The following is a 45,773-nucleotide window of genomic DNA, read 5'->3' on the forward strand; positions in this document are numbered from 1 at the left end:
GTTTTATGCCCATAGTCATCATAGTCGTAGGAGGTAGCCAGTCCGCGGGCGTTCGTTTTTTTTATCTGATTGCCGAGGGTATCATAAGTAAAAGTTGTTTTCTCATTGGCCCCATTGTCCTGAGTAATTAACTGCCCCGCGTCATCATACGTATATTTTTGTTTGTGCAGCTCCTTTTCGCGGCTATAGGTACGCACCTGGGTCAGGCGGTTTTCGCGATCGTAGGTGTATTCTGTGATGCCATGTAATTCGTTCTCGGTGGTGCTTAATTGGCCTAACAGAGTGTAGGTCTTGATTCGTGAAATCCCTTTGGCATCGGTTTCCTGAACCACCTGCCCTTCCGCATCATAAGCCCGCGTGGTCCTATGTTGATTGGCATCAGTCGCGGCAATCACTTGCCCTAATTCATCGTACGCAAAAGTATTCACCGGCTTAATACGGCGTCTTACCCCCTGGGCATTCATGATGGAAACTTCCGGCAGCTCTTGTTTGCTGACTTGATTAAACAGAGTGTATTCATACCTGGTGGTGTAGCCCAACGCGTTGGTGTGGGAAAGCATATTCCCCCATCGGTCTACGGTTTGGTTTTGGCCTGACTCCACGACCTGACGCAGGCCATCTGTATCCAGGACATCGACCGTATACTCTCGGACCTGGGAACGCAGGTGACCTAGAGCATCGTAGGTGTTATTTTGCCGTTGTAGTCGTTGGTGCAAATTGCCATTATCAAAGTCCATGCAATTTTTAAAATAATCGTCGCCTAAATTAACCCCGCGCTCCCCTCCTTCCGGATGAAAACCATTGGCTGATGTGACTATCTGCGTTACCTCATCGGCCGCATCATAAAGAAATATTTGATAATAACCTTGCACATTCGAGCGCCATGCATGGCCTAAACGATCGTAATCAATATGGATATGAAACGTCCCATTCATCCCTTTGGCGGTCATTTCACCAAAAATATTATAGAGCGCCTCCTCGACCTGCCGCTGGTTATTTTCTTTGTAGCTGCAGGTTTGTACCAAATTATGCGCGCTGTCATACACATAACGCACATCGCGAATCTGTTGCGTGCTGTCGGCTCGGGTCACCGTTTGGAAACTGCGTACTAAATTTCCGACCTCATCATAGCTGTAGCGTAGGGTGTGATTCATGGCATTGGTTTCACTAATCACCTGGCCAAGGGCGTCAAATTCAGCATAACGTACTTGGTCGGCATCCGAGGGGCCATTGACCACAAACCCCTTATTCGCGGTCAGCTCCGCGCCATTAGCCCATTGGTAGGTTTGAAGCAAATTACCTAAAGCATCATAGCGATACGTCGTCGCTTTGCACGTTTGTTGGCCTGGGCCGATTTTCGCCGTTAACTGGCCTAACGCATCGTAATAGCAATAAGCCGTATTTTTTTTGGCATCGGTGGTTTCGACTAAATGCCCCATCGCATCATAGCGGTAATACGTAGGGATATCCTGGCGTATCGTTTCTAACTGACCATTAACTAAACGTGAAAACGCTACATTGTTTAAAATTTTAGAGGTTACTTGCCCTAAAGCATCATAAGTAAAGGTTACTGTGCGATCGTGGGTATCCGTTGCTGGGGTGGAATATTCATTGACATGGGCGGTTTCCGGGCGTAAGGCAAATTCGACGCAGCATTTTACTTCGCCAAAAGCATTCAGTTCGTAGGTCGTGAGATAACCCTCCGCATCAAGTTGTGCGGTTTGCTGGCCATCCTGATTATAATACATCAAGGTCACCGCATCGCGGCTGGAGTCAAGCCGCTTGATTGTTTTGATAACCTCACCGAACGCGTTGTATTCGTTGCGTGTGCTTGGTTGCACTTTGCTGTAGGTTTTATCCCGAGGATTGTAGGTAAGAACCGCATCGCGCCTGGTTTCAATGAGTCGATCATCTAAATCATAAGAATAAGACTCGGTGCGATCGGCACCACCTTGACGACGGGCCAGGGCAATTTGCTCCGTGCTGTATTCATCCAGGACCACCTGGCTTTCATAGCGAATGTTCTGGGTTAGACGGCCGTAAGCATCATAATCATACTGGGTTAAGGCGCCACGGGTGTCCACCTGATAAATAAGTTGGCCTTGCATATCATAAGCAAAATGCTGCCAGCGGCCAGCTCGGTCACTGCGGGCAATCACCTCACCAAAGCCATTGTACGTCGTAAGCTCGCTTAAGTCTTTGCGGCACTCCTGGCGCTGTGCGGACCTCGCCTGACTGGCATTATTCACGTTAACGCCGGGATAAATCGTTTTGGTGAGCCGGTTCATGACGTCGTATTCAAAGCAACGTTTTTGGGCCGTACCGTTAGCATCACGGGTTTCACGAATCACATTACCAAAACTGTCATAGTCTGTTTTGGTACTGATTGAGCGTACGCTTAGCGTACGCTGATTGTCCATTACCGCGACTTCAGGGGAAACGGTTTCGGTGAGTCGATTCAATTCGTCGTAGTGATAAGTCCACACGGCGTTATTTGCTTCTATTTTTTGCGATACGTTGCCATTGCCATCATAGGAATAACGGGTTTCCAGATTCTTGGCATTCACCTCGTGTTCCAAGCGACCAAGAGCATCATAACGATACGTGCTGCTACGTGCGTTGCTGTCGGTGGCGAGAAAAGCTTCCAGGCCGGTTAACGTTGTGTCTTCTAATGCAGTAACCCGTTGGGCGTGGGTACTCTGGGAGAGTACATTACCTACGTCATCATAGCAGCGCTCCACGACGCGCCCCTCTGCGCTAATGCGATAGCGTTCACGTCCTGCCGCATCATAGAGAAAATAATTGGTGCGGTCTTGAGTGCTGTGTGCCAGAGAATCCAAGGTCAGGCGGGTCGCGTTCTCGCCCGTAATTAAGGTGGCGTAGCGCGTGCAGGAGATAACTTGGTTTAACGCGTTGTAGGTATAGGATTTGGCAACGCCTTGTGGGCTAAGTTCGACAATCATACGACCAGCCTGGTCATAGGCGTAGCGGGTTATTTTATTTTGGCTCGCGCTCGTGCAATTTTTCTGGAAGTAGTCCAGGTTAACTTTACTCCCTTCACTCAGCGCAATCGGCATTATGTATTGAATGCGTGCAATAACCTGACCATCCGCATCATATTGTGATTCAGTCACATATTTGCCATTACATTGAAAACGGAGCTGATTTAAGCCATCGTAGGCAAAATATTCATGACGCACCCTGGTGCGATCCAGTTTAACCGGATTGCCTGCCTTTAAATCCTCGATAGAAACGGCTACGGCACATTTCGTCACACGAACAATACGGTCATTTTTATCATACTCATACAACGTAGCATAACCTAACGCATCAAATAATTGTTCCAAGCGCCCGGCAGCATCCCAGATGCGACAGGTATGTTGATCTTTAGCATCCTTGACCAATAACATACGGAGACTCGACTCTGAGTAATGTTCCCCTGATTTTACAGGTTTTGCATACGTGATGGTTTGTGATTCACACCCATTGACATTGTAAATGTGCTCGGTAACGACCCCACGCGCATTGATTTGGTAACGGCATTGATTCGTCACATCATAGACGTAATACGTACTATTGCCGCGCGCATCTTTTTGGCAGATCAGGTTGTCATGTTCATCATATTGGTAGTAGGTAGTGAGACGCAACCCATCCGGATCTTGAATGGTAGCCGTGCAGCGTTCTAAATTATCCCAGGTGTACGCCGTTATCTTGTCATGCCCATTACGGTTCAATTCCGTTTTGCGTAACAACAGCCCGCGCGCATCGTGGCTGTATTCGGTGATGAGATTTAATCCTTTAGGGTCAACACAGGATTGAACTAATAATCCCTGATCATTATACGTAAACTGGGTTACTCGTTTATTTTCGGTGATCTGTAGTTGTCGACCAAGAGCATCATAAGCATATTCGCTAACCAGATTTAGCCCCTCGGGATCGATCGTTTTGCTAAGAACATGGCCTTGAGCATCATAGGTGTATGCAATTTTATGACCTCCCGAATCCTCTTGCCACTGCAATTGCCCCGCAGCATCGTAATGATAAACTTTAGACGTATTTTCCGCAGCATCTACGCGGATGAGTAAACCTCGTTCATCGTAATTAAAGGTGGTGGTGTTTTTATTGCCATCAATCCAACTTAGCTTATCACCAAAAGCATTAAATTCCGTGATGATTTCTGAGCCTCGTTGAGGGTCTTTTAAGGTTAATTTATTATGTTGATCGTCATAGGTATATTGCTTGATTTCTCTTTGCAAATTATCTGTTTCTGAAACCACCCGACCAAAAGCATCATATTTTATTTTTTTAACTTTATTTTGCGGATTAATACTCTTTATTTGTTCCCCACGCGTATTCCATCTATAGAGCGTAGTATTTTGGCGTCCATCAGTAGATTCATCCATAAAACCAAAGGCATCGTAGTGCATTTTTACCGACCGATTGAAGCCACCGAAATCGTCGGTTCGCTGCAACAATAAACCACGCCGGTCATAACTATAGTGCCTGCTCGTGCTATGGGTCGCATCACTCAGTTCAATGCTCCGTTCCAATTCACCAAAAGCATTGTATTCGGAAGTTATTAATCCGTTGGCTCCCTTGTGTTGCGCGAGTACCTGGCCGATTGAGTTGTATTCATACCAGGTGGTTTCATCAAAATGCTCGTCGTGTACCTGCTCTAAATAGCGCTGAATCTCTTCGCTCGTTACAGCCGTCAACTTAGTTAACGATAATGGCGCACTGTATTTACGAGTGGATTCAATTTGATTCAACGCATTATAACGCGTTTCTACGATGCCCCCTTGAGCAGTTACGGTAAATTGCAGCTGGCCATATTCATTATAAAAATAGCGTGTAGTACGCTGGAGCGCATCGGTCTTGGAGCGCAGTAATCCGGCAGTATCATAGGCATAATGAATGCTGTGCTCCTGCCAAATCTGCTCAAGGACCTCATCGGTTAATGCGTGGTGCTGCATGAGCTTGGCGCAACCTAATTCATCCAATTGCTGAATAATTCGTCCTAAAGCATCATAACGATAGTGTTGTTCTCTTATTGCCTGAGTATGGGCATCCATACCACGTTTACTAATGAGTAGTCCCATCTCGTTGTACGTGTATGTGGTAATTAACCCATTCGGGGAATTTTCTTCGCTCAATTGCCCCAAATCATTATAGCGATAATAACTATGATGATCGTTACCCTGTTGCTGCGGACGCAGGGTTTCCAGAGTGTCGCTGCGAAGATCGAATTCAGGTGCAATTGCTGTTGCATAGGCAATACGCTCAATTAGTTGACCATGAGCATCATAGCGGTATTCGCTAAGGTAACGTTCGCCATCAACGCCAGCAATTTTTTGCCCTTGCGCATCATAAAAAGTGTAGGTATGAATATCCGTACTTTGTGCATGAGGCTTATCTAATTGCCAATCTCCGCTCAAGGCCTGTGTAATGGGTTGAGTATAACGAATGGTTTCAATCACCTGGCCCTGGCGGTCATAACGGTATTCGCTAACATAACCTTCGGCGTTAAGCTCGGCAGACACATTGCCATTAAGATCGTAATAATAATGGATGCTGCGATCCTTAGCGCTGAGGCTTAGATTAAATGACGTTTTAGACAACACGGTTTCAGGCTGATAATCCGCCAGGCGTTGTGCGTAAGCCGTTTTACTGACTATTTTTCCTTCGGCATTGTAGGTGTAGCCAATCACGGCTCCAGTCGCATCAACGGTATAAGCAACGCGCTGATATTCGTCATAAATGAGTTGACTAATGCCATCGCCTTTATTGCTAACCGGGAGAATGGATGCAACAGCAGGGTAATGCGCCAACCAACCCTTCGTACTTACTCGTTGGCTGTATTGATGGGTTTGTACTAACAAGCCGTCCTCGTTATACGAGTACCTGGTTAGCTGGCCTTGTTTATTGACCTTGGCATTTAAGCGGCCTTGGGCATCATAAAAATAAAAAATGTTTAAACCCTCTACGCCTGTTTCGGAAATCAGTCGACCTGCGTCATCATACTGATATGACGTGGTACCAAAATCATGGCGTACATCCAAACAATGAGTGGCAATTAACAGACCGCTACGGTCATAGATTTTTATTGTGTGTAAGCCATTGGCATCGGTTTGGATGATTTGTTGATGCGCATCATCATAGCTAATATTTTGCGTGTTTCCCTGGTTATCTCTAGTTTGAGTTAAGCGACCTAAATCATCATAAAGGTAATAGGTGGTACTCCATCCATTGGCTGTAGGGATGCTTTTCTCACGCAACCGTCCAGCGGCATCATACACCGTATGAGTCCGTGTTGCGTGCGCATCCAAAATGCCAAGGCCTTCTGCCGTTATATGAGAATAATGAAGTTCGTCACTTAATTGACCGCGCCAATCATAGCGGTACTCCACCAAACTAATGTGTTGTGGATTTTGCGGGGCACACCATTCCTCCATCTGCTCCTGGCTAAGGCACAAATCCTCTGCTAAAGAACTTACATGATACGCCGCTTTTAGATAGCGGCGGCTACTGGCCAATTGCCCTTGAGGAGTATAACGATACTCGGTAACGGTGCCATCCGCAGCAATAATAAAACGCAAATGCCCTGGTGCATCATAGGTATAACGCGTGGTTTTCGGCTTAATGGGGTGATGACTGCCATCAAAAGCCTGATAACTTGTTTCTAAAAGCAAATGATGCGCTGCATCAAAGCTGCGTTGGGTTATTTGCCCATTAGGTTCCTGGATGTAGATGCAATCACCGGCATCATTGTAACGATAATGCCATACGTGCGTACCTTGAGTCACGCTGATTAATTGATTCCCTTCATAGCGGTAGCTGATGCGATAATGTTCTGGACCGTCTACCGTAATCAAGCGATCACGCTCATCGTAAAAATAGGTCCAAGACTCCCCAAGACTATTGGTTAAGGTGGTATGTCCTGATTCATAACAATAAGTGGTACTGCGCCCTTCACCATCAATTAACTGATGCACTCGCCCTTGAGCATCATAATCGATGCTTAGACGGGTACCATCAGACTGTTTTACCGTACTAATACGGTTCGAATCGCCGGCATAGTCATAGGTTATCCAATAGGTTTTGCCATCGCCTAAATCACGGCTGACTTGATGCAACCGCTGGCGCTCATCGTAGTCGTAATGTAGGTGATGTACTTGTTGCGTGTCACTGGTCGTTGTCAGGTCGGTAAGTAAACCACGGTTAAACGTCCAGGTCACTTGTTGACGGTCGCCGGTACTTACAATGGAGCTCAAATGCCCATCAACATAGTTAAATTTAAGGTGATGATTATCCTGATCGCTAATTTGCAGTAACAGGCCATTGCGATCATATTCATAGGTTGTTTTGGCACTGCCATCCTGATGCATCCATCCGTTGGCGGTCCAACGCAAATTGGCCGTGCCGCCCTCTTCAGGTACATAGTGCTGACGGGTCGCGTTCCAGTTAAAACGAGCCCGATGCCCATCGTCACCAATGCGAATAACATAAGAACCCTCATGGTTTGCCTCGCCATGCAATTCAATCCGTGATTGCACGTTAAAACACCAGGAGCCGCCCCGCTCGCCTAAGGAATTATAGGTTTGAAATAAATCAAAACCAAAACCGATATCGGCAAGAAAACCATCGGAATGTCGGAGTATTAAGTTTCCATTAGCAGCATTAACATAGGCTGACTCGCCACCTTGGCCTAAGGAAGCACTCCCATGCGTTGCATGGCCTCCCAGACCAATAGATGAGCCATAAATTCCTAAACCATTGCCAGTAATTGTTTGTGTCATGATACATCCTATGCGTAATTATTCTTTATTGATACACATCAAGCCGGGTCGTCTCACCGCACACTTGAACAGTGTGCCATTCTTATCAAGGTACGGTTAAAGACAGGGTTACTGGATTTGAAACGCCCCCGGGAATATTGTTAATAACTAAAACCACTTTAATTCTTCGTTCTTCCAAAGATAGCTTGGGTACCGTTTTCCTTAAAACTAAGAGATACTTGCTGACGACCTTTGCATGCACTTATTGTGCATATCAGCTCCCCAGCAAACACTCCACAACAACATAAAACAAAACAACACTAATTTGTTCACAACCAAATCCTTTAAACAAAAATAACCGGGCACATCAACACCAAACAGTGATGCGAATTAATGATTTTTTGGTTTAAAACTCATGTGTCACACAGGAAATAGAGAAAAAGCAGGAGGATGAGAAAAAAGGTGCGATGTTGGCTAACTAGCGATAGTGTGCATTCCATAAGTTGGTTCTTGTATATTTTCTTCATGATTAATTCCGTAATTTCCATGGCATCTTCCAAGCCAGGGGGGTATCCTAATCAATTGGTGCCGCGAGGTCAATAAAAAATATTACTTTTTATTAGCTTAATTATGCAAAATCAATACTATTTAATATCAAAATGTGTGACTTAGCGATAATCTGCCTCTTTTTTAATTAGTACACGTAAATCTCTAGTACGTCCTTATATCTCCTTGAGCCGCCCCTGACATCTAGTATTGATGCAATGATATACCAAAAATGAACCGAAGCCACCGAAATAGAGGAAGTAAAACCATACACCGAGTAGTGGGTCGAGCAGGAAACCAAGAAAAAAAAGCAATGTAAATAGGCCTTATTTGCTTTCATCCTGATACTATCCTTTAATTTATATACATATCTCGATTATTGAACATATCATGTCTAATTATCATGTTGAACGGATGAACCGTGATGAAGTGACACTGGCAGTAGATTGGGCAAGACAAGAAGGATGGAATCCCGGTCTTCATGATGCTGAATGCTTTTATCAAACCGACCCTCACGGCTTTTTTGCAGGAAAGCTTAATAATCACATAATCGCCGTAGGCTCTGCCGTTATCTATGATGAACATTTTTCCTTTTGTGGTTTTTATATTGTTGATAAAAAATACCGTACCCAAGGCTATGGCATGGAACTTACTCAAGCCAGATTAGCCTATATTGGCAATCGCAATGCAGGCATTGATGGTGTTTTGGAGATGACGGATAATTACGAACGCATTGGTTATCGTTTTGCTCATAATAATGCACGTTACGCCTTGGTAAATAGACGAATCGCGCTAAAACCTATGGAGCCTCTTGTTGATTTAAAAATAGTTCCTTTTGAGCAGTTAGCTGTTTACGACCGTCAACACTTCCCCGCTCCCAGAGCTAAATTTCTCATAAATTGGATTAAGCAAGACCAAGCTTTAGCTTTGGCTTCTGTCGAAGAAGGCCAACTGCAAGGTTATGGTGTAATCAGAAAATGTTTTTCAGGGTATAAAATAGGCCCTTTATTTGCAGATAGCCCTGAAATTGCAAACACTTTATTTGAACAGCTGGTGGCTCATGCCCATGGCGAACTTGTCTTTCTTGATATTCCTGAAAATAACCCATTTGCGCTTGATTTGGTTGAGCATTACGGTATGACGAAAATATTTGCTACGGCACGAATGTATTTAAAAGAAGCTCCGGCTTTGTCAATTGAAGGTATTTATGGGATTACTTCTTTTGAGTTAGGTTAAGACATAAATCGAGATCGAGGCCTGATTCGCGTGCAATCCCGTATCAACTAATAGGGCCTACGAATAGGGAATCCTATTCCAATCAAAACGCATTGACTTCCCCTTTATTTAAGGTCAAGATTCGCCATCAATCTGAGCCAATATCGGTCATGGGAGCAATGGAAAAGATGTACCCTTTCGCTAAAGATATAAATTACTCTGTTGGCTTATTTATAAACTTTATTTTACTCCTCATTCTCATCAGTGTCTTTGTCCCTTTTGCGCCAAAAATGCCTGCATCAACACTTGATTCGTCTTGGGCTGTCGGTTTAAACCAAGCGGTAGTCCAAGGGCTTGCTTTTGGTAAAGAGATTATCTTTACCTTAGGCCCCTATTCTTTTCTTTATACTAAAACCTATCATCCGGCATTAGACGCCCTGATGATTGGTGGAAGCCTGTATTTAGCTCTTAGCTATTGGCTTTGTTTACTTCTATTAATAAAAGAATTTCGCTGGTCTTGGGCTTTAGCCTTTGGCTTTTTTCTGTTTATTATGGTCTATGCGCGAGACTCATTGCTCTTTTCCTACTCCTTACTTGTGGGGCTATTTTGTTATAAAAGCCTTTCTTCAGAAAGGCCATCCCATTATTTCCCTTACTGGCTCGTCTTATTCTTTCTTCCATTTGGATTAATGATTTTAGTCAAAGGTTCATTATTGCTGTTATGTATCACCATGAGCAGTTTGTGTTGCCTATTTTTTATCGGTAATAAGAGAGTCCCACTGGCTTTAACTGCGGTGTTTGTACCCATTCTTTCTATGCTGCTATTTTGGGTTGGTATTGGGCAATCCATCATTAATCTCCCTTCATTTTTGAGTGGCAGTATTTCTCTTGCTTCGGATTTTACCGAAGCAATGTCTGTAGATGGCAATAAAGATGAAATTATTTTATATAGTCTTAATGCATTCGCTCTTTTGGGAAGTATCCTCTGGCAAAAGCACCTTCGAGGAATAAGAAAATTATTTTTATTCTGCATGTTCTTTGTCTTTTTATTTATGTCGTTTAAAGCAGGATTTGCCCGTCATTATGGGCATGCATTAATTCCTGGCACCTCCATCATGATGGCAACCTTGTTTTTGCCTTTATTGATTAATAATGCAAAATTGCTGATTATCCTGTTCTGTGTTTCTCTGAATACCTGGTATGTTATTAATAATAACTACACCCATTTATCGATTAGTGATAACTTTAAATCAAATTATTCTTCTGCCTGGCATGGACTTAAAAATCGAATAAGCAATCCCAACTCCTTAAAGCAGGACTTTGCCCTATCAATGAGTTTTCTGGGCCAGCAAGCGGAATTTCCTATTTTTCAAGGCACTACGGATATCTATTCGTACAACCAATCGTATTTAATTGCCTCAAACAACCAATGGTCTCCTCGGCCCGTATTCCAGAGTTATTCGGTGTTTAATTCCGGCTTAGCAGAAAAGAATAAACAACATCTGCAAGGAAAAGCGTCACCCGACAATATTATTTTTAAAATTGAACCCATAGATGAACGTATCCCTGCCCTTGAAGATGGTCAGAGCTGGCCTTTACTTTTAGCCAACTATCAGCCGGTTGATTTGAAAAATGATTTTTTATACCTTCGCAAAAAGAAGGATGTAGTCTCAGAAAAAAATGCACCGACTTTATTAACTAAAGAGCAGCATTTACTTGAAGAATCTGTAGCGGTTCCGCACGCACAGGCTCCTATTTACATTGAGCTTGAAATTACCCCTACGCTGCTAGGTCGTATTGCAACGCTGTTCTTTAAACCCAGTCAGTTATACATGACGTTTACATTAAAAAACGGCATAAAAAGACAATATCGTATCGTAGCGAATATGGCAAAAGCGGGATTTTTGCTATCACCATTGATTGAAAATACAACGGAATTCACTTTACTGTATGTAAAAAACAGCTACTTAAATGAAAAAAATGTCGTCTCCTTTGCTCTTTCTACTGAGGAACACAGTTGGCAATGGAGGCGTGATTATGTAATCCATTTTAAGCAGTTAAATTATTAAGGCTATAATCTAAATTAAGAAAGCTACACAGGAAAGGATTATGCGTGACTTGATAGGTTATGGCCCAAATGGATTTAATTTCTATTGGCCAAATAATGCCAAGGTAGCAATTAACTTTGTCATTAACTATGAGGAAGGCTCTGAGCTTAGCCCCGTTAATGGTGATATGTATGCAGAAACTCAAGGAACGGACTTTCCCTTTGCCCCTAAAGATAAGGGAATGCGTAACCTCAGTGTTGAATCATTCTATGAATATGGCAGCCGTGTGGGTCTCTGGCGATTACTTCGACTGTTTGATCGGCATCAAATTCCTCTTACTTTTTTTGTTACTGGGCAAGCACTGCTATTGAATCCGTTATTTGCACTATACCTGGCTCAAAATGATCATGAAATCGCAGGCCATGGCTGGCGTTGGATTGATTATGCGCATGTGCCTCGAGAAGTTGAAAAAGAACATATTGTTTTGTGCATTGAAACGTTGAAAAAATTAACGGGTCAAAAGCCTAGGGGTTGGTATACCGGAAGACGCAGCGAAAATACCCGGGGCTTACTTTTAGAAATTGGTGGTTTTACTTATGATTCAGATAGTTATGCTGATGAGTTACCCTATTATCATGATCAGCATTTAATTATTCCTTATTCTCTTGATTGTAATGATTTTAAATTTACAACCAATCCTGGTTTTGTTACTCCTCAAGCCTTTTATGAGCAGCTGGTAACTAGCTTTAATTATCTTTATGAAGAAAAGCATCCCGTAATTATGACGGTAGGATTACATCCTAGACTCAGTGGTAAACCAGCCCGTTGCCAGGCAATTAAACAGTTTTTGGATTATTTGCTGCAGTATGAAGATATTTGGATAACGCAGCGGATTAATATCGCTGACTATTGGTTGAGGGAGTTTATGACGAATGCTCCCTGAATGTGGCACCCATGACACTTGTGCCTTCATTCAGGAGATTCCTCACTTCGAGATGACGTTCTGCCCTTTGCTGAAGCATCAACCGTCTATCTGGAATTAAATGTAATTAAATAGCGATAAATTTTGCAGACGCACAAAACTTTCCTGTGCAGCTTGTAAATTTACTAGCTCTTGATTGAACTCCGTTGCGACATCAACAGGATTAATATCCGTTAAGGTCTTTAAAATTTCCTTACTCATATCAATCAAATCCTGATTCGAATCGGATGAGCTAGAAACCTGATTCATTCGAGAACCAACACTTGCAAGCATATTAGTAAAATTCGTCAACGCACTATCTATTTGAGCTAATATTTGATTATTCACAGTGACTGCAGAAGCCTTTTCTGTCGCGGTAGAATAAGGCAAACTTAAATTGTTAACCATGGATTGAATGGTCGCAAAAATAGACGTATTCGTTGCCGGATTAATAGCAAAGGCATCGCCAGGGTTTGGCATACCAGACACTTCTAGTGTCATGCCATTGAAACTAACTGACATTCCTGCTTGATATAAAGGTGCATCATCTGGTGAGCCTGATGGGGGAAGCACATTACCACTTGTAGCCCCATTTACCATGACCACTAACTCACCCGCAGAGTTTTGTACAAAGTTAATCGTATAATTGTCAGGAATATACGCAGCTTCATCGGTTACAGAACCAGTACTTGTCGAAGCAGTACCTGTATTAGGTGTTGCGGTTTGGCTCACAGTAAAACTACCATTTCCGCCTGGTATATTCATGAAGATCCCATTACCTGGATCATTAATTGCGATCTGTAAACTACCTGAAATAACTTGATAACGAGTAGTACTATCGCCATTATAAACATACTCTCCTGCCGCATTTAAAGAAAATGGCTCCGTAGAAGTTTGGCCACCAGCAAAAAGATAATTGCCATTATTATCTTTGGTATTTCCAAACGATTGCAGTTGCGTCAATATGTCGTTAACTTCAACAGCATAAGCTTTACGTTGGATATCAGATAACGTGCCGTTTCCAGCCAAGACTTGAATATCACGTAAACGTTGCAAGCTACTAACACTATTCGTTAACAGCGATTCTTCTAAACCCAATGCATTTTGAGCATTTATGCAATTCGTTTGTAATAACTCTGTCGTACTCACACGCTGATTCAACCACTGAATTTGCGCATATGAAATAGGATCATCAGAGGCGTATTGTACCTTAACCCCCGTTGCAAGCATTTCTTGCAATTTTGTTACACGCATTTGCTGAGTTAATAAACTACTTAATCCAGTCTGGTACACCTGATTTGTTGAAATACGCATTTATCACCTCATCATCTCAAACAGCACTTGCATCATTTGATTAGAAACTTCAACTAATTTTCCTGCAGCTGCATAAGCCTGCTCAAGCCTCAATAAATTTGCGGCTTCTTCGTCTAAGTTCACCCCGCTTTTACTTTCTTGAAAATAAACCGCTTGTTTATACAACACATCAAAAGCGTCATAACGCGTTTTTGCTTGGCGAGTTTGACTTCCAACGCTAGAAAGCAAGTCAGAATAACAATCAAAAAGTGACTCATTGCCACCATCAAATAATTGTGCTTGTTGAAGGCCTGCGAGTAACAAACCATTCGTATTATCACCAAAACCACCTTGGTTATATTCAGCAGTAAAACTATCTCCGGCATTAGGCATTCCAGATAGAACAACTGAATACGATGGATTTGTTGCGTCAGGAATTTGTACCACATTGTCCATGTTTGGAGTAAAGGGTAAAGGACCTGAAACCGTAGTACCAGTGGTTACATCAACCACATTAAACTCAGTAGGCGAAGTAAAATTAATCGCGTATTGGTCCGATACTCCAGAAGTATTGAATACAGTACCTAAAGCAATGTTCCCAACGCCAGTATTGCCTGTAGCCGCGGATGTTCTAACAGGAGCCGCCAAAGCCATTAAATTAGGATCACTAACTAAAAGCTCTAAATCACGTGCAGCACCACGTGTAGGGATTAATGAATAAGAGTCATTATTGACTAATTTGCTTATGTCATCGACGGTAATGGTCATTCCATCAATTTCAATTTGCCCTGCTGGAGGAGCTGGTGGATTACTTGACCAATTGAGCGTCATGCTTGTGCCATCAGACTGGCGAATAATACGTACTTCATTGGCTCCGGTATCATTAACAACTAACTGATAATCACTCAATTTCATTTGTGAAAGATCAGAAATAGCCACAGACAACACGCCAGTACCTGCATTATCTGTAGAAGAAATAGAGCGCTTCAACTGCGCAGCACTGGTGTTATAGTCAGTAAAATAATTTTGTCCAACTTGGTTATAAAGATCCATGCCTAATTTGTTTTGAGCATTGAATGTTTGCGCCAAACCAATCGCCATCAGCCCTACTGTCTGGCTGGTTTGCGCAATGATATTGCTTTCATAACTCATTAGACCACCTAAGGTTCCAGTGGTTAACTCAGCAGAAATATCTAACTGGCCTGCCCCGCTACCTAATAAAACTCGGGTACCTAATGTATTTAAAGGATCAAACTGTACTGATAAAGTTCTTTGGTTTGGACCAACAACTAACATTTCTCCACTGCCAATTCCAACGTTTACTGTACCATTATCTTGGACAATGACCGTTAAATCAGAGAATTCAGCCAATTCTTTAAGTAATTGATCACGCTGATCTAAAAGCTCAGGTGAGGTAGGATTCCCCATGATTTCTTCATTAAAAGCAACCAAATCAGCGCCTATTTGATTAATTCGGTTGGCGATCATGGATATTTGGGTGGTAGTATTTTCTTGAATTTGATCCAAATTGGATTGCAAGAAATTAAATTGTTGCACCAGTAATTGACTTTGACTTAAAGCAACACCACGTGAAGCAGCACTGTCAGGCGCATTGTTTAACTGATTAAATGCATCGAAAAATGATTGCATTGCAGAAGAAATACTACTGCCATTTTGAGAGATTAACTGATCAATCTGACTTGCTTGGTTATAAAAAGCCTCATATTGACTACGAGTGCTTAAAGCGGCTCTCATTTGAGTATTGGCAAATTGATCGGCATTACGGTAAATAGAGGTAATAGAAACCCCTGTACCTACATAAACGCCACCATAACGCTCCGACAGCGCATCCGTTAACAATATACTTTGTTTGGAATAACCGGGTGTTCTCTGATTTGCTATATTATTAGCGGTTACATCCAACGCATATTGGAAGGCGTTTAAGCCCGAATACGCGATACTCAAAATCGACATAACTGTTCACTCCCTGACCTATTATTTCGTTACCATTAAACTTGGGGCTGTTTTCCTCAAGCTAGCGAAACGCAAACCGTCCCTAGTTTTTTATTAGCTTACCACAATAAATCTAATATTATCATAGTGTTATTATTATACTTGGGCTGATAAATCGCAACGTTGGATTGCCTGATTTAATTCATCTCCGCGATAAATAGATAAAATTTTTGTACTGTACTCTGGATCCGTTGCATAACCTGCTTTATGTAACTCACGCAGATAACTTTCGGGGTTAGCCGCACTCGCTAAAGCATCTTGATAACGTCCATCTCGTTTAATCAATGAAATATAATCCTCAAAACCCTGCTCTATTGAAGAATATTTCCTAAACGATGCATTCACCTTAATAGGAGTATCGGCAATGTATTCCGTTGTTTTAACATTAACCGAATCATAATCACTATTAGCACCGGATTTGATATTAAATAAGTTATTGCTGCTATTACCTTCAGCATCTTTGGTAATAAATTTACCCCATCCAGTTTCTAACGCCGCCTGTGCCATTAAAATCCTGGGATCCAAGCCGATAAGGGAGGCTGCTTCCTTAGCCTTAGGCCAAATGGATTGCACGAAATCATCCACTGTAGTTGCTGGTTTATTTGCATCGCTGCTTGCCGATTGTTTCGGAGTTATATACTGCATAGCAGAAGATGCTACTGGCATCGCCGTTGGGATCGCATTCGGAGCTGGAGTTTGTACGTTGTTTACCGCTCCTAAGTGTCGAGTAAGCATCGCAGCAACGCCAATACCTTTTGATCCAGCAATATTACTAGCATACTGAGCATCCAACATGTCTTCAAAGGTTTCTCGATTTTTGCCTCTAAATGGACTGGAATCATCAAGAAAATGTTGTCCCATACGCATGCTTTTTAGCATGGATTGTATGAAAACACCTTCAAATTGTTTGGCCACTTCAGGTGCAGCTCCTTTGGCATCAGTAACTGCCTTCGCTTTTAAATCAGCCAAGGCTGAGAAATCACTGGTTGCTATGCCATTTAACATATTAACTATCCTTTTCAATTAACCTAAATTCTAGCTCAAAAAAAGAGCAACCACTTGCTTTGATGCATTTTGATTCTTTGCTATCTCTACATCAGCATATACAGTTAATTCGCCCTAACATCTGATTAGATGTTAACTTTCTCAACGACCGAATTACATATCACCTATCTTATATCACGATCAAGGTTGCATTCAATGCTCCAGCCTGCTGTAAGGCTTCCAATATAGCAATAACATCCGCCGGTGTGGCCCCTACTGCATTAATACCCCTAACAATATCTTTAAGAGTTGTACCTCTGGGTAACACAAATGCATGATTATTTTTCTGGGCAATATTTACCTGAGATTGTTGTCTAACCACAGTTCTACCACCTGCAAATGCATTCGGCTGGCTAATTACTGGTGTTTCAGTAACACTTAACACGAGATTACCATGAGATACCGCTGCTGATTTAACAATAACATTTGATGAAATAACCACTGTACCTGTACGCGAATTAATAATAATTTTAGCCATCGGCTCAGCAGGCTTAAATTCTATGTTTTCTATCACCGAGACATAATCAACCCGTTGCGACATTTTGACCGGTGAAGTCACCACTACAGAGGTCGCATCCAATGCCTTAGCAGTTCCTGGGCCTAATTGCTGATTAATTGCATCCGACATATTTTTAGCCGTAGAAAAATCGGGACTATGTAAGTTATAAGTAAGGTTTTTGGTAAAATAAAATGGATTAGGAATATCAGCTTCTATTGTCGCACCATTAGGAATGCGTCCTCCACTTGGAACATTGACCGTAACACTGGAACCATCACTTCCTGAGGCACTAATACCTGAAACGATAACATTTCCCTGAGAGATTGCATAAATACGGCCATCAGCTCCTTTTAGCGGAGTCATTAATAAAGTACCACCTAACAGACTTTTAGAATCTCCTATTGAGGAAATATTAACATCCAAAGTTTGTCCTTTTTTCATAAACGATGACAAGCTGGCTGTTACCATAACCGCTGCCATATTTTTCGAATTAAGTTTGGTACCTGCTCTAATATTTACACCCAACTGCGTGAGCATGTTTGCAAAGCTATCTTCGGTATAACGTGTGCCATTTTTATCACCCGTACCATTTAAACCAACGACCAAGCCATAGCCAATTAATTGGTTAGTACGCACCCCAGCCAGCGTTGCCAAATCTTTGATTCGTTCTGCATAAACCTGATTCAACAGCAAGTTTAGTACAAACAGGCATGTAACCATCAGCACTCGCCGCATTACTGTTCCTTTCATTATTATTAATATCCAAATTCCAACGCCACACAAGCAAATAAGCTTTATCAGGTTGAGCCCGCAAGCCCAACCCTAAATAACACAATTAGGTTGGGAATAAGGGTCCCCACATAATTCGAGCCAGCCACCCTTGAACATTCGTATTATTAACCTGTCCTGTCCCACCATAAGCGATTCGTGCGTTTGCAACGCGATCTGAGGTAATCGTATTATCGCCTTTAATATCTTGTGGCCGCACAATACCAGACAGGCGAACATATTCCTCACCCTGGTTGATTTTAACCCACTTTTCTCCTTGAACAACCAAATTACCATTGGATAAAACTTTAGCTACAGTTACTGAAACATTACCAGCCAACTTATTATTTTGCACCGCTTGTGCTGAACCGTTAAACTGGCGTTGATTATTTAAATCGAAATCCATGCTGTAACCGCTTCCAAGAGAAATAGGACGTCCCAGAAATACTTTATTGGTTACCTTATTGGTATCATTTTTCATTTGCTGGAGTGTCGCATTCTTGGTTGCATTCGTATTTTCAATTAAAAGCACCGTCAATATGTCCCCTTCATGCCGCGCCCGATTGGTCTCGAATAGAGGTAAGGCGGTTTCAGGATCATAAATAGCTCCTGTTTGCCTTCTCAACTGTTTGGGATCAGGCGATGCAGGATAAGTAGGTGCATAATCAGGGCTTTTTCCAGCGGCAGGCGGATTTAAAGCCTCACATCCGCCTAAAAAAAGTGCCATACAACCAACTGTTAAAAAATTAAGTAATTTCATCATTCCAATCTTCTAAACAGTTTGATTTAAATATTGCAACATGTTGTCTACGGTTTGCATTCCTTTCGCAGTAATTTCATAGCTACGTTGAGCTTGAATCATATTGACCAGTTCTTCAACAACGTTCACGTTCGATGCTTCCAAATTATTCTGCAATAAAGTACCTAAACCATTATTTCCAGGATTATCAAGTATGGGGTTTCCACTTGAGGGCGTTTCAACGAATAAATTTTGACCTAATGGCTGAAGTCCGGCTGGATTCATAAAATTAGTAAGCTGAATGGTACCGAGATTAGTTGGTGTTGTAGATCCCGCTACAGTAGCGCTAACTACTCCATCCTGACTAATCGTAACCCCCAATGTCTGCGCAGGTAACGTAATTGCTGGCTGCAATAAATAACCATGGCTATCAACAATCTGCCCTGTACTATCAATTGTAAATGCACCATTACGGGTGTAAGCCTGTGTACCATCTGGCATCAAAATAGTAAAGAAACCTTGCCCCTGAATCGCAATATCATAGGCGTTATTAGTATTCTGAATGCTTCCTTGTTGAAACATTTTTTGGGTAGAAACCAAATGAACCCCTGTTCCGGTATTAATACCCGTTGGTACGATGGAATTTTCTGATGATTGGGCTCCGGCCTGGCTAGAGGTTTGATAGAGTAAATCTTCAAATTGAGGCCGGTCACGCTTAAAACCAGTAGTGTTTACGTTAGCCAAGTTATTTGCAATTGTACCAATAGTTTTTTCTTGAGCTTCCAAGCCCGATTTGCTCACCCATAATGCTGGTTGCATGTAAATCTCCTACATTTATTCAAAAATAATCCACACTACTCAAAATTAAAACTTATTTAATCGCCTAATATTTGGGTTAGCCTTTGAGCATTTTCCCCCATAGTTGATAACAAGTTCATTTGAGTTTCAAAATCTCGTCCAGCATTAATCATTGCAACCATTTGTTCTACAGCCTGAACGTTAGAGCCTTCAAGCGTACCACTGGTCAACTTAAGCGTATTGTCCGCAGGAGCAACCCCTCCGTTTTTTAATTGGAATAAACCATCTGGGCCTTTAGAGATGCCGGCAGGATCTAAAGAAACCATTTTAATCCTATCCACCGTGGTCGCAGATTGAGGACCATTTCCTGTTGGTACAATCGTTATTGTACCATCAGTACCAACATCAATATTGGTTGCAGGAGGAATAGAAATCGGACCACCATTTCCAATGACTTGCTTACCGGATGCAGTAACTAAGAAACCATTTGCATCAATATTGAGGCTTCCAGCTTTGGTATAGGCTTCTTTTCCATCACTGCCACGCACTGCAAACCAACCTTTGCCATTAACCGCTACGTCCAGGTTTCTTCCTGTTACAACAAGAGGCCCTGGAGTAAAATCAGCAGCAGAAGGATTTTGGACAGTAAAAGATTGGCCGTAATTATTGCTGCCATTGGCGCCTTGCACATAGAGTGTTTGAGCTTGGTACATATCGGCTCTAAAACCAGTAGTGCCTACATTTGCCAAATTATTTGCAATCACTTCCTGACGGGCGAAATTACTGCGCCCACCATTGGCAGCATTATACAAAATAGGATCCATTAATCAGCCCCTTAACGCATATTGATAATCGTTTGTGTGATTGCATCACCAGTACGAATTGTTTGAGCATTCGCTTGGAAATCACGTTGGGCACCAATCAAACTTACCAATTCATTCGTTAAATCAACATTCGACTGTTCTAAGCTACCAGAGCGAATATCACCAAAACTACCGGTTGTCCCAACGCCAATTAATGGCTGTCCTGAAGCAGCTGTAGCAGACCAACAGACATTTCCTATATTTTGTAAGCCTTCAGGATCTGCAAAGTTAGCTAATTGTATTTGCCCCATAGCTAGAGTTTGACCATTGGAGTAACTTCCAGAAACCGTACCATCAGCCGCGACTTGTAATCCTGCTAAATTACCCGTGGTGTATCCATTCGAGTTTGCTGACTGCACAGCAAATGGACTGCCAAACTGAGTGCAATTTGATAAATCAACATTTAAATTCAGTGGATTAGCGCCATTAGTCAATGTCATTGATAGGGGGATCAAATTACTGGCTAATGGAGTTCCAGTGGTGTCTTGTGCCAATGAAAACGTACCGTCAGAGTTGAAATTAACCGCATAAAGATTCGCGCTGTTACCTGGTGTCGTAATTGCTGGAACATCCTGATTATCAATCTGGAAAGCCACATACCATTGATTTTCAGTTCCAGGAGGTGAAGCAGCATCTGGGCTTCCAGCTGTGGCTGAAGCATCTGCTTTGATGAAATACATGCTCAATACATGCGAATTACCTAAGCTGTCATAAATCGTCATTGAGGTTGTATTGTTATAAGTATCACTCACTGGTGCAGCCCCGCCAGCCCAATCAGCTGCAGGTGGTGTGCTACCCGAGTTAAAATTAAGCCCTGCGGTTACTGTACTACTTGCTTGTGGACTCAAATTTGCCTGGTTCACTTGGATTTTACCTGTAGCACCAGTGATATTTCCTGAAGCATCAGCCAGATAGCCAGTAAGGAATTGGCCAGTTGCATTAGTAATATAATTCTGATTATCGAGGCCAAACTGTCCAGCACGTGTATATACGGTGCTACCTTGGTCATTCAAAATAAAAAAGCCATTGCCGCTAATAGCAAGATCTAAAGTGTTATTGGTATTAGTTATGGTTCCATTAGTAAACATCTGCTGAACTTGAGTCAACATCACACCGCCACCAACGGTGGTGCTGCCTCCTGAGTTATAGCCACCAAAAGAGTAAATATCACCAAAATTGGCACGTGACTCTTTAAAACCAACGGTTGAAGAGTTCGCAATATTATTACCAATTACATCCAAATGGCTTGATGCCGCATGCAGTCCACTTATACCAGTATCAAAAATCATTTTTGTCTCCGTCCTTATACCGTTATTTGTTTTACCTGGTCTAATGAAACTGCTCCGACCCCAGCTACATTCAGTTTTAAACCATCTCCATTTTGGCCAAGGCTCACGCTATCTACATTCGCAGAGGTCATTGTCCTAAATGCAACCTCTTTCCCCATATACTTAGCATGTACTGCTACTTTATATTGTCCCTCTGGTAGGCGGCTTCCATCCTGGCCCATGCCATCCCAAGCAAATTGATAGAATCCTGGTACTTGAGGACCTAAAGGAATTGTTTTTATCAGCTCACCAGATGCACCATAAATAAATGCATTGATATCGCTAACACCTGGTGGAATATCAATAGCCGTTTTTACATCACCTTCTTTATCCAATTTAAGACTATCACTATTGACTAAAACTTTGCGCCCTACTAATGCAGAAGCTTGTAATGCTTGATTGGATTGTAATGAGTTTGCCATTTGCTGCATGGACTCTTGCATTTTATTAACGCCATCGTTTGTGCTGAATTGCGCGAGTTGTGACAAAAATTCACCATTTACCTGCGGCTGCATGGGATCTTGGTTTTGAATTTGAGCGACCATTAACCGCAAAAAATCCTGCTGTCCCAAATTTTGGGGAGCCATTTGACCTGCCGACATCTGTGCCGCGCCATTTACTCCATTTATTGAATTTGTTGTCATTCCCTTTCCCCTTACTCACCTAATTGCAAAGTACGTTGCATTAATTGTTTTGCTTGACTAACTAATTGAAGATTCATTTGATAAGACTTCGCAGCTGAAATAACGTTGGCCATTTCTTCTGCGTAATTCACATTAGGCGAATAAACATAACCATTCTTATCTGCTATTGGATTATCCGGTTGATAATGCTTAATAGGCTCTGCGTTGCTAACATAATTTCCCTTGAGTTGCACACCGGCTTTTACCTGATCGCCAATCCATTGATTTGCACCTTCTTGTATTGCTTTGAACACAGGGTATTGCACTCGATAAACATCATCAATCTCACCGGTCTCAATGTTGGCATTACTTAAGTTTGAGGTACTGCTAGTTAAACGTGCAGTTTCAGCAGTTAACGCTGAACCTGCAATATCAAAAATCGAACCGATAGACATCCCTACTCTCCTTTCAATGCAAGCATCATAGTTTTAATTTTATTATTAAGAAAAGTCAAACTTGCCTGATAATTCAGAGAGTTATGAGCAAATTCCATGGTTTCTAAATCTTTATCAACCGTATTTCCATCTAAGGCAGTTTGTGCCGTAATACGAAACTTCGTATTCGCTGCAAGATCACCGTTCTTAGTAATATGATTCGCTGAAGTAACGGCCATTTGCTGTGCGCCCGAGGCCATTTGCTCTGCTAAAAAACTATTAAAATCAACGTCTTTAGCTTTGAAATTTGGTGTATTGGCATTTGCCAGGTTATTGGCTAACAATGAGGATCTCTGATCTCGTCCAATTAAGGCTTTGGCGTGAATGCCAAAATAAGAGTCAAGATTTCGTGACATACATACTCCCTTGTAACGTTACATCCCTCAGCACAAACATTGTGCCAATTCTAAATAAATGAGAAAATAGCTGATTGCAGCTAATCAACGATCCTCGATGATTACATGCAACATCTAGCAATAGTCGATCTAATATAAATTTGAGTACTCGCCATGTCAATTACTTATGAACTTCCTGTAGATGCTATAGAACAGGTAAAAGCATATCTTTTGCAATTACAAAACAATATTTGTACTATTATTGAGGATTTGGACGGACAGTCACGATTTGTTGAAGATGCATGGAAACGCCCTGCTGGTGGCGGTGGTATCACTCGTGTTTTGACTCAAGGTGAGGTCTTTGCGAAAGCTGGAGTTAATTTTTCACATGTTTCAGGAGAACAGCTCCCGCCTTCGGCTAGTGCGCACCGTCCTGAGTTAGCCGGTAGAAAATTTAGCGCACTTGGCGTCTCTCTGGTGATTCATCCAGATAATCCTTACATTCCTACATCTCATGCGAATGTTCGCTTTTTTATTGCAGAAAAAGAAGGTTCTCCCCCTGTTTGGTGGTTTGGTGGTGGGTTTGACCTAACGCCTTATTATGGATTTGAAGAAGATTGTCAGCATTGGCATCAAACGGCATTAAATGCCTGTCAGCCTTTTGGTGAAGACATTTATCCTCGCTTTAAAAAATGGTGTGATGAGTATTTCTTTATTAAACATCGTAATGAAGCGCGTGGTATCGGTGGTTTATTCTTTGATGATTACAATGAGGTCAACTTTGACCATAGCTTTGCCTTAATGCAAAGTATTGGTGATCACTACATCAAAGCCTACGCCCCTATTGTATCTCGTCGAAAAGAACACCCTTTTGGGATTCAAGAAAAAAACTTCCAAAATTATCGTCGTGGACGTTATGTAGAGTTCAATTTAGTTTATGACCGCGGGACTTTATTCGGCTTGCAATCTGGTGGTCGAACAGAATCTATTTTGATGTCGCTGCCCCCTGATGTTTCCTGGGCGTATAACTGGCAACCTGAAGCTGGTAGTCCAGAGGCTAAGCTTTATAGCGATTTTCTTCCGCATCGGGATTGGTTGAACATTTAAAAATATCCACCATGCCTATGTCACGCGGCTTGTCCGCGTGCTCCCGTTTTCTATTTTCTCTCTCGATTATTATTCAATGCAATCTGATTATCTGCCATTTAAGGAAAGCTTGGTTGCCAGCAACCAAGCTAGGCCGATCTAAAATCATTAACTTTAGAGCTACACTAAACCAATTATTGAGACACGTTTTAAAAAGCGCCATGCAAGCCAGGCGGCAATCGTATTCAACCCACTTAAAACCAGAAACATTAGTGGAATAGCTGCACTAAAATGCAAAAACAACATGACCATTAATGAACCTAAAACCATAAATAGTGCATTATAAATATTATTTGCAGCAATAACGCGCGCTCTATTTTCTGGTGCACTGGCAACTTGCAAATAGGTATATAATGGCACTACAAATAAGCCAGCACTAAAAGCCAATAGGAATAAATCAATGGCAATGCGCCAATGCGTTTTATTGGTGAAAAATGACATGAATGTTAATAAAGATTCATGTTCCTGAATAGAGGATGAAGCCCAATAAAGATCCGCCGTAAAACAAGTAAAAGCAAACATTGCCCAAGGAACTAAAGTTAGTGCAATTCGACCGCGAAAAATGAAGTTTACGGTCACAGAACCAGTGGCAATTCCAAGAGAAAATAGAGCTAGAAACAAAGCAAAAACTGTATTATTAGCACCAAGGACATAGTTGGTGTAATCAGGTAGTTTGGTTAATAAAACCGTTCCCAAAAGCCAAAACCAAGAGAGAATTAAGGTCGCTACTAAAATACCAAAATTCTCTGTAGCCTGCTTTATCAATCGATATGTTGCTCGCCAAAATTGAATGTCAATCTTTAGATTTGCTGAGGTTGCAGGAGCACTAGGAATAAACAAGGAAGACAATAGCCCTAACAGAGCAACTAAAATAGTCATAAAAATAGCGATATAAGGCGTAGAATCTTTAATACCTATAGCTAAACTTCCTAGAGTGGTTCCTAAGAGAATCGCAATAAAGGTACTTGCATCAACAAGCCCTGTTGCTCCCAGCAAATCTTTTTTAGGTAGATGATCAGGCAAAATAGCGTATTTTATTGGCCCAAAAAATGTTGAATGAGTTCCCATTCCGGCTAAGGTAAACATCATCCAAAAAATATTGCCGTAATAGAGCGAAAAGCTGCCAATAATCATTAAAAATATTTCAAAGATTTTAACGATACGAATGACTTTGGTTTTATCGTATTTATCTGCAATTTGTCCCGAAGTTGCGGAGAGTAAAAAGAATGGCAATATAAATAAAGCGCCAGCTAAGGCTTGGTAATATTCTGATTGCGCCTGAGAATCCGTTAAATAATAACTAATCATGGTAAGCATTGCTAATTTGAATGCATTATCATTAAAGGCCCCCAAAAACTGAGTACAGAAAAAAGGCAAAAATCGCCGTTCTTTAAAAAGGTAAATAACACCTACACTCATAAGGTATCCCTCTGTTCTACAAGAAAAAGTGGCAAGAATAATCATGTCTTACGGGAAAGTAAATGATTTTCCGTACCGCAACCCCTGGATTGCTTCATCACGTCGTTCCTCGCCATTGTAACAAAGTGAACCCAAGGTACTGTGCCTCAAACTCATCAGTCAGGCGAGATTAAATGTTTAAAAAATGGTCAAATATTGGACTGGCGCTATGCTAAAATTAAGGATGCTCTAACTATGGCCATTAGGAGATTTTGAAACAACATGGTTTTATCTGCTCGATGAGCAGAAACTCAATTGCTTGTATTCGATTACATTGAAGTGTTTTATAATCGTCAGCGACTACATTCAACTCTGGGGTATCAAACACCAGATGAAGTTGAATTAGCCGTATAAAGTTGGTGTCCGGAATTTCGGGGCAAGAGTAACGCCCAACACACAGCAGATCCAACAACCGCGTTGATTATAAGCATGCTATAAATAAAAAAGGCAAAAGCGAAAGGACGACCCTAATGGAGAACTAACCCAACATTAAATCCGTACCTCCGCCTATGCTGAAAAAAATACTCGGCGATAGCTAATAATGTAATCGGTTTTTTACTTACTCTGCTTCAGTAATTAATGCAACGTCTTGTGCTTTTAAGCCTTTAGGCCCTTTATCAAGAACAAAGGTTACAGGATCATTTTCGTGCAAAGTTTTGAAACCCACACCTTGTATATCTTTGTAATGTACAAAAATGTCATCACCCTGTTGATTAATAATAAATCCAAATCCCTTTTTTTCATTAAACCATTTTACATGGCCTGTCTCTCTCTGTGACATTAGTATCCCCTTTGTCTTTAAACTTTTTACTTATTTATGCTTATTGTCACGCAAGCCCAAGTGGTAAAAAGTTAACTCACTAAAGAGAACTGCGTTATAATAAACATTTACTCTGTACTCGGAATTTCGTACAGCTAGATTAGCATAACAGTTTTTTAGGTATTGTTAAGATTTTTTTATTAAATTCAATATAATTAACCTCTTTTTGTGCCATTGGAAAACCACTATGAATCATACGAAATCATCTTTTATAAAATTAGCGCTTGATTGCCAAGTTTTAAAATTTGGCGAGTTTACTTTAAAGTCGGGTAGACAAAGTCCGTACTTTTTTAATGCAGGATTATTCTACCAAGGCAATGCACTTCGCCAGCTTGGCGAGTTTTATGCTCAAACCTTATTAGAGCATAAAGCTGAATTCGAACATTTGTTTGGTCCTGCTTATAAGGGCTTACCTCTAGCAACTGCAACAGCCATTGCCTTATCTGAATTAGGCAAAGAAACAACAGTGACCTTTAATCGCAAAGAGGCTAAAGAGCATGGTGAAGGAGGTCAATTAATTGGTGCACCATTAATGGGTAATACCATTATTGTTGACGATGTAATCACCGCAGGAACCGCTTTTCGTGAGTCACAAACACTAATTAAAGAATATGGTGGAAATCTCACCGGAGTAATCATCGCACTCGATCGTTGTGAACGCGGACTAACCCACGAGTCTACCCTTTCTGAAATTAAAGCTCAGGGAATTAATGTCTACTCGATTATTAATCTATTTGATTTGATTGATTATTTAAAAACAGCTAATGCGTTGGAACAAGTGAAGAAATTAGAAGAGTATCAACAAGTTTATGGTTGTTAAATAGTTCTAATTCATAGGCTAAATACTTTTAATTTTTATCCCCCACGCAAGCCGCAGTAATTGGGGTGTTGTTTGTCAGCCTAAACTAAAGACTAATAAAAACATTTGCTTACAAAATCACGGATGACGACTTCGTCTAATACAGACTACTGTTTGATTTCATTCCTATTGACAACCCATCGGTTCCCCCCTAACATTGCAACAATGTTACACCACACTAATACATTATTATGAAAACACATACTACCGTAAAACATTCTGCTCTTCCTGATTTAATGCATGCACTCAGCTTGCTGGATAATAAAGAGGAAGCCCTACAATTTTTTACCGATCTCTGCACGCCTGCTGAGTTAGAGGCAATGGCGGATCGTTGGCAGGTGGTTCCCCTTCTGCGACAAGGTATCCCTTATCGCACCATACATGAACAAACCGGGGTCAGTGTTACAACCATCACTCGAGTTGCACGCTGTTTAAGTTTTGGTACAGGCGGTTATGAATTAATCGCGAATCGATCGGAGTTACTGTGAAAAATCGTTTACGTTTAGCATTACAAAAAAAGGGGCGCTTATCGGAAGAATCGCTGAATCTGTTACAACGTTGTGGCTTAAAGTTTCGTATCAAGCCCAACGCCTTACTCACCCATGTAGATAATTTTCCTATTGATTTGTTATTCGTCCGCGATGACGACATTCCAACGCTGGTCTTTGATGGACTTTGTGACGGCGGAATTGTTGGGGAAAATGTCTTATTTGAATCCTCACTGGCTAATCCTGGCAAATCATTTAAAACAACTGCAAAACTAGGAAGTTGCACCTGCCGCTTATCGCTTGCAGTACCCGAATCCTTTGATTATCAAGGCCCAGGCAACTTAGATGGCAAACGAATTGCCACCAGCTACCCCAACCTTCTGAATCAGTATTTACAGGAACGAAAAATTTGTGCCGAAATTCTGGTTTTATCAGGCTCCATTGAAGTAGCACCACGTATGGGCATGGCCGATCTCATTTGTGATTTGGTATCCAGTGGACAAACTCTGGAAGACAATAAACTTTATGAAGTAGATACCCTACTCCAAAGCCAAGCGGTATTAATCCAAAGCGAGCTCGATTGCCCGCCCCAATTTCAACATTTATTTGACATGCTGGCCCGTCGCATTCAATCAGTGCAACAAGCTCAAGAGCGAAAATACATTGTCTTTCATGCACCTAAATCTGCATTGGAACGCATCGCCGAAAAACTACCCGGAGCAGAATCACCAACAATTCTCCCCTTACCCGGCCATCAGGATAAGGTCGCGGTGCATGTCGTTTCCAGTGAACGAGTCTTTTGGAACACCCTGGAAACCATCCAGGAATTAGGTGCCAGTTCCATTCTGGTTTTACCAATAGAAAAGATGTTGGAGTAGCAATGATGTTAGCAATTAAAAATTGGCGATCGCTTTCCGAGGCAGAAAAAAAATTAATTTTGACACGTCCCCCACAAACCGCTGCAGCGAAAAATGGGGTTTTAGACATCATTAAGCAAGTACAAACCTTTGGTGATAAGGCACTGATTGAATTAACCCAAAAATTCGATGGAATTGCGCTAAAGAGACTGCAAATACCCACGGAGCAAATTCAAAATGCTCGGGTAAGCCAATCCGCTTTAACAGCAATAAATATCGCCATTGAAACCATTACCCGCCACCACCAATCTCTTTTACCTGAAAGCCAAAGCATGAGTACAGCAAATGGAGTAAACATCCAAACGGTCTACCGCCCGATTCAACGTGTTGGCTTATATGTTCCTGGCGGAAATCAAACCCCTCTGGTTTCTTCCTTACTAATGCAAGCCATACCTGCATTAGTGGCAGGATGCCCAATTAAAGTATTTTGTACCCCACCGGATGCAAACAGCGGTATCAATGAGCACTTATTAGTCGCAGCCCGTTTATGCGGTATTAATACCATCTATACCTTAGGTGGAGCTCAAGCGATTGCCGCCATGGCATATGGCACAGAAACGGTTATCAAAGTTGATAAGCTATTTGGTCCAGGAAACAGTTACGTTACTGAAGCAAAAACCTTAGTTGCCAGTGATCCTGAGGGCGCGGCAATTGACATGCCAGCAGGACCTTCAGAGGTAATGGTTATTGCGGATGACAAAGCAAATCCTGCGTTTATTGCAGCAGATCTATTAGCCCAAGCGGAGCATGGTATTGATTCGCAAGTCATCTTAATTTGTGAGAGTGAATTTCTAGCCCAACAGGTGAATCAACAATTAAAAGTACAACTCAATACCTTAACTCGTACGCAAATTATTAAAGAATCATTAGCGAATAGCCTCATCATTTTATGTAATCAACGTGATGAGCAACTGAATATTATTAATAGTTATGCACCAGAACACTTAATTATTAACCGCCAGGATGCAGACACTTGGGTAGCACAAATCAATACAGCAGGCACGGTGTTCCTAGGTTCATGGGCAGCAGAAACTTTAGGCGATTATGTGACTGGTTCCAATCACGTATTACCTACAAATGGTTTTGCTAGAAATCATAATGGCCTTGGCACCGCAGATTTTTTAACTCGTTTTAGCGTGCAAACTATTGACCAGGAAGGCATTAAAAATTTAGGACCGGCAGCAATTACGCTAGCACAAATTGAAGGATTAAGCGCACACGCGAATGCAGTAGAAATTAGACTTAATTCTCTGGAGGTTTAAATGTCCATAATTAATTTAATACGACCTGAACTATTGGAAATACCGACGTACATCGCCGGCTCCGAACAAATAAAAAATAGACTGCACGCGAATGAATTGCCATGGTCAGCAATCGATGCAGATTCTATTGATTTGAATTTTTATCCGGAAGCGGAATATAAAATACAGCTGCAAGAACAGTTGGCCCAACGTTATCAAATAGAACCAGATCAATTGGTATTAACTCGGGGTTCTGATGATGGCATTGATCTACTGGTGCGTTTATTTTTAAAGGCTAGGCAAGATGCATTCATGCAATTTCCCCCAACTTTTTCTATGTATGAGTTTTATGTGCAATTGCAGCAAGCACAAATTATTCAATGCCCCTTAGATCCGGCTAATAATTTTGCCTTCGACCTCGAGCAAATCAACCGCTGTTGGCAAGAAAACTGCAAAATGATTATGCTGTGCAGTCCCAATAATCCGACAGCAAACGCCATTGATTTAGAACTCATTACCAATCTGTGCCAGCAATACAAAAATCGCTCGGCTATTGTGGTGGATGAGGCCTACATCGAGTTTGCTAATCGTCAAAGTGCAACTTCTTTGGTTTCGCAATTTGATAATTTGATTGTATTGCGCACCTTATCTAAGGCATATGGTTTAGCGGCTTTGCGCCTGGGGATCGTTATTGCGCAATCGCAAGTCATTCAAGCCTTAAACAAGATTATGGCGCCCTATCCCCTATCCAGCGTGGTGATACGCTTAGCACAACAAGCACTAGGCAATGATGCCTGGTTTACTACGGCAATCGAGCGCATTAAAAAAGCGCGTTTGAAACTCAGTGCAGATTTAGCTGCAAATCCGCTGATTGAAAAAGTTTACCCATCAGAAACCAATTTCATTCTAGTGAAAACAGCTTATGCCAAGAAATTAGTTAATTGGCTCAATCAAGAAGGTATCACCATTAGAGGCTTTGCTGCCAATTCAGTTTTACATAATCACTTACGGATTACCGTGGGTGATGAACAGCAAAATCTGCTCGTAATGACTGCTTTATCTTCGTTTAAAAATAAACTTTCGGGGTTGTAGCATATGCAAAAAATATTATTTATCGATCGTGACGGTACCTTAATTGAAGAACCATTTGATTTCCAAGTGGATTCATTAGATAAAATTAAATTAACCGCAGGAGTAATCCCAGCGCTGCTGCAATTAAAAGAAGCTGGATTTCGCTTCATCATGGTAAGTAACCAAAATGGAATTGGCACAGACTCTTTTCCCGAAGAGGACTTTAGTATTTGCCACGAATTTACCTTGGATTTGTTTTCGTCTCAGGGGATATTTTTTGACAGCATTTTGGTTTGCCCGCACATGCCGGAAGACAATTGCCTCTGTCGTAAACCAAGAACCGGCTTGCTTGATCAATTTATGAAAGAAACCGCGATTAACCTACCATCATCATGGGTCATTGGAGATCGTGATACGGATCGTGAATTAGCTGATAATTTAGGTATTAAATTTTTACCGGTTTCTGAAGAACATGGCTGGGCGCAAATTACGCAAGCAATTTTAAACCAGGGACGTTCTGCAACGATACAAAGAAAAACCAAGGAAACAGAGATCTGCTTAAAGGTGATTTTAGACGAAGATCAAAAAGGCGCAATTGCAACACCACTCCCCTTTTTTAATCACATGTTGGAACAAATCGCCAAACACGGCGGATTTAATCTGAGCTTAGAAGCGATGGGCGATGTCGAAGTCGATGATCACCACTTAATAGAGGATACAGCAATTGCTTTAGGGGAAGCATTAAAACAAGCTCTGGGTGATAAATGGGGAATTAACCGCTACGGCTTCACCCTGCCGATGGACGAATCATTAGCCTCCATTGCCATCGATATTAGCGGGCGCGGTTTTTGTGATTTTAAAACAGAATTTACCCGAGAGTTTGTGGGCGGAATGGCAACTGAAATGGTGCCCCACTTCTTTCAGTCCCTTGCTTGTGCCCTAGGAGCCACCGTGCACCTGCAAGTTAGTGGCACCAATCACCACCACATGGTTGAAGCCTGCTTTAAATCATTGGGAAGAGCGCTGCGGCAAGCGTGCACGAAAACGAATAATGCCATCCCGTCCACCAAGGGGATTTTATGATCGCAGTAATTGATATCAGTGGCAATAACCTGACCTCTCTCGGAAATGCCTTAAACAGACTAGGATTTAATTATGTATTAACCCATGATGCCCAACAAATCCGTAATGCCAGCCACGTGATTCTTCCAGGGGTTGGCACGGCAGACTATGGTATGAATTCCTTACAAAGCCATGGCTTGGTCGAGGTACTCAAGTCATTAACCCAGCCAGTGCTGGGCATTTGCCTGGGCATGCAATTATTATTGGATTCCAGTGAAGAGGCAGAGGTTGATTGTTTGGGTTTAATTCCTGGCAGAGTAAAACGTTTAACGCAAAAAAATGATTTTCCTGTACCGCATATGGGATGGAATCAACTGCAATGGTGTCAAGACTCCCCATTGCAACGAGGCTTAAGTGAAGAAGACTATGTTTATTTTGTTCACAGTTACGCTCTAAGTACTAAAGAATATGCGGTAGCAGGCTGTGAATACAGTGAGCCATTTACTGCCATTGTTAACAAAGATAATGTTTGGGGAATGCAGTTTCACCCTGAAAAATCAGCGCAAACAGGAATGCTCTTACTGAAAAACTTTTTAGAACTGGAGGCTATATGATTCTTATTCCAGCAATTGACTTACAAAATGGGCGTTGTGTACGTCTCAAACAAGGGAAATTTGATCAGGTTACCTCATTTGATGTATCCCCAGTTGAGCGTGCCGCATATTTTGCTCAATTAGGGGCAAAACATTTACACATTGTCGATTTAGATGGGGCTCAGACTGGCTGCATGCAGCAACTCCCCTTAATTTGCTCCATGCAAAATACAGGGATTAACGTGCAAGCTGGCGGTGGAATTCGTTCTTTAGAACAAGCAAAGACCTGTTATGCTGCGGGTATTTCTCACCTAGTGATTGGCAGTATTGCCCTGACAGACCGCAATCTAACTACCGAAATTTGTTCTAAAGTTGGTCCTGAAAATATTATTCTGGCTTTGGATGTTCGCATTACCAATGAAGTACCCATTCCTGCAACCAATGGCTGGAAAGAAGCATCGAACAACAATTTGTGGGATGTCGTCTCTTATTATCAAACACTAGGCATCGAACACATTCTCTGCACTGACATTGCCTGTGACGGCATGATGCAAGGCCCAAGTTTTCAGCTCTATCAAGAAGCTGTAACACGTTTCCCGAATATCGCCTGGCAAGCATCTGGGGGAATTCGTAACCAAGAGGATCTCGCTGCTTTGGATAAATTAGGTGTCGCCGGAGCAATATTAGGATTATCCTTGTATCAGGGGACTCTTGATTTAGCCCAAAGCCTCAAGGAGTATGAATTATGTTAACCAAACGAATTATTCCCTGCCTTGATGTGCGAGATAACCAAGTGGTTAAAGGCGTAAAATTTCGTAATCACCGCATTATTGGCGATATCTTGGAATTGGCCACCTTCTATTCTGAGGCAGGAGCAGATGAATTAGTGTTTTACGACATCACCGCCAGTGCAGAGCAACGGGCCGTTTGCCCTGCATGGGTTAACCAGGTTGCTGCAACGATTAATATACCATTTACAGTTGCCGGTGGAATTCGTTCGAGCAATCAGGCAAAATCAATTTTAAATGCCGGAGCAGATAAAATATCAATTAACAGTCCGGCTTTAGAAAACCCTGACTTAATTAATGAATTAAGTCGCCACTTTGGTACTCAATGCGTTGTTATTGGTATTGATAGTCAATGGATTAATGATGATTATTATGTGTACCAATACACCGGCGATGAGAACAAAACGTTAAACTCGAAACGCAAAACCCGCGAATGGATAAGCGAAGTTCAAGAGCGCGGTGCAGGCGAAATTGTATTGAATTGCATGCAATCCGATGGGGTACGTACTGGTTATGATACAGCGCAATTACGTGAAATGCGTTCTTTATGCCAAGTCCCTCTTATTGCATCAGGAGGTGCAGGAACTCTCGAACATTTCACTGAGGTATTTATGCAATCAGGAGTTAGTGGTGCTTTAGCTGCCAGTATTTTTCATGACAAAATACAAACCATTACTGAAGTTAAATCAGCATTAAAGCAACAAAATATTAAGGTAAGATTATGAATCAATTAGAAATTAGTGCCTTAGATTGGCAAAAAATGAATGGTTTACTACCTGCCATTATCCAAAATGTGGAAACTGGTACGGTGTTGATGCTCGGTTACATGAATGAGGAATCATTAATTGCTACCGTGACTACAGGCCAACTTACGCTATATAGCCGCAGTCGCAAACGTTTATGGCGTAAAGGTGAAACTTCTGGTAATACGATGTCAGTGCAACAAATTAGCACAGATTGCGACAATGACAGCCTGTTAATCTTAGTCCTACCTAAAGGTCCAGCCTGTCATTTAGGTTTTAACAGCTGCTATCAACCGGACTGCAACAGTGCACTAAGCTTTATGGGTGAATTAATTGACATCATTAATGAGCGCGCAGACACGCAAGATGAGAATAGCTATACCGCCAAATTGTTAGATTCGGGAATTGACCGCTGCGCACAAAAAGTTGGTGAAGAAGCAGTTGAAACCGTGATAGCAGCCGTGAATCAGAATAATGAGGAATTTATTAATGAAAGTGCGGACTTAATGTTCCATTTGTTGGTTCTTTTAAAAGCCAGTGAATTGAGTTTTTATGATGTTTTAGAGTGTTTAAAAAACCGAGATAGGGCTGTTCATACCTAGTGTGTATAAACGTATGAAAATTTAGTCATTGCAAGTGCAGTGACGTATAGTCTAGGGTAGGCTTCATTAAAACGCAGTACTGAGTTGCTGCACTCGCAACGATGCTAATCAGCCTAACAGTACTACTGGTTCTTATAAATGGTCGGAGACAGGAATCGCCCGTATTAGCTCAGCATAATACGGGCTACAACTTTTCTTAGACTACAGCTAGCAACACAGCCGTTAAATAATTTCCTTCCGGAAAGGACGCCAAGGTAGGATGGCAACTTGCTGGGCCATAAACACCTAAAACACGTGCCTGTTTACCAACTGCCCCTGCTTGAGCACTTACTAAAGAGCAAAACTCTTGGGATGAAAGTGCTGAGGAGCAATTACAGGTCATTAATAAAGAGCCAGAATTCATGTGCTTAAACACTTCGCGGTGTAAAAATCGATAATAATTTTTTGCACGTTGAACATGTTGCTGAGATGGAACCAGCTTTGGTGGGTCAAGTACAACAATGTCATACTCCCCTGCTTTCATCAGATAATCTCGCGCATCGGCTTCAATAAATTCGATATCAGTCAAACCATTTAACGCAGCATTATTAACTCCCTGGGCTATGGCTTGAGCAGAACTGTCAACCGCGGTTACTTTAACCGCTCCGGCTTTAGCAGCGTGTAACGCAAAACCACCAGTGTAACTATATAAATCTAATAGCTTTTTTCCTTTAGCCAGTTCGGCAATGCGTTGATGATTTTCGCGTTGGTCAATAAACAAACCCGTCTTTTGCGCATTAGCAAACTCAACTTGATACATAACCCCCGCTTCAAGCACCTGGGCACTCTGCTCAACCACTTGAGGATTTACTTGCTTCCAACCATCTTGCCCCAAAGGTTTCGCTTGCGACATCCAAATAATTTGATCACTTGGAAACAACTCTTGTAAGGCTTTGCTAATCACGTCCTTATTTGCTTCAACCCAATAAGCTGAACTCGCCACCACACAAATCTGATTAAACCGATCAATAGTTAAGCCAGATAGACCATCTGCTTCACTATTAAAGAAACGATAGGCAGTTGTTTGCTCATTTGGTAAAGTTAAGCATTGTCTTACTAAATGAGCTTGTTTTAGGCGATGAGTAATTAAGGTATAAAAACTACTTCGATCAATTTTCTCATTCGTTAAGGCTAAAACTCTGACTCGATATAAGGAGTGTTCATTATAAGCCCCAACTCCAATTAATTCTTCATCGGCATTATATATATCAACTAAATTACCCGTCACAAGCTTGCCAGAAGTACGTGCGATTGCTTTAGGGAAAATCCAGGGATGGCCACGTAATACGGTGCTTTGCTTTGCAGCAAGCAAAATGACTTTTGCATTCATTATCTATTTCCCAACCGACAAAAATCGGCTAATCTACACAAAGAACCGTAGACCTGCAATAGATATACTTCGAAACAAGTACTCCCAGGCTAACTCACTACTTAAAAAACGCCTATTGGCGCTACTCGCTAAACGGTTTTTTCTAAGATAATATGTAGTCTTTTCATCAGGCTATCGCAATTCGCCAAATAAAAAATTTATAGGGATGCTTATGTCAAATTATGTAAAAATATTCGCTCTTTTTCTTTGCGCAGGCCTTAGCGAGATAACTTACGCTGGACCCTGGTTCACAGGTCCAATCCTGGCGCCAGCAGGTCATACCGTACCGCGTGGCCATACCAACTTTGAATTGTACGGTATTGATGTAGAAACCGATGGCATCTATAGCGGTTCTGGAAAATTTCGTAGAACACCTCTATTTAATAGCGTGCTTTTAAACCCTCTTCTGACCCATGGATTTACCGACTGGCTTGATGTACAACTTTCAGTACCCTATGCCTTTAACAGTACACGGGGAGTACACTATAACCGGGTTACAGATAGCTCGGTAGGAGTAGGGCTGCAACTAGCCGAACAAAAAAAATCAAAATGGCTCCCTGATATTCGTTTTTTTGTTCAGGAAACTTTTCCTACAGGAACCTATGATAGGCTAAATCCAGCATTTTTAGGTACTGATGCCACCGGATTAGGCAGCTACAGAACGCTCATTGCGGCAAACTTTCAATACCTAAAGGAAATCTATGATTCACATTATTTGCGTACTCGCTTCGTAGTTTCTCGGCTCTACTCATCCTCTGTCAATGTTACGGGAATAAATAGCTTTGGCGGAACAGCCAATACACGCGGCCACATCAATCCTGGTGAAGAAGATAACGTGGATCTGGCTTTTGAATATACGCTGACTCAAAACTGGGTTGCCGTAATGGAAGGCTATTATTCTGAAGGACAAGCAAGCCGCTTCAATGGTATTTTAGATGTTGTAAACAATGACCTGGCAGCGATTGGCTCTCAACAATATGTTGAATATGGGCTAGCTCCAGCGCTGGAATATAATTTTAATTCCAATATCGGTGTTATTGGCGGTGTATGGTTTCCGGTTACGGGGAAAAATACCTCTCACTTTATGGCTTATGTATTAGCGGTGAATGCGTATTGGTAATAAAACATGAAAATGGTCTCTTTTAACAAGGTGCGTTGTTTCTATGGAAAAAACAAATAAATTCTCCTATGGACTTACATTAGCCGCTTTAGGCGTTGTATTCGGGGATATAGGGACTAGTCCCTTATATGCATTAAAAGTTACTCTAGAAAATCTCAGCGTAAATGAAGGGAATATTTTAGGGGTTTTATCACTTATTTTCTGGTGCTTAGTCATTATTATTTCATTTAAGTACTTAATTATGATTTTTCGCGCAGATAACGATGGCGAAGGCGGCATCCTCGCACTGTTAGCATTACTGAAACATAAAGATGCTAAATACGTCCCTCTATTTTACCTCCTCGCGATATTTGGCGCGGGGCTACTCATAGGAGATGGCATGCTCACCCCTGCTATCTCCGTCATTAGTGCCGTAGAAGGGCTAGGCACCTTATCCAATTCATTTACTCCATATATCCTGCCCACAGCCGTGGTGATTTTGGTTTTTCTCTTTATGATTCAATCAAAAGGCACCGCCAGCATTGGTTATTTATTTGGCCCATTAACTATAATCTGGTTCTTTACCATCGCGATACTCGGTATTATTCAAATCATTTCTGAGCCCGTAGTGCTTAAGGCAATTAACCCTTATTATGCCATTGCGATGCTACGTGACACCGGTTTTAAAGGCTATTTATTATTAGGCGGTATTTTCCTTGTTGTTACCGGTGGTGAAGCCCTTTATGCAGATATTGGTCACTTTGGAAAAAATCCCATTCGCATCTGTTGGTTTTTCCTGGTTCTCCCCTGTCTGGTATTAAACTATTTTGGCCAAGGCGCTAATTTACTCTTACATCCTGAAGCCATTAGTAATCCATTCTATATGATTGCACCAAGTTGGTTTTATTTGCCATTAATTATTCTGGCAACTGTTGCGACGATTATTGCCTCACAAGCGGTAATCTCTGCAACTTTTTCCTTAACCAAACAAGCCGTTTTGTTAGGTCTATGCCCACGAATACCTATAGTACAAACATCAAAAGAATATTCAGGACAAATTTATGTGCCACAAATCAATTTTATCTTGTTCATAGGCACAATAGCCCTTTCCTTTACCTTCCAAACCTCAGATAAAATGGCACATGCCTATGGAATAGCCGTCAATGCCTATATGCTCATGGTTGATTTCATGGTCGCATATACCGCAATTTCCATCTGGCGATGGTCAAAAATTAAAACCGTTATCATCTTTGGTTCATTTCTCCTTGTCGATTTCGCCTTCCTAGGCTCAAACGCGCACAAGTTCTTAACCGGCGGCTGGGTGCCCGTAACCCTGGCCTTCATTTTAGCCACCATTATGTACACCTGGAAATACGGACTGGAATATCTACGTAGCAATGTCTATATGAATAAAGAGGATATTTCTGGAATTTTAAAGCAGCTTCAGTATAAAAATTTAAATCAACTTCATAATTTAACTGCAATTTTCATTACCGATGTCTATGATAAAAGTGGTGGCAGCTTTTTGCATTTTCTAAAACTAAGTCGCTCCGTGCCAGAACATGTACTCATTGTAAATTACATCGTGGATAATATTCCTTATGTGCATTACAGCCAGCGTTATGAAGTGACCTGTCTCGATGAGCGAGTCTATCGCTTAACCTTGCATTATGGATTTATGGAAACGGTATCCATTCCCCGTGCTATAGAACGAGCATCGGATAAAAATATTTTGCCATTCAAGTTTAATAAAGAGCGAGCAACCTATATGGTTGAAATTCCGAATATTTTGGCTTCAAAAAGCAAAAAATCATTAACCTTTTTCTGGCAAGAAAAGTTATTTGCTTTCTTAATTCGAAATTATTCTGCCAATTTAAATATCGAATTCTATAAACTTCCGTATAATAGGACCATAGCAATTGGCACTTATTATATTATGTAAATCAGGAGTTGTTCATGTGGTTTAATAACGCACTTATTTATCAATTTGAGCTTGAAGACGCAAGCGTTTTAGAAGCGTCCTTAGTTGAAAACATTCTCAAACCCTGCCCCCCGCACGCACGGTTTATTTATGGTTGGAGTCCCATTTTTTCTGATGAATTAGTTCAGGAAGTTGCTGGTACTTCTCTTATTTGTATGGGCAAAGAAGAGCGATTGCTCCCCCGCGGCGTGGTTAATAAAATGCTTGCTGAACGCGTACAAACACTTGAAAACCAACATGGCCGTATGATCAAACGTGCCGAAAAAGCACAAATGGCAGAAGATATTGAGTTTGAATTACTTCCCAAATCATTTTGTATTCAAAAAAGATTACTGGCCATTCTGGATACGGCAAGTAAGCGAATTATTATAAATGCCTCCAGTAATAACCAAGCATCGCAGCTAACCTCGTTACTGCGTAAATCTGTTCCAGGTATTAGCATTGACCCAATCACGCATACTGAGAATCTGGCTGTACGTTTTGCAGAATGGATACAATCCCCTGCGAGCCTTCCCGCAAATTTCCAATTAGCCTCTGACTGTGTGCTCTTCTCTCTGGATAATGAAAAGAAACGAATTCATTGCAAAGGCTATGAATTACCTGCTGATGAAATTTTAACCTTGCTTGAGCAAGGCATGGTTACATCCGAAATTTCATTAATTTGGAAAGAACGCATTCAATTTACCTTAACCCATGATTTCACCTTTAAGAAATTGAAGAGCCTTGATTATCTGATTGACGATTTCAATGAAATTAAAGCACTGGACGAAGAACTACAACAACGCGATGCAGCACTTACCTTGTTAGCTGGCGAATTACGCGAATTAACAAACGATCTTTTAGCCGCATTCACAGTAAAAACTTCGGCTATGGAAGCAGCAATCTAATTCATGTGTCCTGGTTGCCAGCAACCAGGACTTCCTCACGCCCAAAAACAAATGGAAAATTTTTTATAATGCCATCAACACATCGATCATTAAATATGCTAAAATAAACAAATAGATCTATTTTTAATCGAATGCTGTAAAAATACTTACTTTAGAGTTCATGTTCCATGATTTGAAAAAAATAGGCTTTGGAGCTAATTAAAATGTCACATAAAATACGCAAGAATTTTAGTAAATCGATTAACTGGAATATAAGCTCTGATAAGAAAAAAATACAATCTCTCAGCAAAAATACACGAATTATTGCTGATGAGCTGGATAAAAACCCCATTCCCAATAAAAATGAGTTAAATCCAGAAAATAACCAAGAAAGTTGATAAAAATATGGCAAAGAAACAAAAAGATCTGGACGAAAAGCTACAATAGCATAATAATAAGCCACTCCATCAGGATAAAATGTGGCATAGGCTCACCTCAATGCATATGTTGATAGCAAATAAATCTGAATAAAAAAATCTATATCGCAATTTTAAACTGCAATTACAGATAAAGTTTTATATACTATTTTTTACCTAAAAAAGGATTGTTCATTATGTTTTTCAAACTACTACCTCCCTCGACTATCATGAAAGAAATACCTAAGGCAACTTCAAAATTTAAACAAATAAATTGGTCTTTGATAAAAAAAAGTACGAATGAGAATAAATTAAGTTTATCTGCTCAGACTATTGTGAATGAACTTGAAAATGCTTCATCATGTGATGTGCCGTCAGCACCCATACTAAAAAAATAAGAAACCATCCTTGGATTTCTCTCTTATCGATTGGTGTACGATCTTGAGGCTTTATGATCTGTTAACATTTCTAATGCCTCAAAATGCTCAGGAGCCTTTGATCCTAAAAGTTCGAACTGCACCTCATCATAAATCTCAAGTTCGCCATGTTGAACTATAGCTACGATGTTTTCCTCCAAGTGATCAATCGCTGTTGAATTAATGCCTTGTCGCACAAAAACTATTCTAGAAGAACCAAATTTATTGGGATCAATAACTCTATTGATGCTGCTTTCAATTGAAATATCTGCATTCTCATGCAGTTCTTGAGCATTATTCGCTTTGCTATTAAGCTGGCTTTGATTCAGGAAATCTACGTATTCCAATAAATTCACTACGTAGATGGTGTTCGTCTCACAATCTACAACCACCGATGGTTGATTATTATCAGATTCCAGCTCCTGGTCGTTGTTGAATTTTTTTGCGATAGCCAATTCAGTATTAATCACATTGATGATTACTTTTTTTGACTGATTTTCTTGAACAACCAATGGGAAGCGCTCACTAACACTACGATATGAATTTAATACATACTCAGGAGGAGTCACAAAATCATTATTGGATATACCTCTGGCAATAACACCATCAACTGCATTCTCAGGTTTTCTTGTTGAAACGGTTATTATATAAGTACCATCCTTTTTTAACCCAACATCAAGCCAACTAGGCCAGATATTACACATTTCTTTAAAAACATTCGGTACTTTTTTACCTGAATCCAGACGCTGCGATAGAAATCGGCCGCTCATATTATAAGTCAAAACCGCTTCATCATGGGTTAAAGTACCAATATTTTTTGTATGAGTTCCTTTGACACACTCATCGTCATAATAAATTGTTCGCTTTCTATCAACAGTAAGTAGAGCCAAGTCATCTAACCCATATCCTGTCGTTTGTTTTAATTGCAACGCCATGCTTTCTGCTGAAATTGATTTACCACTTCCCGGCCCTCCAGCCATCAAGACAGTAAAACGATCAGGATAAGTTATTACAGGCTGTTCTGGCACACCAATAAATGTATTTGCTTCAATTGCAGAAACCAAAGGTAATGACTCAAATTCGCCTTTTTGAATAAGATAATCAATTTTTCCCTCGGTAATATCATGGAGTTTTTTATCCATTTCTTCTTTAAGCAGCTCATCAGCCACATATGATAAAGCCAGTTCGTTGATCTCCGAATCTGATAAATCAATTGTCTTTTCTTCCCTTCGCTTGATAAGTATTTCTTTGCACTGATTAAAATGCTTAACTATCAATGAACTTGAGCTACTTGCTTGGCCTTCCTTTACACATGAATATACCAAGTCCAAATATTTTTTACGCTGAATTAACATATCTATATCAGGAAGAGCTCTAAAAATATATTGTGAATGAAAATCACGCACAAATTGACCAAAATCATTATTTTTAGGTGGCGTTTTTAATAATAGAGGGATTAATGCCCCTGTTATTTGTAAAGAACGCCTTTCCGTTTCAAAAACCATCAAATCAGCGATGGATTTACCATAATGATGTTGATAGCATCCAAAACCTTTTAGTAACTGCACTAATTCTTCTTTCGTTTGAACCGCATTTTTTAAGACGGTAAATTCGACCGAGTTTTTTTGGAATACATCTGGATATAATTGTTTGTCTGAAAGAAGTACCGTTTCAAGAGAGCAAGAACTCTCATTATGTTTTTTCCAATCATAATTTGAATAAAACCGTACAATAGTTGTATTACCGCCTAATCTTATTGCTCTTTTTGACGACATTGCTGATTTTGATAATTTAGCAAGCATTTAAGTCCCCCAATTAACCCTCTTTTGAGATATACTACAATAGAAACATTAACCAAATATTAACCATCCCGCTTCTTTAAAAATCTTTTTGGATGTAAACAATTATTAGCTTCATAAAAGGTTCAATCTAAGCTTCGTAAGCGGCCCCATTATCAATTGGCAAGTTATTTCAGCCCTGGTATTTGCCAAAAAATTACAGGGTAGAAAAGATCTAGATGCATTATGTGAAAAATATAACGTGATAAAGACAGAAGCATCTGAAAAGGAGGAACTAACATTAAGTACGGAACACATCAAAAACTTCGAAAAATTATTCTGCGAAGTGATGGAAAATACCCCGACTATAATCTGTAATTTTAAGCCCATGGCTAAGACAGTGGAATTAGTTCGATTGATGGTCATTCAGGAATGTGGTACGTCTGTCATAAAACCAGTTCTTGACAGCCAGTTAATGCGTGCATCGTATAATGTGGCCGTGTTTGATTCATGCTTAAACGCCCTTTCAGAAGAATATACCTCTGTAAAAGCTCTCGCTGAGGATAAAAGCACTCCCAGCTTCGCTGCAAGGCTGGGAATCTTCATATACCAAGTACTGCCGCTGTAGAATTATGATAAAGACGAAAGAGATGCTAAGGCTCATAAACAGCCTACAATGAATGAGCAAAATACTCCGGAAGAAAACCAGAGGGCTATGCAGCTGTAAAACAAAGATCTCATCTGGTTGTTTGTAAGATATTATGGTAGAAAACCTGGTTGCAGCAACCAGGCTATATAATTTATAGTTACGATATCTTTTGAATATTTATTGTATGATAAGTAGATTGATAAACTTTTTTAGCCTCTTCTGCTGCACTATGTAAACCCAAAGCAACATTAGATTCATACATTACTACTAATGCTTGTTGTGCACTTGGTGCTTGAGGATAGTTCTTTACTAAATAACTTGCCCGCTCAATAGCAGCAACATACATTTTACGTTTGAAATAAAACTTAGAAACATTTAATTCTTTTTGAGCAAACATATTACGTAAATAAATCATGCGTTGTAGAGCATTTGCGCTGTATTTGCTTTCTGGGAATTTTTGAATAAAAACCGCAAAATCAGAATAAGCTTGCGTCTGAGTTCCAGGATCACGCCAAGACTCATCTATAGGCAAAATTTTAGCAAAGACACCACGGGTTTGTTGGAAGTTTGCTAATCCACGCATGTAGTATGCATAATCCACATGTCTTGCACGCGGATAAAGATGAATAAAGCGCTCCGCAGTCGCTGCCGCAGAAGGATAATCTTCATTTTGATAATAAGCATAGATTAAATCCATTTGTGATTTTTCAGTATAATCACTAAATGGGTACATGGTTTCCATTGCTTCCAAGCGTTTAATTGCACTCACGTATTCTTTCTTCCTTAAAGCCTTTTGTGACTCCTCATGAAGCTGTTCAGCACTCATACCTTTAAACGGGTTTTTATCGTCATCATCCTTATTCCACCAGGTCTTACACGAGGATAAAGAAACCAGAAGACCAACCAGGAATAACACTTGAATTCGTTTCATAAACTACACCTATTGAATTATATCTGCTGCATCCACAAACACAGTAATAAAAAAATTTGGACCATTATACCTAGGACTATCTAATTTGCGAACATTCTTATGCGGATTTAATTTGCAATGAAATCAAAAAAGTATTTGCAAATTTTTTTAGGTTACGATAGTATTCTTGCCTATCGGAGAGATGGCAGAGCGGTCGAATGCGGCGGTCTTGAAAACCGTTGAAGGGCAACCTTCCCAGGGTTCGAATCCCTGTCTCTCCGCCAAGTACATCAGATAACTTCTTGTTAAATCAATATTTTTTAAATTATGTCAAATATAGGATTACCCTTTAGGTTACCCCAGTGAAAATATCTTTATTACAATAATTTAATACGTGCTTCTCGAAAGAGCTTGTAAGAAGATTTGATTAATCAAAATCTGTAGGTAGTTTCATGTTTTGTTTATGTTCGAAAGCTCTATCAATCTGAGGCCTAACTACTCGATTTAGGGATAAATCAGGTAATTTATCTTTTTCAAAAAACTCTATTTCTGATGTCTCAATACTGGCTTTCTTTTCACCCCCAACTAATTCACAGATAAAAAATATTTTATATGTGTGCGGTAATTGTATTGGATGAGGATGTTTGTTTTTGTCAAACAATGCCATTAACTTTATCGCTTTTGTTTTAAATCCTGATTCTTCGTATATTTCTTTGCACACAGCTTCACTAGGTGATTCATTAACATCAACCCAACCACCAGGCAATGTCCATAGCTGGTCAGAACGCTCTTTGACTAATAATATTTTATCACCTTTAAATACAGCTCCTCTGACATCCAATTTTGGTGTTGCGTAACCTTTTTCGCAATTAAATAGATCGATGACTTTATCAAAAGTAAAACTAGATTTTTCAGCCAATATTGAAGCAGCAATTTTCTGTATTTGCAGATATCGCTCCTTATCGAATGCATCTTTGGTAAAAAGCAAACCATTTTGTGCGATTGCAAAAAGTGAGTTAGCCATTTCCACTAATTTATCCATATATACCCATCGCCATTGAAAGTACTGGAAATTTTTTCTGAAATGAATTAAAAGTATCGGCATTATGAGATTTCATCC

Annotated in this window: 36 protein-coding genes, 1 tRNA gene and 2 pseudogenes; 21 read left to right on the forward strand and 18 right to left on the reverse strand. The window is 40.8% G+C overall.

Annotated elements, in window-relative coordinates:
* Positions 1-7,796 (reverse strand): hypothetical protein (locus ACQY7T_RS11090; RefSeq protein ID WP_428413399.1); only part of this gene is annotated, 7,796 nt, incomplete at its 3' end.
* 912 nt (positions 7,797-8,708) lie between these two features.
* Between ACQY7T_RS11090 and ACQY7T_RS11095 the strand changes: the two genes are divergently transcribed.
* The 3 genes from ACQY7T_RS11095 to ACQY7T_RS11105 all read left to right on the forward strand — a co-directional run bounded on the left by ACQY7T_RS11095 (position 8,709) and on the right by ACQY7T_RS11105 (position 12,527).
* Positions 8,709-9,557 (forward strand): GNAT family N-acetyltransferase, encoded by an 849-nt coding sequence (locus ACQY7T_RS11095; RefSeq protein ID WP_428413457.1) that lies wholly within the window; start codon positions 8,709-8,711, stop codon positions 9,555-9,557.
* Positions 9,558-9,715: 158 nt separating this feature from the next.
* On the forward strand, positions 9,716-11,605 hold the full coding sequence (locus tag ACQY7T_RS11100) for a hypothetical protein (RefSeq protein WP_428413401.1): 1,890 nt from the start codon (positions 9,716-9,718) through the stop codon (positions 11,603-11,605).
* 37 nt (positions 11,606-11,642) lie between these two features.
* Entirely contained in the window at positions 11,643-12,527 is an 885-nt protein-coding gene (locus ACQY7T_RS11105) for a polysaccharide deacetylase family protein (RefSeq protein ID WP_428413459.1), read from the forward strand.
* Positions 12,528-12,623: 96 nt separating this feature from the next.
* Here ACQY7T_RS11105 and flgL read toward each other — a convergent pair whose 3' ends face one another.
* The 11 genes from flgL to flgB form a co-directional block, all read right to left on the reverse strand.
* Positions 12,624-13,859, reverse strand: a complete 1,236-nt coding sequence (flgL, locus tag ACQY7T_RS11110) for a flagellar hook-associated protein FlgL (protein ID WP_428413403.1) — start codon at positions 13,857-13,859, stop codon at positions 12,624-12,626.
* 3 nt (positions 13,860-13,862) lie between these two features.
* Positions 13,863-15,812, reverse strand: coding sequence for a flagellar hook-associated protein FlgK (gene flgK, locus ACQY7T_RS11115; protein WP_428413405.1), 1,950 nt, complete (start codon positions 15,810-15,812; stop codon positions 13,863-13,865).
* Between the two features lie 135 nt (positions 15,813-15,947).
* Positions 15,948-16,856, reverse strand: coding sequence for a flagellar assembly peptidoglycan hydrolase FlgJ (gene flgJ, locus ACQY7T_RS11120; protein ID WP_428413407.1), 909 nt, complete (start codon positions 16,854-16,856; stop codon positions 15,948-15,950).
* 169 nt (positions 16,857-17,025) lie between these two features.
* On the reverse strand, positions 17,026-18,129 hold the full coding sequence (locus ACQY7T_RS11125; RefSeq protein ID WP_428413461.1) for a flagellar basal body P-ring protein FlgI: 1,104 nt from the start codon (positions 18,127-18,129) through the stop codon (positions 17,026-17,028).
* 100 nt (positions 18,130-18,229) lie between these two features.
* A complete protein-coding gene (locus ACQY7T_RS11130) occupies positions 18,230-18,922 on the reverse strand; it encodes a flagellar basal body L-ring protein FlgH (protein WP_428413463.1) in 693 nt (230 codons plus the stop codon).
* 12 nt (positions 18,923-18,934) lie between these two features.
* Positions 18,935-19,720, reverse strand: coding sequence for a flagellar basal-body rod protein FlgG (flgG, locus tag ACQY7T_RS11135; RefSeq protein WP_133135527.1), 786 nt, complete (start codon positions 19,718-19,720; stop codon positions 18,935-18,937).
* 56 nt (positions 19,721-19,776) lie between these two features.
* Complete coding sequence (gene flgF, locus ACQY7T_RS11140; RefSeq protein ID WP_428413409.1) at positions 19,777-20,523, reverse strand: flagellar basal-body rod protein FlgF; 747 nt, start codon at positions 20,521-20,523, stop codon at positions 19,777-19,779.
* A gap of 11 nt (positions 20,524-20,534) precedes the next feature.
* Positions 20,535-21,851, reverse strand: a complete 1,317-nt coding sequence (flgE, locus tag ACQY7T_RS11145; RefSeq protein WP_428413411.1) for a flagellar hook protein FlgE — start codon at positions 21,849-21,851, stop codon at positions 20,535-20,537.
* Positions 21,852-21,865: 14 nt separating this feature from the next.
* Positions 21,866-22,534: a flagellar hook assembly protein FlgD gene (locus ACQY7T_RS11150; RefSeq protein ID WP_428413413.1), complete on the reverse strand. Its 669-nt coding sequence runs from the start codon at positions 22,532-22,534 to the stop codon at positions 21,866-21,868.
* An 11-nt stretch (positions 22,535-22,545) separates the two neighbouring features.
* Complete coding sequence (gene flgC, locus ACQY7T_RS11155) at positions 22,546-22,968, reverse strand: flagellar basal body rod protein FlgC (protein WP_428413415.1); 423 nt, start codon at positions 22,966-22,968, stop codon at positions 22,546-22,548.
* A 2-nt stretch (positions 22,969-22,970) separates the two neighbouring features.
* Positions 22,971-23,363: a flagellar basal body rod protein FlgB gene (gene flgB / locus ACQY7T_RS11160; protein ID WP_428413417.1), complete on the reverse strand. Its 393-nt coding sequence runs from the start codon at positions 23,361-23,363 to the stop codon at positions 22,971-22,973.
* A 153-nt stretch (positions 23,364-23,516) separates the two neighbouring features.
* Between flgB and hemF the strand changes: the two genes are divergently transcribed.
* Complete coding sequence (hemF, locus tag ACQY7T_RS11165) at positions 23,517-24,449, forward strand: oxygen-dependent coproporphyrinogen oxidase (RefSeq protein WP_428413419.1); 933 nt, start codon at positions 23,517-23,519, stop codon at positions 24,447-24,449.
* A 159-nt stretch (positions 24,450-24,608) separates the two neighbouring features.
* Here the strand turns inward: hemF and ACQY7T_RS11170 are convergent, their stop codons facing one another.
* Positions 24,609-25,907 (reverse strand): MFS transporter, encoded by a 1,299-nt coding sequence (locus ACQY7T_RS11170; protein WP_428413421.1) that lies wholly within the window; start codon positions 25,905-25,907, stop codon positions 24,609-24,611.
* A 285-nt stretch (positions 25,908-26,192) separates the two neighbouring features.
* Here ACQY7T_RS11170 and ACQY7T_RS11175 point away from each other — a divergent pair.
* A pseudogene (locus ACQY7T_RS11175) lies at positions 26,193-26,300 on the forward strand (IS3 family transposase); the annotation flags it as partial.
* A 205-nt stretch (positions 26,301-26,505) separates the two neighbouring features.
* On the opposite strand, the gene ACQY7T_RS11180 reads toward ACQY7T_RS11175, so the two are convergent.
* Positions 26,506-26,727, reverse strand: coding sequence for a cold-shock protein (locus ACQY7T_RS11180; protein WP_058535461.1), 222 nt, complete (start codon positions 26,725-26,727; stop codon positions 26,506-26,508).
* 226 nt (positions 26,728-26,953) lie between these two features.
* Between ACQY7T_RS11180 and pyrE the strand changes: the two genes are divergently transcribed.
* The 10 genes and pseudogenes from pyrE (at position 26,954) to hisIE (ending at position 35,130) form a co-directional block, all read left to right on the forward strand.
* The gene (gene pyrE, locus ACQY7T_RS11185) at positions 26,954-27,586 is read left to right on the forward strand and encodes an orotate phosphoribosyltransferase (RefSeq protein WP_428413423.1); all 633 of its coding nucleotides are present in this window, start codon (positions 26,954-26,956) and stop codon (positions 27,584-27,586) included.
* Positions 27,587-27,816: 230 nt separating this feature from the next.
* A complete protein-coding gene (locus ACQY7T_RS11190) occupies positions 27,817-28,113 on the forward strand; it encodes a YerC/YecD family TrpR-related protein (RefSeq protein WP_428413425.1) in 297 nt (98 codons plus the stop codon).
* On the forward strand, positions 28,110-28,991 hold the full coding sequence (gene hisG, locus ACQY7T_RS11195; protein WP_428413427.1) for an ATP phosphoribosyltransferase: 882 nt from the start codon (positions 28,110-28,112) through the stop codon (positions 28,989-28,991). The genes ACQY7T_RS11190 and hisG overlap by 4 nt, the downstream gene beginning before the upstream one ends.
* Before the next feature lie 5 nt (positions 28,992-28,996).
* A complete protein-coding gene (gene hisD, locus ACQY7T_RS11200; protein ID WP_428413465.1) occupies positions 28,997-30,292 on the forward strand; it encodes a histidinol dehydrogenase in 1,296 nt (431 codons plus the stop codon).
* Positions 30,293-31,395: pseudogene (gene hisC, locus ACQY7T_RS11205) on the forward strand (histidinol-phosphate transaminase).
* Positions 31,367-32,425, forward strand: coding sequence for a bifunctional histidinol-phosphatase/imidazoleglycerol-phosphate dehydratase HisB (gene hisB / locus ACQY7T_RS11210; protein ID WP_428413429.1), 1,059 nt, complete (start codon positions 31,367-31,369; stop codon positions 32,423-32,425). Before hisC ends, hisB begins: the two are co-directional and overlap by 29 nt.
* Positions 32,422-33,018, forward strand: coding sequence for an imidazole glycerol phosphate synthase subunit HisH (hisH, locus tag ACQY7T_RS11215; protein WP_428413431.1), 597 nt, complete (start codon positions 32,422-32,424; stop codon positions 33,016-33,018). Before hisB ends, hisH begins: the two co-directional genes overlap by 4 nt.
* Entirely contained in the window at positions 33,015-33,749 is a 735-nt protein-coding gene (locus ACQY7T_RS11220; RefSeq protein ID WP_428413433.1) for a 1-(5-phosphoribosyl)-5-[(5-phosphoribosylamino)methylideneamino] imidazole-4-carboxamide isomerase, read from the forward strand. The genes hisH and ACQY7T_RS11220 overlap by 4 nt, the downstream gene beginning before the upstream one ends.
* The gene (hisF, locus tag ACQY7T_RS11225; protein ID WP_428413435.1) at positions 33,743-34,510 is read left to right on the forward strand and encodes an imidazole glycerol phosphate synthase subunit HisF; all 768 of its coding nucleotides are present in this window, start codon (positions 33,743-33,745) and stop codon (positions 34,508-34,510) included. The genes ACQY7T_RS11220 and hisF overlap by 7 nt, the downstream gene beginning before the upstream one ends.
* A complete protein-coding gene (gene hisIE / locus ACQY7T_RS11230; protein ID WP_428413437.1) occupies positions 34,507-35,130 on the forward strand; it encodes a bifunctional phosphoribosyl-AMP cyclohydrolase/phosphoribosyl-ATP diphosphatase HisIE in 624 nt (207 codons plus the stop codon). The genes hisF and hisIE overlap by 4 nt, the downstream gene beginning before the upstream one ends.
* A gap of 196 nt (positions 35,131-35,326) precedes the next feature.
* On the opposite strand, the gene ACQY7T_RS11235 is transcribed toward hisIE, so the two are convergent.
* Positions 35,327-36,499, reverse strand: coding sequence for a class I SAM-dependent rRNA methyltransferase (locus ACQY7T_RS11235; RefSeq protein ID WP_428413439.1), 1,173 nt, complete (start codon positions 36,497-36,499; stop codon positions 35,327-35,329).
* A gap of 211 nt (positions 36,500-36,710) precedes the next feature.
* Here ACQY7T_RS11235 and ACQY7T_RS11240 point away from each other — a divergent pair, with 211 nt between their 5' ends.
* The 4 genes from ACQY7T_RS11240 to ACQY7T_RS11255 all read left to right on the forward strand — a co-directional run bounded on the left by ACQY7T_RS11240 (position 36,711) and on the right by ACQY7T_RS11255 (position 40,882).
* Positions 36,711-37,658, forward strand: a complete 948-nt coding sequence (locus tag ACQY7T_RS11240; protein ID WP_428413441.1) for a hypothetical protein — start codon at positions 36,711-36,713, stop codon at positions 37,656-37,658.
* A gap of 43 nt (positions 37,659-37,701) precedes the next feature.
* A complete protein-coding gene (locus ACQY7T_RS11245) occupies positions 37,702-39,579 on the forward strand; it encodes a potassium transporter Kup (protein WP_428413443.1) in 1,878 nt (625 codons plus the stop codon).
* Between the two features lie 14 nt (positions 39,580-39,593).
* Positions 39,594-40,505, forward strand: coding sequence for a recombination-associated protein RdgC (locus ACQY7T_RS11250; protein ID WP_428413445.1), 912 nt, complete (start codon positions 39,594-39,596; stop codon positions 40,503-40,505).
* A gap of 203 nt (positions 40,506-40,708) precedes the next feature.
* A complete protein-coding gene (locus ACQY7T_RS11255; protein ID WP_428413447.1) occupies positions 40,709-40,882 on the forward strand; it encodes a hypothetical protein in 174 nt (57 codons plus the stop codon).
* Between the two features lie 439 nt (positions 40,883-41,321).
* Here the strand turns inward: ACQY7T_RS11255 and ACQY7T_RS11260 are convergent, their stop codons facing one another.
* Complete coding sequence (locus ACQY7T_RS11260; RefSeq protein WP_428413449.1) at positions 41,322-43,118, reverse strand: hypothetical protein; 1,797 nt, start codon at positions 43,116-43,118, stop codon at positions 41,322-41,324.
* 238 nt (positions 43,119-43,356) lie between these two features.
* Between ACQY7T_RS11260 and ACQY7T_RS11265 the strand changes: the two genes are divergently transcribed.
* Positions 43,357-43,722 carry a hypothetical protein gene (locus ACQY7T_RS11265; protein WP_428413451.1) on the forward strand — a complete coding sequence of 122 codons (366 nt, stop codon included), beginning with the start codon at positions 43,357-43,359 and terminating at the stop codon, positions 43,720-43,722.
* A 178-nt stretch (positions 43,723-43,900) separates the two neighbouring features.
* Here the strand turns inward: ACQY7T_RS11265 and ACQY7T_RS11270 are convergent, their stop codons facing one another.
* Positions 43,901-44,674, reverse strand: a complete 774-nt coding sequence (locus tag ACQY7T_RS11270) for an outer membrane protein assembly factor BamD (RefSeq protein WP_428413453.1) — start codon at positions 44,672-44,674, stop codon at positions 43,901-43,903.
* A 175-nt stretch (positions 44,675-44,849) separates the two neighbouring features.
* Here ACQY7T_RS11270 and ACQY7T_RS11275 point away from each other — a divergent pair.
* Positions 44,850-44,937, forward strand: a tRNA-Ser gene (locus ACQY7T_RS11275).
* Between the two features lie 143 nt (positions 44,938-45,080).
* Here ACQY7T_RS11275 and ACQY7T_RS11280 read toward each other — a convergent pair.
* Positions 45,081-45,695, reverse strand: a complete 615-nt coding sequence (locus ACQY7T_RS11280) for an NUDIX hydrolase (protein ID WP_428413455.1) — start codon at positions 45,693-45,695, stop codon at positions 45,081-45,083.
* Positions 45,696-45,773 lie beyond the last annotated feature (78 nt).

This window comes from Legionella sp., assembly GCF_965140895.1.
GTDB lineage: Bacteria > Pseudomonadota > Gammaproteobacteria > Legionellales > Legionellaceae > Legionella.

Excerpts from the sequence above, each read along its gene's own strand:
- ACQY7T_RS11100 (WP_428413401.1), top strand. The coding sequence starts at position 9,716 with ATGGAAAAGATGTACCCTTTCGCTAAAGATATAAATTACTCTGTTGGC.
- ACQY7T_RS11235 (WP_428413439.1), bottom strand. The coding sequence starts at position 36,499 with ATGAATGCAAAAGTCATTTTGCTTGCTGCAAAGCAAAGCACCGTATTA.
- hisD (WP_428413465.1), top strand. The coding sequence starts at position 28,997 with ATGTTAGCAATTAAAAATTGGCGATCGCTTTCCGAGGCAGAAAAAAAA.
- ACQY7T_RS11220 (WP_428413433.1), top strand. The coding sequence starts at position 33,015 with ATGATTCTTATTCCAGCAATTGACTTACAAAATGGGCGTTGTGTACGT.
- ACQY7T_RS11150 (WP_428413413.1), bottom strand. The coding sequence starts at position 22,534 with ATGACAACAAATTCAATAAATGGAGTAAATGGCGCGGCACAGATGTCG.
- ACQY7T_RS11270 (WP_428413453.1), bottom strand. The coding sequence starts at position 44,674 with ATGAAACGAATTCAAGTGTTATTCCTGGTTGGTCTTCTGGTTTCTTTA.
- flgG (WP_133135527.1), bottom strand. The coding sequence starts at position 19,720 with ATGCAACCAGCATTATGGGTGAGCAAATCGGGCTTGGAAGCTCAAGAA.
- ACQY7T_RS11180 (WP_058535461.1), bottom strand. The coding sequence starts at position 26,727 with ATGTCACAGAGAGAGACAGGCCATGTAAAATGGTTTAATGAAAAAAAG.
- hemF (WP_428413419.1), top strand. The coding sequence starts at position 23,517 with ATGTCAATTACTTATGAACTTCCTGTAGATGCTATAGAACAGGTAAAA.
- ACQY7T_RS11240 (WP_428413441.1), top strand. The coding sequence starts at position 36,711 with ATGTCAAATTATGTAAAAATATTCGCTCTTTTTCTTTGCGCAGGCCTT.
- ACQY7T_RS11125 (WP_428413461.1), bottom strand. The coding sequence starts at position 18,129 with ATGCGGCGAGTGCTGATGGTTACATGCCTGTTTGTACTAAACTTGCTG.
- hisH (WP_428413431.1), top strand. The coding sequence starts at position 32,422 with ATGATCGCAGTAATTGATATCAGTGGCAATAACCTGACCTCTCTCGGA.
- ACQY7T_RS11255 (WP_428413447.1), top strand. The coding sequence starts at position 40,709 with ATGTCACATAAAATACGCAAGAATTTTAGTAAATCGATTAACTGGAAT.
- ACQY7T_RS11260 (WP_428413449.1), bottom strand. The coding sequence starts at position 43,118 with ATGCTTGCTAAATTATCAAAATCAGCAATGTCGTCAAAAAGAGCAATA.
- ACQY7T_RS11280 (WP_428413455.1), bottom strand. The coding sequence starts at position 45,695 with ATGGATAAATTAGTGGAAATGGCTAACTCACTTTTTGCAATCGCACAA.
- ACQY7T_RS11245 (WP_428413443.1), top strand. The coding sequence starts at position 37,702 with ATGGAAAAAACAAATAAATTCTCCTATGGACTTACATTAGCCGCTTTA.
- hisIE (WP_428413437.1), top strand. The coding sequence starts at position 34,507 with ATGAATCAATTAGAAATTAGTGCCTTAGATTGGCAAAAAATGAATGGT.
- flgJ (WP_428413407.1), bottom strand. The coding sequence starts at position 16,856 with ATGTTAAATGGCATAGCAACCAGTGATTTCTCAGCCTTGGCTGATTTA.
- pyrE (WP_428413423.1), top strand. The coding sequence starts at position 26,954 with ATGAATCATACGAAATCATCTTTTATAAAATTAGCGCTTGATTGCCAA.
- hisB (WP_428413429.1), top strand. The coding sequence starts at position 31,367 with ATGCAAAAAATATTATTTATCGATCGTGACGGTACCTTAATTGAAGAA.
- flgC (WP_428413415.1), bottom strand. The coding sequence starts at position 22,968 with ATGTCTATCGGTTCGATTTTTGATATTGCAGGTTCAGCGTTAACTGCT.
- ACQY7T_RS11170 (WP_428413421.1), bottom strand. The coding sequence starts at position 25,907 with ATGAGTGTAGGTGTTATTTACCTTTTTAAAGAACGGCGATTTTTGCCT.
- flgB (WP_428413417.1), bottom strand. The coding sequence starts at position 23,363 with ATGTCACGAAATCTTGACTCTTATTTTGGCATTCACGCCAAAGCCTTA.
- ACQY7T_RS11250 (WP_428413445.1), top strand. The coding sequence starts at position 39,594 with ATGTGGTTTAATAACGCACTTATTTATCAATTTGAGCTTGAAGACGCA.
- flgE (WP_428413411.1), bottom strand. The coding sequence starts at position 21,851 with ATGATTTTTGATACTGGTATAAGTGGACTGCATGCGGCATCAAGCCAT.
- hisF (WP_428413435.1), top strand. The coding sequence starts at position 33,743 with ATGTTAACCAAACGAATTATTCCCTGCCTTGATGTGCGAGATAACCAA.
- flgF (WP_428413409.1), bottom strand. The coding sequence starts at position 20,523 with ATGGATCCTATTTTGTATAATGCTGCCAATGGTGGGCGCAGTAATTTC.
- ACQY7T_RS11130 (WP_428413463.1), bottom strand. The coding sequence starts at position 18,922 with ATGAAATTACTTAATTTTTTAACAGTTGGTTGTATGGCACTTTTTTTA.
- flgK (WP_428413405.1), bottom strand. The coding sequence starts at position 15,812 with ATGTCGATTTTGAGTATCGCGTATTCGGGCTTAAACGCCTTCCAATAT.
- ACQY7T_RS11190 (WP_428413425.1), top strand. The coding sequence starts at position 27,817 with ATGAAAACACATACTACCGTAAAACATTCTGCTCTTCCTGATTTAATG.
- flgL (WP_428413403.1), bottom strand. The coding sequence starts at position 13,859 with ATGCGTATTTCAACAAATCAGGTGTACCAGACTGGATTAAGTAGTTTA.